Source organism: uncultured Aliiroseovarius sp. (genome assembly GCF_947497285.1).
In the GTDB taxonomy this organism is placed as follows: domain Bacteria; phylum Pseudomonadota; class Alphaproteobacteria; order Rhodobacterales; family Rhodobacteraceae; genus Aliiroseovarius.
Genome location: NZ_CANMFT010000004.1, coordinates 277,270 through 333,788, shown reverse-complemented (window position 1 = coordinate 333,788; position 56,519 = coordinate 277,270). Strand labels below are relative to the sequence as shown.

At 60.1% G+C, this 56,519-nt stretch carries 52 protein-coding genes and 1 other RNA gene (2 of these 53 only partly in view); 22 read left to right on the top strand and 31 right to left on the bottom strand.

Annotated features, from left to right (window positions below):
• Nucleotides 1–919: the 3' portion of a DEAD/DEAH box helicase gene (locus tag Q0864_RS09480; protein WP_298568509.1), read on the top strand. The gene continues 410 nt to the left of window position 1, outside the view; the window shows 919 of its 1,329 coding nt (coding positions 411–1,329); its start codon lies off the left edge, out of view; the stop codon is at nucleotides 917–919.
• Here the strand turns inward: Q0864_RS09480 and Q0864_RS09475 are convergent.
• Both Q0864_RS09475 and hemE read right to left on the bottom strand, forming a co-directional pair.
• On the bottom strand, nucleotides 916–2,103 hold the full coding sequence (locus Q0864_RS09475) for an MFS transporter (protein WP_298568506.1): 1,188 nt from the start codon (nucleotides 2,101–2,103) through the stop codon (nucleotides 916–918). The two genes, Q0864_RS09480 and Q0864_RS09475, sit on opposite strands and share 4 nt — an antisense overlap.
• A gap of 83 nt (nucleotides 2,104–2,186) precedes the next feature.
• Nucleotides 2,187–3,221: a uroporphyrinogen decarboxylase gene (gene hemE, locus Q0864_RS09470; RefSeq protein WP_298568504.1), complete on the bottom strand. Its 1,035-nt coding sequence runs from the start codon at nucleotides 3,219–3,221 to the stop codon at nucleotides 2,187–2,189.
• 117 nt (nucleotides 3,222–3,338) lie between these two features.
• Between hemE and hemC the strand changes: the two genes are divergently transcribed.
• Nucleotides 3,339–4,295 (top strand): hydroxymethylbilane synthase, encoded by a 957-nt coding sequence (gene hemC, locus Q0864_RS09465; protein WP_298568501.1) that lies wholly within the window; start codon nucleotides 3,339–3,341, stop codon nucleotides 4,293–4,295.
• A gap of 43 nt (nucleotides 4,296–4,338) precedes the next feature.
• Here the strand turns inward: hemC and Q0864_RS09460 are convergent, their stop codons facing one another.
• The 3 genes from Q0864_RS09460 to hemF all read right to left on the bottom strand — a co-directional run bounded on the left by Q0864_RS09460 (nucleotide 4,339) and on the right by hemF (nucleotide 7,025).
• Nucleotides 4,339–5,514, bottom strand: coding sequence for an acetyl-CoA C-acyltransferase family protein (locus Q0864_RS09460; protein ID WP_298568497.1), 1,176 nt, complete (start codon nucleotides 5,512–5,514; stop codon nucleotides 4,339–4,341).
• Between the two features lie 92 nt (nucleotides 5,515–5,606).
• Complete coding sequence (locus Q0864_RS09455) at nucleotides 5,607–6,059, bottom strand: MarR family winged helix-turn-helix transcriptional regulator (RefSeq protein ID WP_298568494.1); 453 nt, start codon at nucleotides 6,057–6,059, stop codon at nucleotides 5,607–5,609.
• A 75-nt stretch (nucleotides 6,060–6,134) separates the two neighbouring features.
• Entirely contained in the window at nucleotides 6,135–7,025 is an 891-nt protein-coding gene (gene hemF / locus Q0864_RS09450) for an oxygen-dependent coproporphyrinogen oxidase (protein ID WP_298568492.1), read from the bottom strand.
• A 123-nt stretch (nucleotides 7,026–7,148) separates the two neighbouring features.
• Between hemF and Q0864_RS09445 the strand changes: the two genes are divergently transcribed.
• On the top strand, nucleotides 7,149–7,559 hold the full coding sequence (locus Q0864_RS09445) for a hypothetical protein (protein WP_298568490.1): 411 nt from the start codon (nucleotides 7,149–7,151) through the stop codon (nucleotides 7,557–7,559).
• Nucleotides 7,560–7,568: 9 nt separating this feature from the next.
• Here the strand turns inward: Q0864_RS09445 and Q0864_RS09440 are convergent, their stop codons facing one another.
• From Q0864_RS09440 to clpS, 3 genes are read right to left on the bottom strand one after another with little or no spacing between them, the layout of a single operon-like run.
• The gene (locus Q0864_RS09440) at nucleotides 7,569–8,396 is read right to left on the bottom strand and encodes an SDR family oxidoreductase (protein WP_298568487.1); all 828 of its coding nucleotides are present in this window, start codon (nucleotides 8,394–8,396) and stop codon (nucleotides 7,569–7,571) included.
• A 36-nt stretch (nucleotides 8,397–8,432) separates the two neighbouring features.
• On the bottom strand, nucleotides 8,433–9,422 hold the full coding sequence (locus Q0864_RS09435; RefSeq protein ID WP_298568831.1) for a class I SAM-dependent methyltransferase: 990 nt from the start codon (nucleotides 9,420–9,422) through the stop codon (nucleotides 8,433–8,435).
• A gap of 20 nt (nucleotides 9,423–9,442) precedes the next feature.
• Nucleotides 9,443–9,790, bottom strand: a complete 348-nt coding sequence (gene clpS, locus Q0864_RS09430; protein WP_298568484.1) for an ATP-dependent Clp protease adapter ClpS — start codon at nucleotides 9,788–9,790, stop codon at nucleotides 9,443–9,445.
• A gap of 113 nt (nucleotides 9,791–9,903) precedes the next feature.
• Here clpS and Q0864_RS09425 point away from each other — a divergent pair, with 113 nt between their 5' ends.
• Together Q0864_RS09425 and Q0864_RS09420 are read left to right on the top strand one after the other, a co-directional pair.
• On the top strand, nucleotides 9,904–10,608 hold the full coding sequence (locus tag Q0864_RS09425; RefSeq protein ID WP_298568480.1) for an HAD family hydrolase: 705 nt from the start codon (nucleotides 9,904–9,906) through the stop codon (nucleotides 10,606–10,608).
• 233 nt (nucleotides 10,609–10,841) lie between these two features.
• Nucleotides 10,842–12,317, top strand: coding sequence for a serine hydrolase (locus Q0864_RS09420; RefSeq protein WP_298568478.1), 1,476 nt, complete (start codon nucleotides 10,842–10,844; stop codon nucleotides 12,315–12,317).
• A gap of 16 nt (nucleotides 12,318–12,333) precedes the next feature.
• On the opposite strand, the gene Q0864_RS09415 is transcribed toward Q0864_RS09420, so the two are convergent.
• From Q0864_RS09415 to Q0864_RS09395, 5 genes are all read right to left on the bottom strand, one after another.
• Nucleotides 12,334–13,941, bottom strand: coding sequence for an ABC transporter ATP-binding protein (locus Q0864_RS09415; protein WP_298568476.1), 1,608 nt, complete (start codon nucleotides 13,939–13,941; stop codon nucleotides 12,334–12,336).
• Entirely contained in the window at nucleotides 13,938–15,047 is a 1,110-nt protein-coding gene (locus Q0864_RS09410; RefSeq protein WP_298568473.1) for an ABC transporter permease, read from the bottom strand. Before Q0864_RS09410 ends, Q0864_RS09415 begins: the two co-directional genes overlap by 4 nt.
• 2 nt (nucleotides 15,048–15,049) lie before the next feature.
• Nucleotides 15,050–16,135, bottom strand: a complete 1,086-nt coding sequence (locus tag Q0864_RS09405) for a microcin C ABC transporter permease YejB (RefSeq protein WP_298568471.1) — start codon at nucleotides 16,133–16,135, stop codon at nucleotides 15,050–15,052.
• A gap of 49 nt (nucleotides 16,136–16,184) precedes the next feature.
• The gene (locus Q0864_RS09400) at nucleotides 16,185–18,077 is read right to left on the bottom strand and encodes an extracellular solute-binding protein (RefSeq protein WP_298568468.1); all 1,893 of its coding nucleotides are present in this window, start codon (nucleotides 18,075–18,077) and stop codon (nucleotides 16,185–16,187) included.
• Nucleotides 18,078–18,257: 180 nt separating this feature from the next.
• Nucleotides 18,258–18,788, bottom strand: coding sequence for a cytochrome c family protein (locus Q0864_RS09395; protein WP_298568465.1), 531 nt, complete (start codon nucleotides 18,786–18,788; stop codon nucleotides 18,258–18,260).
• A gap of 119 nt (nucleotides 18,789–18,907) precedes the next feature.
• Between Q0864_RS09395 and Q0864_RS09390 the strand changes: the two genes are divergently transcribed.
• A complete protein-coding gene (locus tag Q0864_RS09390; protein ID WP_298568462.1) occupies nucleotides 18,908–19,741 on the top strand; it encodes a prephenate dehydratase in 834 nt (277 codons plus the stop codon).
• A gap of 19 nt (nucleotides 19,742–19,760) precedes the next feature.
• On the opposite strand, the gene Q0864_RS09385 is transcribed toward Q0864_RS09390, so the two are convergent.
• Together Q0864_RS09385 and nudC are read right to left on the bottom strand one after the other, a co-directional pair.
• Nucleotides 19,761–20,234, bottom strand: coding sequence for an SRPBCC family protein (locus Q0864_RS09385; RefSeq protein WP_298568460.1), 474 nt, complete (start codon nucleotides 20,232–20,234; stop codon nucleotides 19,761–19,763).
• 48 nt (nucleotides 20,235–20,282) lie between these two features.
• Entirely contained in the window at nucleotides 20,283–21,248 is a 966-nt protein-coding gene (gene nudC, locus Q0864_RS09380; RefSeq protein WP_298568457.1) for an NAD(+) diphosphatase, read from the bottom strand.
• A 149-nt stretch (nucleotides 21,249–21,397) separates the two neighbouring features.
• Here nudC and Q0864_RS09375 point away from each other — a divergent pair, with 149 nt between their 5' ends.
• From Q0864_RS09375 to recR, 7 genes are all read left to right on the top strand, one after another.
• Complete coding sequence (locus Q0864_RS09375) at nucleotides 21,398–23,422, top strand: bifunctional 2',3'-cyclic-nucleotide 2'-phosphodiesterase/3'-nucleotidase (RefSeq protein WP_363317615.1); 2,025 nt, start codon at nucleotides 21,398–21,400, stop codon at nucleotides 23,420–23,422.
• Nucleotides 23,423–23,459: 37 nt separating this feature from the next.
• An RNA gene (gene ffs / locus Q0864_RS09370) (signal recognition particle sRNA small type) lies at nucleotides 23,460–23,557 on the top strand.
• A gap of 307 nt (nucleotides 23,558–23,864) precedes the next feature.
• Nucleotides 23,865–24,893 (top strand): ribosome small subunit-dependent GTPase A, encoded by a 1,029-nt coding sequence (gene rsgA / locus Q0864_RS09365; protein WP_248368827.1) that lies wholly within the window; start codon nucleotides 23,865–23,867, stop codon nucleotides 24,891–24,893.
• Nucleotides 24,894–24,967: 74 nt separating this feature from the next.
• Complete coding sequence (locus Q0864_RS09360; RefSeq protein WP_248368829.1) at nucleotides 24,968–25,345, top strand: DUF202 domain-containing protein; 378 nt, start codon at nucleotides 24,968–24,970, stop codon at nucleotides 25,343–25,345.
• An 82-nt stretch (nucleotides 25,346–25,427) separates the two neighbouring features.
• A complete protein-coding gene (locus Q0864_RS09355; RefSeq protein ID WP_298568444.1) occupies nucleotides 25,428–27,236 on the top strand; it encodes a DNA polymerase III subunit gamma/tau in 1,809 nt (602 codons plus the stop codon).
• 80 nt (nucleotides 27,237–27,316) lie between these two features.
• Nucleotides 27,317–27,661 carry a YbaB/EbfC family nucleoid-associated protein gene (locus Q0864_RS09350; RefSeq protein WP_298568441.1) on the top strand — a complete coding sequence of 115 codons (345 nt, stop codon included), beginning with the start codon at nucleotides 27,317–27,319 and terminating at the stop codon, nucleotides 27,659–27,661.
• Nucleotides 27,662–27,674: 13 nt separating this feature from the next.
• On the top strand, nucleotides 27,675–28,271 hold the full coding sequence (gene recR / locus Q0864_RS09345; RefSeq protein WP_298568438.1) for a recombination mediator RecR: 597 nt from the start codon (nucleotides 27,675–27,677) through the stop codon (nucleotides 28,269–28,271).
• A 22-nt stretch (nucleotides 28,272–28,293) separates the two neighbouring features.
• Here recR and Q0864_RS09340 read toward each other — a convergent pair whose 3' ends face one another.
• The 4 genes from Q0864_RS09340 to argH form a co-directional block, all read right to left on the bottom strand.
• The gene (locus Q0864_RS09340) at nucleotides 28,294–30,870 is read right to left on the bottom strand and encodes a TIGR02302 family protein (RefSeq protein WP_298568436.1); all 2,577 of its coding nucleotides are present in this window, start codon (nucleotides 30,868–30,870) and stop codon (nucleotides 28,294–28,296) included.
• 16 nt (nucleotides 30,871–30,886) lie between these two features.
• Nucleotides 30,887–32,152 carry a diaminopimelate decarboxylase gene (lysA, locus tag Q0864_RS09335; RefSeq protein WP_298568433.1) on the bottom strand — a complete coding sequence of 422 codons (1,266 nt, stop codon included), beginning with the start codon at nucleotides 32,150–32,152 and terminating at the stop codon, nucleotides 30,887–30,889.
• Between the two features lie 86 nt (nucleotides 32,153–32,238).
• A complete protein-coding gene (locus Q0864_RS09330) occupies nucleotides 32,239–32,571 on the bottom strand; it encodes a DUF2834 domain-containing protein (RefSeq protein ID WP_298568430.1) in 333 nt (110 codons plus the stop codon).
• 109 nt (nucleotides 32,572–32,680) lie between these two features.
• A complete protein-coding gene (gene argH, locus Q0864_RS09325) occupies nucleotides 32,681–34,078 on the bottom strand; it encodes an argininosuccinate lyase (protein WP_298568428.1) in 1,398 nt (465 codons plus the stop codon).
• Nucleotides 34,079–34,336: 258 nt separating this feature from the next.
• On the opposite strand from argH, the gene Q0864_RS09320 reads away from it, so the two are divergent.
• Entirely contained in the window at nucleotides 34,337–35,518 is a 1,182-nt protein-coding gene (locus Q0864_RS09320) for a lytic murein transglycosylase (RefSeq protein WP_298568425.1), read from the top strand.
• Here Q0864_RS09320 and Q0864_RS09315 read toward each other — a convergent pair.
• Entirely contained in the window at nucleotides 35,475–36,095 is a 621-nt protein-coding gene (locus tag Q0864_RS09315) for a DNA-3-methyladenine glycosylase I (RefSeq protein ID WP_298568422.1), read from the bottom strand. The two genes, Q0864_RS09320 and Q0864_RS09315, sit on opposite strands and share 44 nt — an antisense overlap.
• A 95-nt stretch (nucleotides 36,096–36,190) precedes the next feature.
• On the opposite strand from Q0864_RS09315, the gene Q0864_RS09310 reads away from it, so the two are divergent.
• The 4 genes from Q0864_RS09310 to Q0864_RS09295 all read left to right on the top strand — a co-directional run bounded on the left by Q0864_RS09310 (nucleotide 36,191) and on the right by Q0864_RS09295 (nucleotide 40,310).
• On the top strand, nucleotides 36,191–37,021 hold the full coding sequence (locus Q0864_RS09310; RefSeq protein ID WP_298568419.1) for an EAL domain-containing protein: 831 nt from the start codon (nucleotides 36,191–36,193) through the stop codon (nucleotides 37,019–37,021).
• 171 nt (nucleotides 37,022–37,192) lie between these two features.
• On the top strand, nucleotides 37,193–38,368 hold the full coding sequence (locus Q0864_RS09305) for an acetyl-CoA C-acetyltransferase (protein ID WP_298568416.1): 1,176 nt from the start codon (nucleotides 37,193–37,195) through the stop codon (nucleotides 38,366–38,368).
• 174 nt (nucleotides 38,369–38,542) lie between these two features.
• Nucleotides 38,543–39,265, top strand: a complete 723-nt coding sequence (phbB, locus tag Q0864_RS09300; RefSeq protein ID WP_298568413.1) for an acetoacetyl-CoA reductase — start codon at nucleotides 38,543–38,545, stop codon at nucleotides 39,263–39,265.
• A gap of 169 nt (nucleotides 39,266–39,434) precedes the next feature.
• Nucleotides 39,435–40,310 carry an EamA family transporter gene (locus Q0864_RS09295; RefSeq protein ID WP_298568410.1) on the top strand — a complete coding sequence of 292 codons (876 nt, stop codon included), beginning with the start codon at nucleotides 39,435–39,437 and terminating at the stop codon, nucleotides 40,308–40,310.
• A gap of 16 nt (nucleotides 40,311–40,326) precedes the next feature.
• Here Q0864_RS09295 and Q0864_RS09290 read toward each other — a convergent pair whose 3' ends face one another.
• The 3 genes from Q0864_RS09290 to Q0864_RS09280 all read right to left on the bottom strand — a co-directional run bounded on the left by Q0864_RS09290 (nucleotide 40,327) and on the right by Q0864_RS09280 (nucleotide 41,600).
• The gene (locus tag Q0864_RS09290; protein ID WP_298568407.1) at nucleotides 40,327–40,494 is read right to left on the bottom strand and encodes a DUF465 domain-containing protein; all 168 of its coding nucleotides are present in this window, start codon (nucleotides 40,492–40,494) and stop codon (nucleotides 40,327–40,329) included.
• Nucleotides 40,495–40,621: 127 nt separating this feature from the next.
• Nucleotides 40,622–41,383, bottom strand: a complete 762-nt coding sequence (locus Q0864_RS09285) for a methyltransferase (protein WP_298568404.1) — start codon at nucleotides 41,381–41,383, stop codon at nucleotides 40,622–40,624.
• 1 nt (nucleotide 41,384) lies between these two features.
• Nucleotides 41,385–41,600 carry a DUF2007 domain-containing protein gene (locus Q0864_RS09280; RefSeq protein WP_298568401.1) on the bottom strand — a complete coding sequence of 72 codons (216 nt, stop codon included), beginning with the start codon at nucleotides 41,598–41,600 and terminating at the stop codon, nucleotides 41,385–41,387.
• Nucleotides 41,601–41,668: 68 nt separating this feature from the next.
• Between Q0864_RS09280 and Q0864_RS09275 the strand changes: the two genes are divergently transcribed.
• Nucleotides 41,669–42,667, top strand: coding sequence for a polyprenyl synthetase family protein (locus Q0864_RS09275; protein ID WP_298568398.1), 999 nt, complete (start codon nucleotides 41,669–41,671; stop codon nucleotides 42,665–42,667).
• Here Q0864_RS09275 and Q0864_RS09270 read toward each other — a convergent pair.
• The 3 genes from Q0864_RS09270 to Q0864_RS09260 form a co-directional block, all read right to left on the bottom strand.
• On the bottom strand, nucleotides 42,660–43,490 hold the full coding sequence (locus tag Q0864_RS09270) for a 4-(cytidine 5'-diphospho)-2-C-methyl-D-erythritol kinase (RefSeq protein WP_298568395.1): 831 nt from the start codon (nucleotides 43,488–43,490) through the stop codon (nucleotides 42,660–42,662). The two genes, Q0864_RS09275 and Q0864_RS09270, sit on opposite strands and share 8 nt — an antisense overlap.
• Complete coding sequence (locus Q0864_RS09265) at nucleotides 43,487–45,214, bottom strand: tetratricopeptide repeat protein (RefSeq protein WP_298568392.1); 1,728 nt, start codon at nucleotides 45,212–45,214, stop codon at nucleotides 43,487–43,489. Before Q0864_RS09265 ends, Q0864_RS09270 begins: the two co-directional genes overlap by 4 nt.
• Nucleotides 45,215–45,345: 131 nt before the next feature.
• The gene (locus Q0864_RS09260; RefSeq protein WP_298568389.1) at nucleotides 45,346–46,998 is read right to left on the bottom strand and encodes an electron transfer flavoprotein-ubiquinone oxidoreductase; all 1,653 of its coding nucleotides are present in this window, start codon (nucleotides 46,996–46,998) and stop codon (nucleotides 45,346–45,348) included.
• Between the two features lie 316 nt (nucleotides 46,999–47,314).
• Here Q0864_RS09260 and greA point away from each other — a divergent pair, with 316 nt between their 5' ends.
• Both greA and Q0864_RS09250 read left to right on the top strand, forming a co-directional pair.
• The gene (greA, locus tag Q0864_RS09255; protein WP_298568386.1) at nucleotides 47,315–47,785 is read left to right on the top strand and encodes a transcription elongation factor GreA; all 471 of its coding nucleotides are present in this window, start codon (nucleotides 47,315–47,317) and stop codon (nucleotides 47,783–47,785) included.
• A 27-nt stretch (nucleotides 47,786–47,812) separates the two neighbouring features.
• Nucleotides 47,813–48,880, top strand: coding sequence for a hypothetical protein (locus tag Q0864_RS09250; protein ID WP_298568385.1), 1,068 nt, complete (start codon nucleotides 47,813–47,815; stop codon nucleotides 48,878–48,880).
• A gap of 30 nt (nucleotides 48,881–48,910) precedes the next feature.
• Here Q0864_RS09250 and Q0864_RS09245 read toward each other — a convergent pair whose 3' ends face one another.
• The 5 genes from Q0864_RS09245 to Q0864_RS09225 all read right to left on the bottom strand — a co-directional run bounded on the left by Q0864_RS09245 (nucleotide 48,911) and on the right by Q0864_RS09225 (nucleotide 55,796).
• Nucleotides 48,911–52,237 (bottom strand): efflux RND transporter permease subunit, encoded by a 3,327-nt coding sequence (locus Q0864_RS09245; RefSeq protein WP_298568382.1) that lies wholly within the window; start codon nucleotides 52,235–52,237, stop codon nucleotides 48,911–48,913.
• A 3-nt stretch (nucleotides 52,238–52,240) separates the two neighbouring features.
• Nucleotides 52,241–53,707, bottom strand: a complete 1,467-nt coding sequence (locus tag Q0864_RS09240; protein WP_298568380.1) for an HlyD family efflux transporter periplasmic adaptor subunit — start codon at nucleotides 53,705–53,707, stop codon at nucleotides 52,241–52,243.
• Nucleotides 53,708–53,832: 125 nt separating this feature from the next.
• The gene (moaB, locus tag Q0864_RS09235) at nucleotides 53,833–54,387 is read right to left on the bottom strand and encodes a molybdenum cofactor biosynthesis protein B (RefSeq protein ID WP_298568378.1); all 555 of its coding nucleotides are present in this window, start codon (nucleotides 54,385–54,387) and stop codon (nucleotides 53,833–53,835) included.
• A 9-nt stretch (nucleotides 54,388–54,396) separates the two neighbouring features.
• Nucleotides 54,397–54,999: a metallophosphoesterase gene (locus tag Q0864_RS09230; protein ID WP_298568376.1), complete on the bottom strand. Its 603-nt coding sequence runs from the start codon at nucleotides 54,997–54,999 to the stop codon at nucleotides 54,397–54,399.
• Nucleotides 54,996–55,796, bottom strand: a complete 801-nt coding sequence (locus Q0864_RS09225) for a uracil-DNA glycosylase (RefSeq protein ID WP_298568374.1) — start codon at nucleotides 55,794–55,796, stop codon at nucleotides 54,996–54,998. The genes Q0864_RS09230 and Q0864_RS09225 overlap by 4 nt, the downstream gene beginning before the upstream one ends.
• A 123-nt stretch (nucleotides 55,797–55,919) precedes the next feature.
• Here Q0864_RS09225 and Q0864_RS09220 point away from each other — a divergent pair, with 123 nt between their 5' ends.
• A protein-coding gene (locus Q0864_RS09220) for an aspartate carbamoyltransferase catalytic subunit (RefSeq protein ID WP_298568372.1) crosses the window boundary here: on the top strand, nucleotides 55,920–56,519 show its 5' portion. It continues 363 nt past the right edge of the window; only the first 600 of its 963 coding nucleotides appear in the window; the start codon lies at nucleotides 55,920–55,922; its stop codon lies off the right edge, out of view.

The following is a 56,519-nucleotide window of genomic DNA, read 5'->3' as shown; positions in this document are numbered from 1 at the left end:
TGACCTGATGGACCGCAAAGCGATCCGTATGGACACGGCGAAGTTCCTTGTCCTCGACGAAGCTGATCAGATGCTTGACATGGGGTTCATTCATGCGCTGCGCCGGATTGCGCCCGAATTGGGCACTCCGCGTCAGACGATGCTGTTTTCGGCCACCATGCCCAAGCAGATGGAAGAACTGTCGCGCGCCTATCTGACCAATCCGGCCAAGGTGCAGGTGTCACCTCCGGGCAAAGCCGCCGATAAGGTGACACAGGGCATTTATTACTCGCCCGGTCGCAATGAAAAGATCACGCTGCTGATTGACCTTTTGGGCCATGACGCGGACTCGCTGTCGCTGGTGTTTTCGCGCACCAAGCACGGGGCCGAAAAGCTGATGAAAACGCTCGTTGCGGAAGGCTTCAAAGCCGTTTCGATTCACGGCAACAAAAGCCAGGGGCAACGTGATCGTGCGCTGGCCGCGTTCCGGTCGGGTGAAGCACGTGTTCTGGTTGCCACCGATGTGGCTGCCCGTGGCATCGACATTCCGGGCGTCAGCCACGTTTACAATTTCGACCTGCCCGAGGTTGCCGAAAACTACGTGCACCGCATTGGCCGGACGGCCCGTGCGGGCGCTGGTGGCGATGCGATTTCCTTCGTGTCAGGTGTCGAACTTGGCCTGCTGCGTGACATCGAAAAGGTGATGAAGATCGACATCCCGATCCTTGGCGGAACGCGTCCGGCCGAAGAAAAACGCCCGACCCGCAATCAGGGTGGCGGCGGCGGTCGTCGCGGTGGTGGCGGTGGCGGCGGCGGGCGCAAACCCCGCGCCCATGGCGGAGGTGATACGCGGTCTGGTCAATCGGCTGGCCGAGGCGCCCCCAAACCCGCCAACAGCTCAAAGCGTCGCCGCCCGCGTCGTGGTGCGAAATCGGCTTAGTCTGTGCGATCTTCGCTGAGAAGATAGAGCAGACAGCCGATCAGCCCCGGCACAGCAAAAAACAGGAACACGGCCTGATAGGGGGCCGTGACCGCGACGTCGGGCCCTTGTGACGCACGGAACACACTGGCCGAGCTGTATTGGAATATCCCGACGCCGCCGATCCCGAACATATTCATCAGCGTCACGCCGCGCCCGACAAGATGCGGCGGATAGAAGCTGCGCCCATGCGCCATGATCAAAGGGAAGCTCGCGCCGAACAGCCCGATGGCCGCCATGGTCAGCGACACCTGCCAAACGCCAGCGCCGGGGACGGCCCATAGTAAGAAGACCAATCCGACCGCGATCATGTTGCCGACAAAGATCACCCATTTTCGCGTGCCAAAGATTCGGTCCAACGGGCCATAGGCGAAACTGCCGATGACCATCGCCAAGGCAATCGCCATCGTGGCCCAGCCAATGCCGGTGGTGTCCAACCCGTAAACATCACGCAGATAGGGCCCCGCCCAACTGCCCCTTAACCCGGCGGCGGCGGTATAGTTCACGAACATGATCGGAAAAATCGCCCACAGTGCGGGCATTTTCAGCAAGTCCAGAACCGATCCTTTCGGCGTGCCTTCTTTGGCGACCAGCTTTGGTGGGTTGTCGACCGCCAGCATAATCAATGCGGCCACCACAAGCGTCACCGCCGACAAGGCCCAAAGACAAGCGCGCCAGCCAAATTGCTCGACCGCCAGCGCCATTGGTAATGCACCTGCGATATTGCCCAGTGACCCGATGCCAATCACCATGCCGGCCAAAGTGCTGAAGACCGCAGGGGAATACATGCGCGCAAAGATGAAATAGCTTGCCATCAGAACCGGCGAACAGCCAATTCCGATCAGGACCATCGCATAAAGAATGTGATCGGGCGTGGTGGCCACCGCGAAAAGCGCGGCACCTCCGGCACCGCCGAGCGCCAACAGCGCAGCCGCCACTTTGCGCGGCCCGATATTGTCCAAGCCCCAGCCCACCGGAAGCTGCATCAACGCAAACACCAAAAACCAAGCCCCCGAAGCGCGGGCCAGATCCTCAGGCGAGGCACCCAGATCGGCCTTCAGCGCAGGCGTCATCACCGCCAGAAAGGCGCGATAGAACTGGCTCAGCACATAAGCAATAATCAGGGTGGCGATACCAAGCCGCATCGGCTCCTCCTAAAGACAATGCGGCCACAAGATATGGCCGCGTTTCAAAAAGCAAGCAGAGAGGTCATGCGGCGGAAGGCTGATCAGCCGCCCCGCACCGTGTCGATCATCAACTGCACATTTTCCGGGTCTGCATCGGGTGTGATCCCATGGCCAAGGTTGAAAATATGGGGGCCGTTTTTAAACGCCTCGACGACTTTCCGGGTCTCGTCAACCAGCGCCTGACCACCCGTGACCATGTGGCTTGAGGCAAGGTTGCCCTGCACACAGCCATCGACCTGCACATGCTTGGCGGCCCAGTCCGGGCTGACCGAGTTGTCGATCGCCACACAATCCACACCGGTCGCCTTGGCAAAGCCGATATAGCCGTCGCCCGCTTCGCGCGGGAAGCCGATGACGGGAATGCCGGGGTGACGCTTCTTCAGGGCTTGCGTGATCAGGCGGGCGGGCTCGACCGCGTATTTCTGGAAATCGGCGCTGTTCAGCGATCCAGCCCAGCTGTCAAACAGCTTGACCACCTCGGCACCGGCGTCGATCTGCATCGACAGGTATTCGATGGTCGCCTCGGTCAATCGGTCCATCAGCGCGTCGAACAGTGCAGGATTTTCTGCTTTCAAGGCATGCGCCGGACCCTGGTCCTTGGTGCCTTGGCCTGCGATCATATAGGTCGCGACAGTCCACGGCATCCCGGCAAAACCGATCAGCGTGGTCTCGTCGGGCAACTCGCCGCGCAGAATGCGGACCGTTTCGTAGATCGGGTTTAGCGTCTTGTGGATATCATCCTTGCCCAACAGCTTGTCGAAATCGGCTTGGCTGGTGATCGTGGACAGGCGCGGGCCTTCGCCGGTGACGAACCACAGATCTGCGCCAAGCGCCTGTGGCACCAAAAGGATGTCGGCAAACAGGATCGCGGCATCAAATCCGTAACGGCGAATGGGTTGCAGCGTGACCTCGGCGGCCAGTTCGGGGTTATAGCACAGCTTGAGGAAATCGCCTGCTTGCGCCCGGGTGGCGCGATATTCGGGCAGATACCGCCCCGCCTGACGCATCATCCAGATCGGTGGCGTGGGAAGTGTTTCGCCCGCCAGTGCGCGCAGAATGGTTTTTTGCTGGGACATGATGGCGGGCCTTTCCTGACTGCGTTTGAGCCGTCGTCCCTCACACGCGACAGGATGTCAAGCGTGCGGGGTGCCGCAGGCATGGACAGCCCCGATCTTCCGGCGTAAATGGAGTGCATGACACATGCATATCCGACCCCCGACGCCCCGCTGAAAATCGGCACCCGTGGCAGCCCGCTGGCGCTGGCGCAGGCCTATGAAACCCGCCGCCGCCTGATGGCCGCCTTTGACCTGCCGGAAGCCGCGTTTGAGGTGGTGGTCATCCACACCACCGGCGATGATCGTGCGCTGATCGACGCGGACCGCCCGTTGAAAGAGATTGGCAACAAAGGCCTGTTCACCAAGGAGATTGAAGAGGCGATGCTGGATGGCCGCATCGACATCGCCGTGCACTCGATGAAGGACATGCCGACCGAACAGCCCGAGGGTTTGGTGCTGGACTGCAACCTGCCGCGTGAAGACACGCGCGATGCGTTCGTGTCGATCAATTACCGCTCGATCAGTGATCTTCCCAAGGGTGCCGTTGTCGGCACCTCGTCCTTGCGCCGCAAAGCCCAGCTTCTGAACCGTCGCCCCGATCTTGAGGTTGTCGAGTTTCGCGGCAACGTCCAGACCCGCCTGAAGAAACTGGAAGATGGGGTGGCCGAGGCGACCTTCCTTGCGATGGCTGGCTTGAACCGTTTGGGCATGGATGGCGTGCCGAAAACCGCCATTCCGACTAACGAGATGCTGAATGCAGTCGCCCAAGGCGCCATTGGGATCGAGCGCCGTGCCGACGACATGCGCGCCAAAGAGATGCTGGATGCCATCCACGACGCGGAAACCGGCCAGAGGCTGGCGGCTGAACGCGCGTTTCTGGGCGCATTGGACGGGTCTTGCGAGACCCCGATTGCCGCCCTTGCCACTCTGGATGGCGACACGTTGACCCTGCGCGGGGAAATCCTGCGGACCGATGGGTCAGAGGCCGAGTCTGATCAGATGTCTGGGCCCGTATCAGACGGACCCGCGCTTGGCATCAAGCTCGCCGAAGAGCTTTTGTCGCGGGTTGGCGACGATTTCTTCGACTGGAAGTAACGTCTTTGCCCGGCGCCTACGCCGGGCAAGATTGACCTTCTGATCAGATGCGTTCGATGGCCAGCGCGATGCCCTGACCGCCGCCGATGCACATGGTGATCAGCGCTTTCGACCCACCAATACGCTCCAGCTCATACAGTGCCTTGATCGTGATGATCGCGCCGGTTGCCCCGACGGGGTGTCCCAACGCAATTGCGCCGCCGTTCGGGTTCACCTTGGCCGGGTCCAGCCCCAAACCTTTGTTCACGGCGATGGCCTGCGCGGCGAACGCCTCGTTTGATTCGATCACATCGAAATCCGCGACACTCAGCCCGGTTTTCGCCAGAAGGTTTTCGACCGCAGGCACAGGGCCGATGCCCATGACCTCGGGTCGCACGCCGGCATGGCCATAGCCGATGATGCGCGCCATGGGTTTCAGGCCCGCGCTTTCTGCCGCGTCGGACCGGGCCAGCACCAGCGCTGCCGCCCCGTCATTGATGCCAGATGCGTTGCCCGCCGTGACCGTTCCGTCTTTCTGGAACACTGTGCGAAGACCGGCCAAAGCCTCGGCGGTGGTGGGTTTGGGGTGTTCGTCGCGGGCAAATTCCACCGTTTCGCGGCGCTGCTTGACCTCGATCGGGACGATTTGGCTGTCGAAATGGCCGGCTTCGATGGCGGCGGCGGCGCGCTTCTGGCTTTCCAGTGCAAAGGTGTCCTGATCGGCGCGGCTCACGTCATGCTCGGCCGCGACGTTTTCGGCGGTCACGCCCATATGCCCGGTGCCGAAGGGGCAGTTCAGCGCGCCCAGCATCATATCTTGTGCGCCCGTGTCGCCCATCTTCTGACCCCAACGGGCTTGCGGCAGGATATATGGCGCGCGGCTCATGCTTTCGGCGCCACCTGCGACGCCAAAGTCCGCGTCCCCCAGCATCAGCGATTGTGCGACAGACACCACCGCCTGAAGCCCGGACCCGCACAGGCGGTTCACGTTCATTGCGGGCGTGGAGGCGGGGATGCCAGCCTCGATCATGGCGACGCGCGAAAGATACATATCGCGCGGTTCGGTGTTGATGACGTGGCCAAAGGCTACGTGGCCGATCTGGCCCGGCTCGACGCCCGCGCGGGCCATCGCCTCACGCGTGACAGCGGCACCCAGCGCGCTGGGCGGAGTCGCGGCAAGGCTGCCGCCAAAGGTGCCAATTGCGGTGCGTGCGCCGCCAAGAATTACAATGTCGGACATGGTAAGCTCCTTTAAACCGTTTGAGTTTAGGATGGCATGGGCGTTGCGGGCTGTCGCCCGTGACGCACCGTCAGATCCCAATTGGCGCGCGCTTAGTCGCGATCCAAGTCTGTTTCATCCTCGAGCGCGGCACTAAGCGCTGCCACACGATCGCGGAAAGCTTGGTCGGCTTCGCCAAGGACCGCCGATAACTGGGCCTCGTAGTCGCGTGCGATCGGGGTAAGAGCCGCAATCATGTCGCGCCCTTTGGGGGTCAGGCTGAGTTCAACAAGACGCCTGTCCTGCGGGTTGATTGTCTTGGTGACATACCCCGCAGCTTCTAGCCGTGACGCCGCGCGGCTGACCTTGGGTTTGTCCATATCCACACGGGCGTGGATTTCGCGCACGCTGACGCTGTCCGCTTGGCTGAGATGGGCAACAACGCGCCACTCGGATACCGAGATGCCATAGGCGTTCCGATAATGCTTCGAGAACCCCGCACTGACCCGGCTGGACAGAACAGTCAGTTGATAGGGCAAAAAGTCGTCAAGCTTGAATGCAGACACTGGCGCACCTTTCATTTCACACACAACAAGCTGCCTTGATATGCGTGGCAAGGCAAGCCACGCTTTGCACCTGACCTAGACCCACTTTGCAAGTGGCGGCAGGCTCATCAATACCGCATCGGCATCATGTCCCGTGGTCAGCCCGAACTTGGTGCCCCGGTCATAGACAAGGTTGTATTCGGCATAAAGACCACGATGGATCAGTTGCTTGTCCTTGTCGTCTTCGGTCCACGGCGTGTTGCGGCGCGCTTCGGTCACCGGCAGGAATGCGGGCAAGAAAGCCAAGCCCACGTCCTTGGTGAACGCAAAATCCTTCGCCCAATCGCCGGTGTTGAGGTCATCAAAGAAGATCCCGCCAACGCCGCGCGCGCGCCCGCGGTGTGGCACGAAAAAGTATTCATCCGCCCAGGCTTTGAACTTGTCGTAATAGCTGATGTCATGGGGCTCGCAGGCGCTTTGAAGCTGCGCGTGGAAATGGGCCGTGTCTTTATCGTATTCGATGCAGGGGTTCAGGTCCGCGCCGCCGCCGAACCACCAGGCGTTCGGGGTCCAAAACATGCGTGTGTTCATGTGGACCGCGGGGGCGTGTGGGTTTTGCATATGCGCGACAAGGCTGATGCCCGAGGCCCAGAACCGCGGGTCGCCTTCTATCCCGGCCACACCACGCGCGGCCATGGCTTGCTGCGCCTGTTTGCCCAAGGTTCCATAGACGGTTGAGATGTTGACCCCCACCTTCTCAAAGACCCGCCCGCCGCGCATCACGCTCATCAGCCCGCCGCCGGCGTCGGTCCCGTCATCGGAGGCCCGCTTGGTTTGCTTAACGTCAAAGCGGCCAGCGTCAAGCGCCGCGGTCGGGCCGGTCACTTGCGTGTCTTCAAGCGCTTCGAACGCGGAAACGATCTGGTCACGCAACTCGCGGAACCACTGGCTGGCGAGGGCTTTTTGGTCTTGCATCTGGTCGGTCACGTGCGCGCTCCTTTTGTCGTTGGGCAAGGGCTAGCAGGTTTCGACCGGCTGCGCCAAGGGGTGTTTGCCCGACATCGAGGAACTGGCTAGTATCGGCGTGTTACCCAGCAAAAGGAGTGCCCCATGGGACGCTTGTTAACCAGTGCCCTCGTCGTTGTGTTGCTTGCCGGCTGCGAAACCACAACGACAGGAATGAAAACACCCAATTCGCAATCTGCGCAAAGCCCGACCCAGCAATCGGCAACAACATGTCGGGTGCAATACAGTGCTCAAATCTCGGCGTTGGATGACCAGATTGCGGCGATGGATGCTAAATTGGCACGCGGTTATCGCACCGTTGGGTCGCCTGTGGCGTTTTCGAACCCGCTGAAGGTTTGCAAAGGCATCGGCCCGTTGGCGCGCATTTGCCTTCCGTCGCCCGAAATACAATCAACCTTGCCGACCCACGCCCAATACCGGGCAATGCATGCCGACAAGGTTGCGCTGGAAAAAGACCGCGACGCATTGGTTGCCAAACGTGCGGATTGCAGCTGACATCGGTCTTCAGTGGCAGGGATTGCCCACGACATCCAAAAGGCTGCGTCCACCGTCCACCGTCAGGATATGCCCGGTCATGAAACCGGATCCTTCGGAGGCAAGGAACTGCACTGCCTCGGCCAGTTCGTTGGCTGATGCAATGCGGCCCAGCGGTGTGCCTTCGATGATGTCCGCGCGGGTGTCGCCCGTTTCGCGGATTGCGTCACGCAGGCTTGCGCTCATCACCGATCCGAATGCGACCGCGTTCACCCGGATGCGGTGACTGGCAAGGGCAACCGCGAGGGACCGGGTCATCTGATCCAGTGCCGCTGATGCGATCGAATAGGCCATCAATCCGGGTTGGGTCCGCGTTGCAGCGACAGATGACAAATTGACGATGGCTCCAAGCGGCGAGGTCTGTTCTTCTTCGTCAAGACCCTCGCCCTGCTGAATCATGCGCCGGGCGACCAGCTGGCTCAACCGCAGGCTGGTCATCAGGTTCTGATCCAGAAGCGTCTGAACGGCGCCGTTGTCCACGTCCAGCGGGTCCGCCAACAGCACCTGACGCGAGGCGTTGACCAGAATATCGACACGTTCAAACGAATCGATGGTGGCAGAGAGCAAGTTGGCGATTGTCAGCTTCTGGCGCAGGTCGCCCGCAAAAATGCGGGTGTTTGATGGTTCGTCCACGCCATCATCGGGGTTCGGGCCCCATTCATCGACAAGCCGCTTTTCATCTATGTCTGCACAAATAACATTTGCTCCGCGATCGGCGAAGTGGCGGGCAATCGACAGGCCAATACCATTTGCCGCGCCGGTCACGATGGCGGTTTTACCAGAAATTGAAAAAGACATGTGAGCCTCCTGATTCCCTGACGAGCCTAGCTGATCCTATCGGCCGGCGCGACGGGGCTTTGTGCCGCTGAGGCACTTGAAACCGGGGCTGCCACCGAGGTCTTCGACCTCTCGAAACAGTTCGGCCAACGTGTCTTCATAGGGCAAATGGCGGTTCGCAACCATGATGAGCCAACCCGAGCCTTTCAGCATCCGCGCCGCCGACCGGATAAAGGCCCGACCCAGATCAGGATCGCCCGCGCGTCCGGTGTGAAAGGGCGGATTGGAAATGACGACATCATAGGGCGCATCAGGTGAAAAACGTGTCGCATCCCCCCAAATGAAGTTGGCACGTTGATCGGTTATATTGAGCTTGGCGCAATCGAGCGCGGCAAGATCCGCCTCGATCAGGTCCAGCGTTGTGACGCCCTCTCGCATCAGGATATGTCGTGACAGATAGCCCCAACCAGCGCCAAGATCGGCCACGCGCCCTTTGATCTCGGTGGGGAGCGCCGCGGCCAACACCGCAGAGCCCTTGTCCACCCCATCGGCTGAAAAAACACCCGGACGGGTGATGAACCCCCCCTCAAGCTGCGTGTCCGCCGGGGCCCAGTCGGCCACCTCTGCGTTGGTCAACCAGATCAGCTTGCCATGTGCTTTGGACAAGCTGGCAAGCCCATCAGCGCGGTTTTTCAGGGCCTTAACAAGGCTGTCGATCCCATCAGTTTTTTGACCATCCAGCACGATCAGACCGCCACCCGTCGCGCGCGCCGCGGCGTAAACCCAAGCCTGCGCAAGCTTCTTGGCGCGGGGCACACACACCACAGCGGCCGCAAACCCGCCCTCAGGCAAGGCTGTGACCACATCGAGCCCGCGCGCCACCCAAGCCGCATGGTCAGGAAAGAACCGACTGTAGATCGTCACCCGGTCCTTGGGCAGATCCGACAGGTCGTGGCCTGCTGTTGGGCCTATAACAAGGATACGCCCGGCAGCAGGCAACAATAGCGCGCCGTCGCGCAGGGCTAGGGACAATCTTGTGTGAAACATGGTGGGCACCGCGGCCGCGGTCATTCCTTTTCCATCGTGCATTGAAGCGGGTGCTGATGTTCACGTGCCAAATGCATGACTTGTGTCACCTTGGTCTCAGCAATCTCGTAGGAAAAAACGCCAGCGACGGCCAACCCCTTCTTGTGAACCGTCAGCATCAATTCAAATGCTTGTGCGTGGTTCATGCCGAAGAACCGCTCCAGCACCATCACGACGAATTCCATGGGTGTAAAGTCATCGTTGAGGATCAGCACTTTATACATGGGCGGTCGTTTGGTTTTGGGCTTTGTGGCAACCGCTACGCCCACCTCACCGTCACCGTCGTCGGCGCCGTCGTCTTGTGACAGGATGAAAGGCAGTGTCGTCATGTCGACATCACTCCACAGGTTGCAAAAGAGTCTGCTTGGGTCTCAGAATATATGGTCACTGTCGCCAATGAAAAGAGGGCAGGGCGGGTGTTCTCTTGAAAGGCACATACAAAATGGGCGCAAAAGTAACAACAATTGGTTTCGATGCGGACGATACGCTGTGGCAAAACGAACAGTTCTTTCAACTGACCCAAGCACGTTTCACCGCCCTGCTGGCTGATTTTGCCGACCCCGATCACCTGTCCGAGCGGTTGTTGGCGGCCGAGCGGCGCAACCTGGGCCATTACGGCTTTGGCATCAAAGGCTTCACCCTATCGATGATCGAAACGGCCTTGGATGTGACCGACGGGAAGGTGCCCGGTCACGTTATTCGAGCTTTGGTCGATGCTGGACAAGAGATGCTGTCCCATCCGATCGAACTTCTGCCCCACGCCAAGCGCGTGATCGCGGAACTTGCGCGGTCGCACAACATATTGCTGATCACCAAGGGCGACTTGCTGGATCAGGAGCGGAAGCTTGCACAGTCCGGGCTGGGGGATTTCTTCGATGGGATCGAGATCGTTTCAGACAAGACCCCTGCCGTTTATCTAAGCGCATTTGCGCGCTTTGGCGGGGTTGCGCAGGGGCTGATGGTCGGAAACTCGTTGAGGTCAGATGTGCTCCCGGCACTTGAGGCAGGCGCGTGGGCCATTCACGTGCCGCACACCCTGACGTGGAGCTACGAACACGCGGTGCCACCTGTTGATCACCTGAAATTTCGCACATTGGGTGATTTGTCGCAGCTGCCCAACTGCTTGGCGGATTTGCCCCAGATATAGGTGTTTGCTCCAGTCAGACCACTACATGTTCCGCCCGTTGCCTGACCGCCACGATTTAGGCCTTTGAAAATAAGCTGTTTTCTCAAACGCGATCTTCGTGTTACGCTGAAAAAAACAAATCAGCCGGGCATAAGACCTAGGCGATTGAGGCAGAAAAGGTGGACGACGTGCAGACACGTCCGTGGCAGTGGGTCCGTTTAGGGCTGTTCCTGGCTATTATTGGCTGTTTGGTCATGCTTGCGCCCTCGCGTGCGCAGGCTGCGCCCTATGCGGCGATGGTGATTGATGCGCGCACCGGCGAGGTGCTGCATGCGCGCAACGCCGATACGCGATTGCATCCCGCATCTTTGACCAAAATGATGACACTCTACATCGCGTTCGAGGCCATCAAACGCGGTGAGATTACACCCGACACAGTCGTTACGATCACCCAAAAAGCCGCGTCCGAACCACCGTCCAAATTGGGTCTGCGCGCAGGCCAGAAGATCAAGTTTCGCTATCTGATCCGCGCCGCCGGCGTCAAATCAGCCAATGATGCAGCCACCGCGATCGGCATTGCGATTGCAGGCTCCGAGGCCGCGTTTGCCCGCCGAATGAACCGCACCGCAAAGGCGCTGGGCATGACGCGCACACATTTCAAGAACGCCCACGGGTTGACGGAAAGCGGGCATTTGTCCACCGCGCGCGACATGACGACGCTGGGGCGCCACCTGTTTTTCGACCATCCGGAATATTACAACCTGTTTTCGCGCATAACGACCGATGCAGGTATGCGCCCTGTGTCCAACACGAACCGCCGGTTTCTAAGTGCCTATAAGGGCGCGGATGGCATCAAGACGGGTTACACCCGCGCGGCAGGTTTTAACCTTGTGGCCTCGGCTGAACGTGGATCAGAACGGATTATCACGACCGTTTTCGGCGGTCAGTCCACAGCGTCGCGCAATGCCAAGGTCGCCGAATTGATGGATCTGGGGTTCCGCCGTGCGCCCAGCCATGCCTCGGTGCGCAAACCTGCGCTGCCTGTCTACTCCGCTGAAGTGTTCGAACCCGGTGCAGCCGGTAAGACAATTCGCCTTGTGACGGCTGTGAAGCGTAGCCCGCGCCCAACGCCGCGCCCGATCACGCAAGACCCCGTCGCCCAAGCCCAGCTTGCGGCCTTGACCGAAGGCATCAAGGATGCTGTCGCAACGGCCATCACCCAACCGGCCCCGGTCGAAGTTGCCGCCGTTGTCGAAACGGCGCCCCCGGCCGTGACGCCAGCCCCCCGCGCCGAACTTGTTGCCGCTTTGGTGCCAACTGCCCAAATTACGACAGCTGCCCCGGTGCAAGCGCGACCAGCGACGCCAGAAGCTCCGACGACTGTCGCACCCCCCCGGCCGCGCCCGGAAGCCATCATCCTGACGGCGCTTGAACCCAAGCCCGCCGCTGCACTGGCCGAACCCGAAGTGGTCAGCCGCATGTCAACATCTGGTGGTCGTCACTGGGCAATCAATGTCGGCGTGCTAGGGTCGCGCTATCAAGCAGAACGGACGCTTCTCAAGACGGCGCTGAAAGAAATCGACACGTTGGATGACGCGCTTCGTAAAGTTGTCCGCCGGTCGGATGGATGGCATGCAAACTTTGTCGGTATGACGCAGACCCAAGCCGATCTGGCATGCCGCCGGCTGAGCGCGCGCAACGCGCGTTGCAACGTGCTGGGACCGTCCTGACCCCCCAAAGATGTGGTTAGTCGGAGGCGCCTTTGGCAACTTCCAGATCGAACGCCGCTGCCATCAGGGCGCGGGTGTAATCTGTTTGCGGGGCATCGAAGATCTGGTCCGCTGGCCCACGTTCCACCACATCACCCGCGCGCATGACCAGCACCTGATGGGACAGCGCACGCACCACCCGCAAGTCGTGCGAGATGAACAGATACGCCAGCTTGTGCTTTCTTTGCAGGCTGCGCAGCAAGTCGACGATCTGCACCTGCACCGTCATATCCAGCGCCGAGGTCGGTTCATCCAGCACAACAAGCTTGGGTCTAAGGATCATCGCCCGTGCAATCGCGATACGCTGGCGCTGCCCGCCGGAAAACTCGTGCGGATAGCGGTGCATCGTGGCAGGGTCCAGCCCGACTTCTTCCATGATCTCCCAGACCATCTCACGCCGGTCACGACCGGGGTCCAACCCGTGAACCGACAAGCCCTCGGCAATTATTTCCTCGGCGGTCATGCGGGGTGACAGCGACCCATAGGGGTCTTGAAACACGATTTGCATGTCACGCCTGAGCGGCTGCAATTGGCGCGATTTGCGCCCCTGTATGTCCTCGCCCAGAAAAACCACAGGCCCGTCCGAGCTGATCAACCGCATCACGGCCAGTGCCAGCGTTGTCTTGCCCGACCCGCTTTCACCAACGATCCCGACGGTTTCGCCGGCCCGAACCGAGAAGCTGGCCGCGTTCACCGCCTTCACATGCCCCACCGTTCGGCGCAGCAGGCCGCGTTGGATGGGGAACCAGATGCGCAGGTCTTTCGTTGTCGCAATCTCGGGCGCGTTTTCGGGGACAGGGTCGGGGCGGCCCTGTGCCTCGGCATTGATCAGTGTGCGGGTGTAGTCGTGTTTCGGGTTCGCGAAAAGCGCGGCGGTGGGGCCTTCTTCGACGATCACGCCATCTTTCATCACGCAAACCCGATCCGCGATTTTGCGCACAATGCCAAGGTCATGGGTGATGAACAGAAGGCTCATCCCCTCGCTTTCCTTAAGCTCGGCCAACAGGTCAAGGATTTGCGCCTGAATGGTCACGTCCAGCGCCGTTGTGGGTTCATCTGCGATCAGAAGTTCGGGACCATTGGCCAGCGCCATAGCGATCATCACGCGTTGCCGCTGCCCGCCCGACAATTGGTGCGGATAATGCGCCAGTCGCGTTTCCGCGTCGCGGATGCCGACTTTGTTCAAAAGCTCAAGGATGCGCACGCGCACGGCGTCACCGGTCAGGCCTTGGTGCAGCTCAATCGACTCGGCCAGCTGCTTTTCGATCGTGTGCAGCGGGTTCAGTGATGTCATCGGCTCTTGAAAGATGAAGCTGATATCGTTGCCGCGCACATCGCGCAATTCGGAGGGCGATGCGCCGATCATCTCGCGGCCGCCATAGGTGATTGACCCTTCGACATGGGCGCTGTCGGGCAAAAGCGACACAGTGGACAGCGCAGTGACGGATTTGCCGGACCCGCTTTCCCCCACAATCGCCACGGTTTCGCCCTTGGCAAGCTTGAAGCTGACCCCACGCACCGCCGGGTGTAGCTGTCCATCCTGCCGAAAGCTGACATGCAGGTCTTTCACGTGAAGAACGCTCATTGGAAGGTCTTTCGCGGGTCGAACGCATCGCGCACGCCTTCAAAGATAAAGACGAGCAGTGACAGCAGGATCGAGAAGGTCATGAAGGCGGTGAAGGCCAGCCATGGCGCTTGCAAATTCGCTTTGGCCTGGCGGGTCAGTTCGCCCAGCGAAGGCGATGAGGACGGAAGGCCAAAGCCCAGAAAATCTAGCGTTGCTAGGGTCGAGATTGTCCCGGTGATGATGAAGGGCAGCATTGTCAGGGTCGCGACCATGGCGTTGGGCAACACATGGCGGAACATGATGATCCGGTTCGACACGCCAAGGGCGCGCGCGGCGCGGACATACTCGAAATTGCGGGCGCGCAGGAATTCCGCCCGCACAACGCCGACAAGCGCGGGCCAGCCGAACAGCACCGTCACGAAGACCAGAAGCCAGAAACTTCGACCCAGAATCGCAAACAGGATGATGATCACGTAAAGCGAAGGGGTGGAGCTCCAGATTTCCAGAATGCGTTGGAATACCAGATCCACCCAGCCACCGAAATAGCCTTGGATGGCGCCAGCGGCGACACCGATGACCGACGTCAGAACCGTCACGATGATGGTAAAGAAGACCGAAAGGCGGAACCCGTAGATCACTCGCGCAAGCACATCGCGCGCCGTGTCATCCGTACCCAGCAGGTGTTTTGCATCTGGCGGCGAAGGGGCGGCCCCGTCAATGTCATTGATGGTGTTGAAGCTGTAGGGCACCGGTGGCCACAACAGCCAACCCGTCGTCACGGCCTCGCCGCCGACTGTGCCGGTGGTGGTTGCCTCGGCAATCGCCTCGTTGGGTGTGTCCCAGCAGGCCTCGGCGCCGCCGGTGGTGATCAGGCATTTCACCTCGATGTCGCGATAGACGGCTTCGGTTTTGAAGTCGCCGCCAAAGGTTGTTTCTGGATAGAAGTTGAAAACGGGGGCGTAATAGCTGCCGTCGTATTTCACCAGGATCGGTTTGTCGTTGGCGATGAACTCGGCGATCAGCGACAGCCCGAACAGGACGCAAAACAAGATCAGCGACCAGAAGGCGCGCCCGTTGCGGCGGAAATTTCGCCAGCGGCGTTGGTTCAGGGGGGACAGTGCCATGATCAGACCTCGCGCCCCTCGAAGTCGATGCGGGGATCGACGAACACATACATCAGGTCCGACAGGATCCCGACCAACAGGCCAATCAGGCCAAACACGAACAGCGTGCCGAAGATGACAGGATAGTCGCGGGCCAGTGCCGCTTCGAAGCCGAGCCGTCCCAGACCATCCAGCGAAAACAGCGTTTCGATGATCACCGACCCGCCAAAGAAGACGCCCAGAAAAACCGCAGGGAAGCCCGCGATCACGATCAGCATCGCGTTGCGAAAGACGTGGCCATAAAGCACCCGGTGTTCGGCCAGACCCTTGGCGCGGGCGGTCACAACGTATTGCTTCTTGATCTCGTCCAGAAAGCTGTTCTTGGTCAGCAGGGTCAGCGTGGCGAAACTGGCGATGGTCGAGGCAAGGACCGGCAAGGTGATGTGCCAGAAATAGTCCACGATCTTACCCCAAAGCGACAGCTGGTCCCAATTGTCCGAGGTCAGCCCGCGCAAGGGGAACCATTGCAGATAGGACCCGCCTGCAAAGACGACCAGCAACAAGATTGCGAATAGAAAGCCGGGGATCGCGTAGGCCACAATGATGATGCCCGAGGTCCAGGTGTCGAATTTCGACCCGTCCCGCACAGCCTTGCGCACACCCAACGGGATCGACACCAGATAGGCGATGACCGTCGACCACAGACCCAGCGTGATCGACACGGGCAGCTTTTCGGCCACCAGTTCAAAGACGCCGATGGACCGGAAATAGCTTTCCCCGAAATCAAGGCGCATATAGTTCCAGATCATCGAAAAGAACCGTTCGACCGGAGGTTTGTCGAAGCCAAATTCCTTTTCCAGCTCGGCGATGAACTCCGGCGGCAACCCGCGTGCGCCCAGATATCGTTCATCGCCACCACCGCCGCCGATGCCGGCATCGCCACCCCCACCCGCAATGCTTTCGAAAACGTCGCCTTCGCCCTCCATCTGGGCGATGATCTGCTCAATCGGTCCACCCGGCACGAACTGGGTCAGGGCAAAGTTGATCACCATGATCCCAAATAACGTCGGAATGATCAGAAGTAGCCTGCGCAGAATATAGGCGCCCATATGGGTCTCGCTCTCGTTTTGTTGCCTGTTGCCGGTGGTGCGGCGCGGTTCAGCGCAGCACGCCGTCCGCTTTCAGTTTTGCAGCTTTGTCGGCGTTAAACCACCAGAAGTCCAGATAGCCCAGATCGTAGGGCGGAAGCGGGTCGGGATGTTCGAACTGGTCATAATATGCGACGGTATGTTTGTCTTTATACCATTGCGGAACCATTATCTTCAGTGCCCGCATGACCCGATCCAGTGCTCTGGCGGCGATCACGAGGTCTTCCTTGGATTTGGCATTTCGGATCATGTCGATCAGCTCGTCCACCGCGGGGTCGGCAACACCGGGCGAGTTGAACACGGACACCGCGGCCTCTTTCGATCCAAATGATTGTGCCAGATTGCTGCCCGGTTCATACCCAAACGCCAGTTGGTCCGTGATGATGTCATAGTCAAACGCGTAGCGCCGATCGACAAATTGCGAGGTATCGACCCGGTTCAAAATCGCATCCACGCCTATGTTGCGCAAGTTTTCCACATAGGGATTGATCACCCGGTCAAAGGTTGGTGAAAAGGTCAAGAACTCGACCCTGAGCGTGTCGCCCTTTGCGTTGCGGCGGATACCATCGTCGCCGACGATCCACCCGGCATCGTCCAGAAGCGCCGAGGCCTGACGGGCATTTTTGCGATCAAACTGTCGCGCGCCAGAGGTCGGAGCCATGATCGCTTCGCCCAAGGCACCTTCGGGCAGTTTGTCAGCGAGTGGCTCAAGCAGTGCCAGTTCCTCGGGCGACGGGGTGCCAGTGGCTTCAAGATACGAGTTTTCGGCAAAGCTGTTGACCCGTTCGTAAATGCCATAGAACAGTGCTTCGTTTGACCATGTGAAATTGAACATCAAGCCGATGGCGTCGCGGACGCGGATATCCTGGAACTTGGGGCGGCGCATGTTGAACACGAAGCCTTGCCCCGAGGCCTGAGAGCCATCGTGCAGTTCCGCTTTGATCACTTGACCGCTTCTGACCTCTGGGAAGTCGTAGGACGTGGCCCATTCCTTCGAACTGTTTTCGACCCGAAAGGTGTAGCTGCCCGAAGTAAAGCCCTCGAACGCGGAATTGCTGTCGGCAAAATATTCGATGCGGATGGTGTCGAAATTCCAACGACCCTTGTTGATCGGCAGATCGCGGCCCCAATAGTCCGGGTTGCGCTTATAAACGATGCGCTGATTGATCTTGTAACTGTCAAGCATATAGGGACCGGTGCCCAATGCCTGCTCCAGTCGGCTTTCATCCAGCCGCGCGCCTGTTTTTTCAAACCACGCTTTGGACATAACGGGCGTAGAACCCGCCTGCGAAATGCGATCGCGGACCGACCCATCAGGCTGGAAGGTGAACTTGACCCGTGCCGGGTCCAACGCTTCAACATTGGCAATGATCCGGCTGACGCCTTCGCGGAAACTGATCAGACCTTGCTCCATGAACAGGTTATGCGTGAAAACCACATCTTCGGCGGTGACAGGGCTGCCATCGGCAAACTGTGCTTCGGGGCGCAGGGTGAAGATGACCCAGCTTTGATCTTCCGGGTATTCAAGGCTTTCAGCCAACAGCCCATAGGAGGTGCCGATTTCGTCGGCTGTGCTGGTGAGCAGACGTTCAATGTTGATCGAGGCAAGCGCCCCGGCCACACCCTTGCGCGCATAGGGGTTAAAGCTGTCAAACGTGCCGCTTTCTGACGCGATGACAATCTCGCCGCCTTTCGGCGCGTCTGGGTTCACGTAGTCCAGGTGCGGGAAGTCCGCGCCATATTTTGGCGTGCCGAAATAGGAATAAGCATGCGATATGATCGTTTGCTCTGCCCTTGCCGTCAAAGGGATGAGCAACAACAGCGTGGTCACCACCATCCACCAGAAAACCGAACGGGTCTGGATATCATTGTCGGGCAGGGCGCGCGTCAGGGTTGGCGTCATATGGTGGGCCTCCGATGGAAAAGCAGAAATCGCTCGCCACCAAGCTAAAGGCGGGGCCTGATAACATTCAAGGCGCGAATTGGTGATCACCCCATGAACCCGCCCTGACAGGCGTGATATCGCAAAAGAAAAGGCCGATCCGCTGTGCGAACCGGCCCTGTCTTGGTATTTCAGGTGCGTCTATCCGCCAATGGTTTGCAGATACGCAATCAGGTTGGCGCGGTCTTCTTCTTTTTTCAGACCCGCGTAGGTCATCTTGTTGCCCGGCGCATAGCCTTTCGGATCGGCCAGCCATGCGTTCAGCTCTTCCGGACCCCAGTTTCCGTCAAGCCCTGCCAGAGCGTCCGAATAGTTGAAGCCGTCAACACCGCCGATCGGGCGGTCAACAACACCAAACAAGTGCGGGCCGGTGCCGTTGGCACCGTCTTCCAGCTTGTGGCAAGCGCGGCATTTGCCCCAGACCTTTTCGCCTTTGGCGGGGTCGGCTGCGGCCAGCAGGTCTGCGAAGGGAACAGCTTCTTCTTCCTCCACCTCGGCTTCGCCGTCGTCAGCGGTGGCGATCACGTAACCAGAGGTCGCGTGACCTTCGTCGCCATGGCCCCCGGCTTCTGTCGAATACAGGCTGTCTGCTGCCCAAGAGCCCAGCAAGAAGAACAGGAGGGTGCCAAGAACAGCGGCCCCGGCTTTCGTCATTGTCATTGTGTCGAACATGTCGCGATCCGTCTCATCCAAAGTCAAAAGCCTTCTAGCCGCTTCCATTGCCATGTTTCAAGCGATATGAGGCGCCACAGCTTGAGGTTTACCGCTAAACTGCAGGAAGGACCCGCGAAATGACCAACCGCATCGCCTTTCAGGGGGAACCCGGCGCCTATTCACACGAAGCCTGTCTTGCCGCACGCCCTGACATGGACCCCATGCCTTGCGATTCCTTTGAAGAGGTGATCGAAGCCGTGCGCTCGGGGATTGCGGCGCAAGCCATGTTGCCGATCGAAAACACCACATATGGCCGCGTGGCGGATATCCACCGCCTGTTGCCGGAAAGCGGGCTGCACATTCTGGATGAGGCATTCGTGCGCGTGCGCATTTCCCTGCTCGGCCTGCCCGGGGCCAGGATTGAAGACATCAAAACCGTGCGCGCCCATCTGGTCTTGCTGCCGCAATCGTCGGAATTCCTTAAACTTCATGGTATTCGCGGCGTCTCTGCCGCCGACAGTGCTGGCGCCGCGGCCAATCTGGCGCGCTCGAAAGCCGCGGAAGAAGGTGTGCTGGCCTCTGCGCTGGCTGCCAAGATCTATGGCCTGGACGTGTTGGCCGAAGATGTCGAAGATCACGGCCACAACACCACGCGCTTTGTGATCATGGGGCCTGAGCCAGACCACACCCGCCGTGGGGATCACGGAATGATCACCACGTTTGTCTTCGAAGTGCGCAACATTCCCGCGGCCCTGTTCAAGGCGATGGGGGGCTTTGCGACCAACGGTGTGAACATGACCAAGCTGGAAAGCTACATGGTGGATGGATCGTTCAGCGCCACGCGGTTTTACGCCGATATCGAAGGTCATCCGGACGACCGCAACGTGCAATTGGCGATGGAGGAGTTGGACTATTTCACATCGTCACTGGATATTATCGGTGTGTATCCACGCGATCCCGCGCGCGACTGAGCGCTGAGCACGGCCAGTGCTATCCAGCCTGCCGCGCACGAACGCGCCCTTCGATGGTGCGTGCATAGGTCGCCACACGGTGCTTGAACCGCCGGGCCAGATTTGACCGCGCCAGTCTTGCGGATTGCAGCAACAGGCGCGCTGGTATTGTTTTCGGACGAATGTCGATGCTCATATTCATCCGGGTGCGGTTGCGCGACAATTCGACGAAATCAATTTCGACAAGCGCTTCCATACCAGACACTTTGGACAGCATTGCCAGCGCATTGGGCGCATCGTAGGTCATCATTTCCATATCCGCGATCCGGTCACGGTTGCGATAGGGAAACTTGGCCTGCCAACGCATCCCGGCACCCGGCACGCTAAGCGTATCGGTTCGGCTTACCTCGGCGCCCCGCCGCAGCGCCGCGCGCTCCAGCCCATCGAAGTCCGAAACCGCTTCAAAGGCCTGTTCGATGGTGGCTTCGATGTCTTCGCGTGTCGCAAATTTCATTGTGAAAGGCCCTCTGTCTGCCCAATATTCTGGGGCAGGAATGTGGTCTTAATCCAGCCTGTCCGCAAGCCAGTTTGTCAAAAGAAAATGCGCGATAGAACCTTTTCGCGCTGCGGCAATGTCCGGATGACGGCCGGCAAACACCTCCAGCATGTCTTCGCGCGACACCCAAAGGGCGCCTTCCAGTTCGATGGGGTCAAGAGTGATATCGGTCGTGGTCGCAAGCCCGCGTGTTCCGATCATCAACGACGCTGGATAGGGCCAGGGCTGCGAGGCCAGATAGTCGACCCGATCGACACGCACACCGGTTTCTTCAAACACTTCACGCCGGGTGGCAGCTTCGATCGTTTCGCCGGGCTCCATGAAGCCTGCAAGCAGTGAATACATGCGCGGCGGCCAGTTTTCATTGCGCCCAATCAAAGCCGAATTGCCATGCGTGATCAGCATGATTACCACAGGATCGGTGCGTGGAAAGTGCATTCGACCGCAGCTATTGCAGCGGCGCTGCCATCCGCTCATGATGACATCGCTCATCTCGCCGCAATTGGCGCAGAACCGGTGAATGCGGTGCCACTCCAATATGCCTCGTGCGGTGGCCGCTATTTCGGCTTCAAGCTGAGTGAGTTGCGCCATCACACCGCGCAGCTCGCCAAAGCTGTGATCTTCAGGCGTGCCAGTTAGATGTTGCAAACTGAGGTCAAGAAACTCATCTGCGCCGGGCAATTCGCCCTCTGGTGTCAGGTCCGAGATGTCTACGGCAAAGACGGGGCTGGTTTCAGTGTCGCCAAGATACACGCACCGGTCCAACCGGTCTTGCAGAACGGCATGGTCGGCTGACAGAAACGCAAGGCTTTGTCGGCCATCCAGATCGGGCCTGAGCAGCGGTTTGCCGCGCCAGAGGGGAAGGATTCTACCCTTCTTGATGCGATCTTCGATGGCGCCTTGGTTGCCTCTGATTTCAGCCAAGCGGTTCAGCAGACCCGCCCCGAATGTGACCTCTTCGGCAATTTTCATCAGACCCTCGCGTCGGTTCAAAGCCCGATGCACGCTAGCAGGATCACGGACGAATACCATCCAGTTTTGCGCCTCAAAAAACACGCAAAGATAGAAAACAGTTTGTTTCCCACTCGCCCAGATGGCATTTCCGTTGTCAGAAGCCTAGTGTGAGGTTGCGGCTAACATGTTGGCCCCGAATTTGTTCCAGAAGACAAGGTTTGTCGACGTTGAAATCCATTCGAAATCGTGACGCAAGGCCCGTGCCCCCTCACACAACGTTGCGCGTAATGGCGACGACAGACCTGCACATGCATATTCTCCCCTACGACTACCTGTCTGACAATCGCGTGGACCAGTGGGGATTGGCGAATACCGCGTGTCTGATCCACGCAGCCCGACAGCAAGTGCCCAACTCGATCCTGCTGGATAATGGCGATTTTCTGCATGGGACGGCGATGGGCGATCTTGTGCTGGAGCGGGCCGGGTTGGACGATGCGCCTGCCATCGATGTTGCCACCCATCCAATGATTGCTGCGATGAACCATCTGGACTATGACGCGGCAAATCTGGGCAACCATGATTTCGACCGTGGGGTCGATGTGCTGCTGGGGGCGATCGGACAGGCAAGTTTTCCAGTTCTGTCTGCAAATTCAGTTCTCAGGCGCGCCGCGTGTCCGACCCAAGACACAACACTTATGCCCCCGTTCACGATCCTGCACCGCAAGGTCACAGACACAGGCGGGGCGGTGGGCGATCTTGGGATCGGAGTGCTTGGTCTGCTGCCTCCGGGATCGCTGCGACAAGGCAGTGGGCAAGATAACCTGCCCGAGACACGCGATATCGTCGAAACAGCACGCGCCTATGTTCCGCTGATGCGTCAGAACGGTGCCGACATCGTCATCGTGCTTGCCCATTCAGGGCTGGGCGGCAGCACGCATGTTCCCAACATGGAAAACGCCCTTGTGCCGTTGTCACGACTGGATGGGATTGATGCGATTGTGGGCGGTCACACCCATCAGGTGTTTCCGGCTGGTGATCACGCGGCCCATGGCCCGAATTCGACCGAGGGGCGACTGAACGGCATACCCACGGTGATGCCGGGGTTCTGGGGGTCCCATCTTGGAATCGTTGATCTTGACCTGACCCATCAGGACGGGCGCTGGCAGGTAAGCTCGGCCAAGGTCGATCTGCGTGCCGTGACAGGGGCGGATCGAACGCCGGCGAACAGCGTGGTCAAGACGCCGTCAACGCTGCGAAAACCGCACACACCACCGACACCCGCATCTGCCCCAGACTTGCCGACCCTTCTGGATGGCTTACATGAAAAGACACTCAGCCACATGCGAACGCGGGTGGGTCACAGTCTGGAAGATCTCGATACCTATCTTGCCTTGGTGGGGGCCGACAATGCCACGCGCCTTGTGCAGGTGGCGATGGCGGATTACGCGCATCAGATTCAGCAAGATATGGCGGGTGAGGTGCTGCCCGTTCTTGCCTCAAGCGCGCCGTTCAAGTCGGGCGGGTTGGGGGGGGCGAATTATTACTCCGACGTTCCAGCAGGCGACATCACGCTGCGGTCGGTATCAGATCTGTATATCTTTCCGAACGAGTTGATCCTTGTGCGCGCGACTGGCGCCTATCTGAAAGATTGGCTGGAGCGCTCTGTCAGCATCTACAACCAAGTGCTTCCGGGCGACCGTCGAGTCGCGCTGAAAGAAGATGCGACACCGGGCTATCTGCTCGAGGCGGTGTTCGGGTTGACCTATCAGGTTGATCTGTCACAGCCCGCGCGGTTCACGCCCGCCGGGGCCGCGTCTGGGCTGGCAGCTGGTCGCATCATTGATCTTTGTCATAACGCTCAGGCCGTGCACGATGATGACGAGTTCCTTTTGGCGACCAGTGATTTCAGGGCGCGCGGCGGTGGTGGCTTTCCGGTCGCGCCGGCCGACCGGATCATGCCAACGCCACCGATTGCCATACGCGACGTTCTGAAGGCTTTTGTGGAACGAAACGAGGTGATCGAGGTGTCCCCTGCACCGATCTGGAGATTTGCGAATGTGCCGGGGGCCAGCATCATGTTCAAGTCCTCGCCGCGCGCCGCGACGGCCGTCCAGAAATACCCCTGGCTGTCGATCGATTGCGTGACGGCGCGCGACGCAAAAGGTTTTGCACATTACGAGATGGAACTCTGAGGCTTGCATCGCTTGTGAGTGCCTCATATATGAGAGGCGAGAGGTTGGCGCGGGCAGGCACCTCGCCAATCTGGTCAGGTCCGGAAGGAAGCAGCCACAACGAGCCCCGCTTGGGTCGTGTTCAGCCTCTCACCCAGTTTCAAATTCGCAGAATTTGAAACCCCGACAGGCAAAACGGAGTTTTGTCGAGAGGGACAGAACAGTTTCAAATTCGCAGAATTTGAAACCCCGACAGGCGAAACGGAGTTTTGCCGAGAGGGACAGCCGCCCAAAAGCCCGAAACCACCACGGGCCGCCAACAAACGGAGGGACTTCATGACTGTTCTCATCACCCTTCGGGCAGGAAATTGCTAAACGGGTTTGACCCATTTCTGCCTGAGCACGCACACCCCAAGCCGCGTTTGCGCGCGGGGTGCAATGCCATGCTGAAACAGGCAGACCAATGACACACACACTTACGGACCTTGGTTGGTCCCCTTTCTTCGAAGCGCAGCGCGACGACGCTGCCGACTTGACCCCTTACCGGATCACCGACATTCACCGCAGCCGCATGAATGCGCTGGGCGAGGCGGGCGAGGTCACCCTGACCTCTCCCAAGATCGTGGCCGGCGAATTGGCGGTTGGCGATTGGGTTTTGGCCGACCCAGAGCTTCGCATACAACGATGTTTGGAGCGAAAATCACTGCTTCAACGACGTGCCGCCGGGACCGATGCACATACGCAGCTGATCGCGGCGAATGTCGATACGCTGTTTATCGTGACCTCGTGCAATGATGATTTCAACATTGCCCGGATCGAACGGTTTTTGGCACTGGCACATGAGGCTGGATGTTATCCTGTTCTGGTCCTGACAAAAGCGGACCTGTGCGATGATCCCCTTCGATACGAGGCCGAGGCACAGACCCTTGACCCGATGCTGACGATCCTGACCGTCAACGCCCGCGACCCATCCGGTGCGGCAGCGGTGGCGGCGTGGTGCAAAGCCCCGCAAACGGCGGCCTTTATCGGGTCGTCCGGCGTGGGCAAAACAACCCTAACCAATGGCTTGACTGGGGGCGACGCCGACACCGGCGGCGTCCGCGAAGACGACGCGAAGGGCCGCCATATCACAACCTCGCGCAGTATGCGTCCCATGCTGCAGGGCGGTTGGATCATTGATATGCCCGGCATGCGTGCGTTACGTCTTTTGGACACCCGCGAGGGGATCGACAGCGTTTTTGACGATCTGGCCGAGCTGGAAACCCAATGTCGGTTTTCCGACTGTGCGCATGAAACCGAGCCAGGGTGTGCCGTACGCGCGGCCATCGACGCGGGAGAGCTTGATCTGGACCGTTTGGCACGCTGGCGCAAATTGCGCGCCGGTGATGCAAAGAACACCGAGACGGTGGCCGAAAGCCGCGCGCGACAGCGAAAGTTCTCGAAAATGGTGAAGAGCGTTACCAAGGGCGCAGGAAAGCGCAAAGGACGTTAGTCCAAGGGGATATCATTTGGCGCGCGTCCGCAAATCAGGTCGCACTGAGGTAACTGACAGGATAGGGTCGGAACATGGCCAGTCACGATGCAAAAGATGATGAGGAAAAAGCTGAAATCCGAACGCGGTGGGCCGAGGATCGAACGATCATGGCCAACGAGCGCACGTTTTCAGCGTGGATGGGAACCGGCCTTGGCGCGGTGGGTGTTGCGATCGGGTTAAAGGCCGTGTTTGGGGCGTTTGATCCAACCTGGGCGGCCAAGCTGGTCGCGACTTTGTTCTTGCTGGCAGCGATCGTGATCTATTGGGCGGCACGGCGGCAGGCTTGCAAAACTCTGTCGCGGCTATCTGAAAACGATGCAGAAGCGTTACCGACACAGTCTTTCACCCGTCTTGCCGCTTTGATGACTGTGGCAACGGTTGGGGTCGGGGGGATCTTGTGGGCGTTGTGACCAGCGACCGCATCTTTGGTGGACCCCTGCCTCGCCCCGCTTTAGTCTTCTGTGACTGGACGAATCTCGACAAAGGTTGACGATGAGCGACACCACTCCCGACACGGCGCAAGCAGCCCGGCCATATCAGGTTCTGGCGCGCAAATACCGCCCAGAAACGTTCGCCGATCTGATCGGGCAAGAGGCGATGGTGCGCACGCTCAAGAACGCGTTCGAAGCCGATCGGATCGCGCAGGCCTTTGTAATGACGGGCATTCGCGGCGTGGGCAAAACCACGACGGCGCGGATCATCGCCAAGGGTATGAACTGCATCGGACCGGACGGCACGGGCGGACCAACCGTCGAGCCCTGCGGCACTTGCGAACACTGCGTGGCAATTGCCGAAGGTCGCCACGTGGATGTGATGGAGATGGACGCGGCCTCGCGCACCGGTGTCGATGATATCCGCGAGATCATTGACAGCGTGCACTATCGGGCGGCCTCGGCGCGTTACAAGATCTATATCATCGACGAGGTTCACATGCTGTCCAAGAACGCGTTCAACGCGCTTCTGAAGACGCTGGAAGAACCTCCCGAGCATGTGAAGTTCATTTTTGCGACCACCGAGATTCGCAAGGTGCCTGTCACGGTTCTGAGCCGCTGCCAGCGGTTTGACCTGCGCCGGATCGAACCTGAGGACATGCTGGCCATGCTGCGCCGGATTGCCGATGCGGAAGGGGCTGCAATCGCCGATGATGCGCTGGCGCTGATCACGCGCGCCGCCGAAGGCTCGGCCCGTGATGCGCAATCGCTGCTGGATCAGGCGATCAGCCATGGCGCGGGCGAAACGACTGCCATTCAGGTGCGCGCCATGTTGGGGCTTGCCGACCGGGGGCGGGTGCTCGACCTGATCGACTTGATAGCCAAAGGCGAAGCCGCTGGCGCGCTAAGTGAGTTGGGCGCGCAATATGCCGATGGGGCCGACCCCATGGCGGTCTTGCGTGATCTAGCCGAGGTGACCCACTGGATCAGCGTGATCAGGATCACCCCCGAGGCCGCCGAAGATCCGACCGTTTCCCCTGACGAACGCACACGCGGACAAGCGATGGCCGAGGCCTTGCCGATGCGGGTTTTGTCGCGGATGTGGCAAATGCTTTTGAAATCCATAGAAGAAGTCGCCAATGCACCCAATGCCATGATGGCGGCTGAAATGGCGATCATTCGCCTGACCCATGTGGCTGACCTGCCGTCGCCGGAAGACCTTGTGCGCACCTTGCAGAATGCACCGGCCCCGCCGCCGTCCTCATCTCCACCCCCGTCTTCACCGTCCGCGCCGTCTGGCGGGTCGTTGGGCGGTGCGGCGCCCCAAGCGGGTGGGTCGATAGGTCAGCAGTCGGGCGTTTCGTCATCGGGTGGCACATCCGGAGGCGGTGGCGCGACAGCCAGGGCCGTGGCGCTCGCCCCCGAGATGTCTTTGGCGCGTTTTGCGCGCTTTGAAGACGTGATCGAACTGATCCGTGTAAACCGCGATGTGAAGCTGCTGGTCGAGGTCGAAAGCGGCGTGCGTTTGGCAGCCTATGCGCCGGGTCGGATCGAATTCACACCCACCGACAAAGCACCATCAGACCTTGCGACGCGGCTTGCACAGCGGCTGCAAGGCTGGACCGGCGTGCGCTGGGGCGTCACGTTGGTGAACGACTGCGCCGTGGCGACGATCGCTGAGACGCGGGATGGCGAAAAGCTCGCGTTGGAGCAGAAAGCCGTGGAACACCCGCTGGTGCAGGCCGTCATCGCGACCTTCCCGACCGCGCGCATCACCGAAATTCGCACTGAGGCAGATCTTGCCCAAGAGGCCGCGACCGAGGCGTTGCCCGAGGTCGAAGACGAATGGGATCCTTTTGAGGAAGGTTGATGCAATCACACGGGTGCGCCTTGTAAGCCGATAGCCCCGACCGTATCTAGAACTGAACACACAAGATCGAGGAGCGTGACATGCTTAAAGGACTGGGTGGTCTTGGCGATATGGCCAAGATGATGAAAGCCGCACAAGAGATGCAGACCAAAATGTCGGATATGCAGGAAAGCCTGTCCACGATAACCGTGGTCGGTGAAAGCGGCGCAGGTCTGGTGCGGGCCACCGCCACCGCCAAGGGCGTGTTGACGGGGCTGGATATTGACCCCTCGATCTTTAATCCCGATGAAAAAGAAGTGGTCGAGGACCTGATACTGGCCGCGATCAAGGATGCGCAGGCCAAGGCGCAGGAGCGTAGCGAAAGCGAGATGTCGCGCCTGACCGAAGAGCTTGGCCTGCCCAAGGACATGAACCTGCCGTTCTAAGGCAGATCACCGCATGTCAGAAGCCCCTCGCGATATCGAGAACCTGATCGAGCTGATGGCCAAGCTGCCGGGGCTTGGACCACGATCGGCCCGGCGGGCGGTGCTGTATCTGATCCGAAAGCGCGCGCTCGTGCTGACGCCATTGGCGGACGCGATGGCCGCCGTGGCCGAAACGGCGCGCGAATGTGTGGTCTGCGGCAACGTATCGACCGCCGATCGTTGCGATATCTGCCTGTCGGAAAAGCGCGCTGTGGGCGAGATTTGCGTGGTCGAAGATGTGGCCGACCTGTGGGCGATGGAACGGGCCGCCCTGTTCAGAGGGCGCTATCACGTGCTGGGCGGCACCTTGTCGGCGCTGGATGCGATCGGTCCCGAAGATCTTGGCATCCCGCGTCTGATCCAGCGGGTCATCGATGAAGGCGTAACCGAGGTTATTTTGGCGCTGAACGCCACCGTCGATGGTCAGACCACCGCGCATTACATCGCCGAAGAGCTTGAAGGGCGGTGCACCGTTTCGTCTTTGGCGCAGGGTGTCCCGATTGGGGGCGAGCTGGATTATCTGGACGAAGGCACCATTTCGGCCGCTTTGGCAGCGCGCAAACGATATTGAACGTGTTGCCAGCTGTGGCCCATCAGAACTGATCCAGAAGACGCCTTAGGTAGTCGCGCTCAAGGTCAGGACGGTCGCCATCACCGGACCGACGGCGCAATTCTTCCATCAATTCTTGCGCGCGTCGATAGACGTCCTCCCCATCCTCCAGCGGCCCGTCTGACGCAACCGCGCCTGATTGGCCGTCCGGGTTTCGTCCCAAGGGATCACGTTGGCTGGACTGGCGGCCTTCGCCGGGGCTATTGCCCTGCTCACCCTGTCGCTGCGCCTGTTGGTTTTGCATTGCTTCATCAAACTGGCGCATACCCTCGCGCAGCGCCTCCATCGCATCTGCCTGACGGTCCAATGCCTCGGGCAGATCACCTTGTTCAAGAGCGTCGGCGGCGTCGCCCATGGCGCGACCGGCGTCGTCCAGTGCATCACGTGCGGCCTGACCGGCCTCGTCGCCCGCGCCGGGCAGGTTGCGGCGCTGCTCTTGCAACTGCCGCTGCAATTCACGTTGCTGTTGTGTCAGATCACCGCCTTGCCCGGCGCTGTCGCCTTGTTCGGGACCGTTTCCTTGTCCGTCCTGGCCGTCTTCGCCGCCGGATCCATCATGGCTCTGGCCGCGTCCCTGGCCACCGTCGCGGCCTTCGTTGCCTTCAGCTTCACCCGCTTGCGCTGGCCCGCCTTGTTCTTGCAGGTCGCGGAACGCCTGATCTGACAGACCTTGTTGTTCGCGCAATGTCTCCTGCAGTCCCTCGCGGGCGCTGTCGCCGGGTTCGCCCGATTGACCGTTCTGCGCCATTTGCATGTTTTCCATCATCTGGCGCATTTGGTCGAGCAACTGCATCGCTTCGTCTTCGCGCCCCTCGCGCATCAGTTCTTCGATCCGGTCCATCATCGCTTCCAGATCGGCTTGGCTCATCTCGATCCCGTTTTCAGGTGGCGGTTGGTCGGATTGCGGGCCGTTTTCCTGGTTCTGAGCAAGCTGGTCCATATAGTCGCGCATCGCGTCACGCACCTCGTCCATCAGCTCGGCCAGTTCCTCTTGGCTGGCGCCGTCGCGTATGGCTTGTTCCAGCCGGTCCTGTGCCTGCTTCATCCGGGCCAATGCATCGGCAAGGCGACCATTTTCCAGCTCGACGGCGACATCCCAAAGCAGTTGGGCAACCTCGTTGCGCAGTTCTTCGGGCAGGCCCGATGGCAGGTCGGAAAATGCGATGCCAGCTTCGAGCCGCCGAATTGCACCGCGCAGGCGCAGATAGGCGCCCTCTGCTAGGTCAAGCTCATCAGGTCGGTTCAGCACCGTGCGCAATATCTGCGCCACGCGGGGCGCGTTGTCGCGCGACCACAGCAGGTCGCGGCGTTGTTCCACCAGAGCTTTGGCGACCGGATGCAGAAAACGACGCGCAGGCAGGATCATCGAAAGCGGCGCGGAGGTGCCCGTCTGTTCAGCGCCATCTTGCGCAACCAGCAGCAGATCGACCGGCAGCCCAGCCCATGGGTGTTCAATCTGCACCTCTTCGATCGTGCCTTCAATCAGCGTGCGCGCGCCCCGATAGGGCAGTGGCAGGTCAACAACCAGCGGGTCGCGCGGTTCGGGTTCGATGGACAGTCCGTGCCGACGATCAATGCGACCAAGGCCCAGAGTTGCCTCGGCGCGGCCAGATGTGACGGCATAATCGTCGCTGGCAACGAAGGGCAGCGCGAAATCCCCGGCAAGGCGGCGCGTCAACTCTCCGTCAATGCGGACCGTCGGCGGGGTGTCGCCGATGGCGGTGATCTTCCAGGCGGATGCCTGAGGTCCGTCGATTGTCAGCGTGCCATTTTGTGCGATGTCAAAAGTATAGCTTTGCTGCGTGTCCGCGGCGATCGGTGCCTGCGTGATGTCTGTCGCGACAGACAATTCACCCAAATCGCCATAAAGCCGCAGCGTCAATCGGCTTCCCTGTGGAACTGCCAGCGGCCCCGGCGGTTGATCGGCAAGATAAAGGCTGGGCCGTCCGGTATAGGCGGGCGGTTCGATCCACCCTTCCCAACTGGCACTGGCCACGTCCAAAGGTCCTGTTGTGTCAGAAGGTCCGCGTGTCGCGTCCAAGCCGTCTGCCCAAGGGGTGAACAGCAGCGCCAACGCCGCCGCGGTTGCAGCGATCAGGCGCAGCGAAAACGGGTCGTTTTTGGCAACCCGCATATCCGGTGAAACGGGCTTTACACCCTTCAGGCGCAAGGCCATGCGCGCCAAATGCGCCTGCCACAGCGCGCGTGACGCCATGTCGTCGCGGCCTGTGGCCTGTTCGTCCATCAGGGCAGAAATCGGGTGGCCGGACAGGCTGTTGTCCAATTTGGAAATTCTGGCGGCGTGGTCCGGCCATGAAAACCTGCGCGCGCCCCAAACCAGCGCGGCGAGGGCTGCAACCCCGCCCCCCCACATGACCGCTTTCATGGCGGGTGACGGTCCGAAGCTCCAAAAGCTCCAGATAGCAAAGGCAGCAAGCAGGATGGTTGCGAGCGGCCAGAAGGCTTGCCAGAAGCGTTCCAAAACCATCCCCGCCCCTGTCGCGCGCAAGGGCCATCTGAGATGCGACTGCACCTCGTCAGGAAGGGTGGGGCGGGTCATCGGACCCGCACGTGGTTCACAGCCATGCAGGGATGGTATCGCGTCCCAGCATCTGTTCATAGGTGGGACGGGCACGGATGACTTCAAATTGATCACCCATCACCAAAACCTCGGGGATCAGGGGGCGGGAATTGTATTCCGAGGCCATAACGGCCCCATAGGCGCCCGCCGACCGGAAGGCGATCAGGTCATCGGGTTGAAGACTGTCCAGATCGCGGCCCTTGGCAAAAGTGTCGCCGGTTTCGCAGATTGGACCGACGATATCATAGCGGGCTTTTTCGTCACCGGGTGTCGCCTCGATCACCGGGATAATATCATGGTGGGCCTCATACATGGACGGGCGCACAAGGTCGTTCATGGCGGCGTCAACGATCAGAAAATCCTGCCCTTCGCCTTCCTTGACATAGATGACCGAGGTCACCATCAGGCCCGCATTCCCCGAGATCAGTCGCCCCGGTTCGATCTCGATCTCGCAGTTCAGATGCCCTACGGTTTCGCGCACCACCTGTCCGTATTCGATGGGCAGCGGCGGCGCGGTGTTGGACCGTTCATAGGGAATGCCAAGCCCGCCGCCCAGATCAAGTCGGGTGATGTCGTGGCCGTCTGAGCGCAGGGCTTCAGTCAGTTGCGCAACCTTCTGGTAAGCTTGGCGGAACGGCTCCAGCTCGGTCAGCTGGCTTCCGATATGCACGTCGATGCCGACCGCTTTCAGGCCGGGCAGGGTGGCGATCTCGGCATAGACCTCGCGGGCGCGGGCGATCGGGATGCCGAACTTGTTTTCCGACTTCCCGGTCGAGATTTTGGCATGGGTTTTTGCGTCCACGTCCGGGTTAATCCGCACGGTCACGGGGGCAACAACACCCATCTCTGACGCGACTTCGGACAGAACCCGCATTTCGGGTTCGCTTTCCAAGTTGAACTGCCGGATGCCGTGGGTCAGTGCCAGCCGCATTTCGTCACGGGTTTTGCCAACACCGGAAAAGACAATCCGGTCGCCCGGCACACCTGCGGCCAATGCGCGGCGGTATTCCCCGCCGGAAACCACATCCATGCCAGCCCCCATGTCACCCAACAGCTTCAGAACAGCGAGGTTCGAGTTCGATTTGACGGCAAAGCAGACCAGATGATCGGCCCAGTCGAGCGCCTCGGTGAACAGTCCGATATGACGCTTCAGGGTGGCGGTCGAATAGACATAGAAGGGCGTGCCGACCTTGGCGGCAATATCCTGGATCGAAACGTCTTCGGCGTGCAAGACGCCGTCACGGTAAAGGAAATGGTCCACGGGGCGTGCCCTTTCTGTCTGCGCTTGGGCATTGCCCTAAAGGATGCGCCGCGATCTGGCAATTGCGAAGCGATTGCTTCGGCCTGTCAGATGGGGCGCGTGCGCAGAAACAGATAGAGCGGTAGGCCGCAACTGACCCCCACGAGGAAGGTGGCCGGGATCGCCCAAAGGGCCGACCAGTTTCGGCGCACCGAGGTTTCAGCGATGATCCAGACGGTCAGGGTGACGCCTGCCAGCAAGAGGTCCAACGTGGCGCCCCGCGTTGCAAGGTTCGCGCGCCAAGCCTGAAACAGGTCGCCAAGCGATAGCCCGTTTTGCGCAAACCAAGCGGCGAAATAGGCACCCGGCACGACCGCTCCGATCACCGCCAGCGCAAGATAGGTTTTGCGCAGGCGCGACAGAGGCTGGCGGGTTGTCATTGCGCAGCGCCTTGGTTGGCGGTGTCTTCAGCGCTGCCGGGGCGCACGGGCTCTCCGTCTGCACCGCACGCGGCCAGACCAAAAAGGGCGAGGAACAGGGCTGCGCGGATCATGCCAGCACCTCTTTCCAGCGCGCGATCTGCGCGCGCACCTCGGATGGGGCCGTGCCGCCATAGGATGTGCGGCTGGCGACCGAATTATGCACACCAAGAACGCCGAAAACCTCGTCGGTGATGGCCGCGTGAACCGATTGCATATCGGCCAGCGACAGATCGGGTAGGTCGCAACCGCGATCCTCGGCCATCGCGACCAGTGATCCGGTCACGTGGTGGGCATCGCGGAACGGCATGTTCAGCGCGCGCACCAACCAGTCGGCAAGGTCGGTGGCGGTCGAGAAGCCGGAAGAAGCCGCAGCCTCAAGCGCGTCCGTATTGGCCGCCATGTCCGACACCATGCCGGTCATTGCAGCCAGCGCCAGCATCAGGTTGTCTGCGGCATCAAAGACCTGTTCCTTGTCTTCCTGCATGTCCTTGGAATAGGCGAGCGGCAGACCCTTCATCACGGTCATCAGGCCCACGGTGGCCCCCATGATCCGCCCGATTTTGGCGCGGATCAGTTCAGCCGCGTCCGGGTTGCGTTTCTGCGGCATGATGGACGACCCGGTCGACCATTTGTCCGACATACGCACAAACCGGAACTGGGCCGAGGACCAGATCACCAGCTCTTCGGCAAAGCGGCTGAGGTGCATGGCGCAGATGGACGCCGAGGTCAGGAACTCCAACGCGAAATCACGATCGGCCACGGCGTCCAGTGAATTGGCGGTGGGGCGATCAAAGCCTAAAGCCTTGGCCGTCATGTGCCGGTCGATGGGGAAAGACGTGCCGGCGAGGGCGGCCGACCCAAGCGGGCATTCGTTCATCCGGGCACGCGCGTCGCGAAAGCGCGACATGTCGCGGGCGAACATCTCGACATAGGCCATCATGTGGTGGCCCCACGTCACAGGCTGCGCGGTTTGTAGATGGGTGAAGCCGGGCATGACCCAATCGGCCCCCGCCTCGGCCTGACTTAATAGCGCGCGGATCAGTGCCTCCAGCCCGTCAATCGCCGCGTCCATCTGGTCGCGGACCCATAGGCGGAAATCAGTGGCGACCTGATCGTTGCGCGACCGGGCGGTGTGCAAACGTCCTGCGGGTTCGCCGACGATTTCTTTAAGGCGGGATTCGACATTCATGTGGATGTCTTCCAGCGCGGCAGAGAAGGCGAAAGTGCCGCCTTCAATCTCACTCAGGACTTGCGTCAGACCTTCGTGGATCGCTTCAGCGTCCTGCTCTGTGATGACGCCGGTCGCGGCCAGCATTGAGGCGTGCGCGCGCGATCCGTCGATATCTTGGCGCGCCATGCGCTGGTCATAGCTGATCGAGGCGTTGATCGCCTCCATGATTGCATCGGGGCCAGCGGAAAAGCGGCCCCCCCACATGGCGTTGGCGGTTTTGCTGTCGTCACTCATGGTCATCCTTTCGGAAGGTCGGATCTGCGTTGCCTTGCTATACGCGCCGCGGGCCACGGGTGCAATTGGGCAACCGTCTCAAGGTGTCTGGGGCGTCGTGTCTGCACGTGTCGCCGTGCGCTTGAGGCAGCGGAAACGGCGCTGGATTGCCGATGCCCGGTTTCGGGCTTTGTGGCCGCTCGTCCCGGGTATATTGTGTGACCTTGCTGCTTGGGTGGACAAACTGCGGAGGAAAGAATGGCCGGCAGGTCTTGGGAGATGTCGCGAAGAACGGCCGCAGGGGTGATTTTGGCCGCAGGAATGATGCCGCGCACCGCGCTGGCCAATGCGAGGTTTGACGCTTGGCGATCGCAGTTCAAGGCCCGCGCCCGCGCCGAAGGCATTCCGACGGCGGTGACACGTGCGCTGGATGGTGCGCGGTTTTTACCCGACGTGGTGCGGTCCGACCGCAAGCCTGCCGAAACCGCGCGATCCCTTGGAGACTATATTGCGTCGGCCGCATCGCCGCAGCGGATAAAGGCCGGTCAGGTGGCGATGTCCCGCTATCCCACGCTGCTTGGCCGGATCGAACAGCGCTATGACGTTCCGCGCGAAGTTATCGTGGCAATCTGGGGGATGGAAAGCAGCTATGGGGCCGTGCGCGGTTCTGCCTCGGTGCTGTCGACCCTTGCCTCGCTCGCCTTTGAAGGCCGCCGCCGCGAACTGTTTGAAAACGAGCTTCTGGCCGCACTGCAGATCCTTGCCTCCGGGGATGTGACGCAAACGCGAATGCGCGGGTCCTATGCGGGGGCGATGGGGCACACGCAGTTCATGCCCAGCTCGTTTCTGGAACATGCAGTGGACTTCAACCGCGATGGCCTGCGCGATATCTGGGCGGATGATCCGACAGATGCGCTGGCCTCGACCGCCGCGTATCTGCGCGCGAAAGGGTGGCGCAAAAGCCAGCCCTGGGGCTATGAAACACGCTTGCCAAATGGCTTTGACCTTTCGCAAACCGGCCGGGTGTTCCCGCGACGCTTGCGCGATTGGTCCGCCCTGGGCGTAACCCGGGCTGACGGAGGAAAGCTGAGCGGTTCATCCCGCGGCGCACTGATCCTGCCTGCGGGTCCGACGGGTCCGGTTTTCATGATCTTCGACAATTTCCATGTCCTCAAGACCTACAACTACGCCGACAGCTATGTCATCGGGGTGGGGCACCTATCCGACCGGTTGGCAGGTCGGGGCACCATTGTCGCAGATTTTCCCACCAACCCATGGGGGATGTCGAATGCTGAACGCCAAGAGCTCCAGAAACGACTGAATGCGCTGGGGTTTCAAGCAGGTCGCCCGGACGGGGTAATCGGCGAAAAAGGGCGTGCTGCGATCAGATCTTATGAAACCGCGCGCGGGCTGCCGGTCACGGGCGTTCCCAGCCCGGACTTGCTGGCGGTACTTCAGTAGCGACCTGACCAAACCGGTGGCAAGTGACAAGGTGATTGTTGAACACGCCGCAGGCTTCTAACCAAGCATAGACGATCGTTGGCCCACAGAATTTAAACCCAACCCCCTTCAGGTCTTTCGAGATCGTCTGGCTAAGCGCGCTTGAGGTTGGCACTTCGGCCTGCGTCGCATAACCGCCGACCAGCGGCTCACCATCGACATAGCTCCAGATCATATCCGAGAACGCCTGAGACCCGCCGAGGTCAAGAAAAGCCTGTGCGTTTCCGATTGTGGCCTCGATCTTGCCGCGGTGGCGGATGATGCCCGCGTTTCCCAAAAGCTGGTCAACCTCCGGGGCGCCCCAGCGCGCGATGGTCGCGGGGTCGAACCCGCCAAACGCCGCCCGGAAGTTGTCTCGTTTCTTAAGGATCGTGATCCAGCTTAGGCCAGCCTGAAACCCATCCAGGATCAGCTTTTCCCACAGGGCCCGCCCGTCATATTCAGGCACGCCCCATTCCGTGTCGTGATAGGCTCGATAAAGCGGATCATCACCACACCACGTGCATCTTTGCGGATTGGGTTGGGTGGACTGGCACATCGAAGAAAGAACCTTGAATTTAGTGAAAATTAAAAGTTTTACAGGTTGTTAGCATATTTGCGCAACGTTGCTTCTAGTTGGGACGGAGAATGGCGATGAACCACGGCCAGGGCAACTCGGATATGCAGAATACTGATTTCGGACCACAAGGCAGCCCCTTGTCGGTGGCAATTGCACAGCGCGACAGGGATGCTTTGAACCTTGTGCGCGAGGCGTTGCAGAAAAAGCGCGTGCGGTTGGCTTTTCAGCCTATCGTGCAGGCCAACTGTCCAGACCGGATGGCGTTCTACGAAGGCCTGTTGCGGGTGATGGACCCAACCGGGCGCGTGATTCCCGCCAAGGATTTCATCGACTCGGTTGAAGATACGGAAATGGGGCGCATGCTGGATGCGCTGGCCCTTGAAAAAGGGTTGGAGGCCTTGTCCTGTGAGCCCTCATTGCGCTTGTCGATCAATATGTCAGCTCGTTCGATCGGTTATCCAGGTTGGAAAAAGGTATTGGACAGGGGATTGCAAGACGACCCAACCGTTGCTGAACGACTGATTTTGGAAATCACCGAACGCACCGCGATCTCCTTGCCAGATCTTGTGCAGGTTTTCATGGCGGATATGCAGCGCAAGGGTATCAGCTTTGCACTGGACGATTTTGGCGCAGGTTACACGTCTTTCAAGTATCTCAAGGACTTCTACTTCGATATCCTGAAGATCGATGGTGATTTCATTCGCGGTATCCACGACAACGCCGACAACCAGATCCTTGCCGAGGCGATGATCTCGGTTGCCCGCCATTTTGACATGTTTACGGTCGCCGAAAGTGTCGAATCCTACGAAGACGCAGCATACCTGACTTCAATTGGGGTCGATTGCATGCAGGGCTACTATTTCGGCGCACCGACGCTCAGCCCATATTGGCAGAAGGTCGCCTGAAATATGTGCGCCAATTGACGCTACGTGACCGTCTGACTTGATTTCCTCTGCAATGCAGCACAGGATGCGCTCACCAAGGGATTGATGCAGCGCGCCCGCGCCCGCAGCTTGTGATTTACGGTCGCCGCCGCGCCATCGCATATCCCTATGACTGGAGGAAAAGGAACCAATATGACCAACGTCGTTATCGTATCCGCAGCGCGGACTGCCGTGGGCAGCTTCTCGGGCGCTTTTGCCAACACACCTGCCCATGATCTTGGCGCTGCGGTGCTTGAAGCTGTTGTGGAACGCGCCGGAGTCGACAAGAGCGACGTCAGCGAAACTATCCTGGGCCAGGTGCTTCAGGCTGGGCAAGGCCAGAACCCTGCGCGTCAGGCACATATCAATGCAGGCCTTCCCAAGGAAGCATCGGCTTGGGGCATCAACCAAGTGTGCGGATCTGGTCTGCGCACCGTCGCGCTTGGCGCTCAGCACGTGATGCTGGGTGATGCGGCGATTGTCGCCGCTGGCGGTCAGGAGAACATGTCGCTCAGCACCCATGTCGCGCACCTGCGCGCGGGTCACAAAATGGGCGATATGAAGTTCATCGACTCGATGATCAAAGATGGTCTGTGGGACGCCTTCAATGGCTATCACATGGGGCAGACTGCAGAAAACGTGGCCGAGCAATGGCAGATCACGCGCGAAATGCAGGATGAATTCGCCGTGGCTTCGCAAAACAAGGCCGAGGCGGCGCAAAAGGCTGGCAGGTTCGCAGACGAGATCGTTCCTTTTGTCGTGAAAACGCGCAAAGGTGACATCGTCGTCGATCAGGATGAATACATCCGCCACGGCGCGACGATGGAAGCCATGCAAAAGCTGCGCCCTGCCTTTACCAAGGATGGGTCGGTCACGGCGGCAAACGCTTCTGGGATCAACGATGGGGCGGCTGCCGTCCTATTGATGAGCGCGGAAGAGGCTGAAAGACGCGGCCTTGAGCCCCTTGCCCGGATCGCCTCATACGCGACCGCTGGCCTTGACCCCTCGATCATGGGTGTCGGCCCGATCCACGCCTCGACCAAGGCCTTGGCCAAGGCGGGGTGGAAGGCGCAGGATCTTGACCTTGTTGAAGCCAACGAAGCGTTTGCAGCGCAGGCCTGCGCGGTGAACAAAGAAATGGATTGGAACACCGACATCGTGAACGTGAACGGTGGGGCGATCGCCATCGGGCACCCGATCGGCGCATCGGGTTGCCGTATTCTGAACACGTTGCTGTTTGAAATGAAACGCCGTGATTCCAAGAAGGGCCTCGCGACGCTTTGCATCGGCGGTGGCATGGGTGTCGCGATGTGTCTTGAACGCCCCTAAGACCCGGCGCGGCTGACAAATGAAAAGGCGCCTTCGGGCGCCTTTTTTGGCGCGGGTCTTCTGCGGGTGCGAAATAAACCCAGTGCCGAACGGTGTATATTGCGCAATATTATTGCGCATGATGCCTGAAAAAGATAACAGAGTTTCTAGACCCAGAATCGAACGGAGGAAAATATGGCTCGAGTTGCATTGGTTACCGGTGGTTCGCGCGGCATTGGCGCGGCAATTTCAAAAGCTCTGCAGGCGGACGGTTATACTGTCGCGGCCACCTATGCAGGCAATGACGAAAAAGCAGCAGCTTTCACGAAAGAAACCGGCATCAAAACCTACAAGTGGAATGTCGCCAACTACGAGGACTCCAAAGCGGGTTTGGCTCAGGTCGAAGCCGATCTTGGACCAATCGAAGTGGTCGTGGCGAACGCCGGCATCACCCGTGATGCGCCGTTCCACAAAATGACGCCCGAACAGTGGCAGGAAGTGATTGATACGAACCTGACAGGCGTGTTCAACACGGTCCACCCGCTGTGGCCCGGTATGCGCGAACGCAAGTTTGGCCGTATTATTGTGATCAGCTCGATCAACGGTCAGAAGGGTCAGTTTGCACAGGTCAACTATGCCGCGACCAAGGCCGGAGATCTTGGGATCGTGAAGTCACTGGCACAGGAAGGCGCGCGCGCTGGGATCACTGCAAACGCGATCTGTCCGGGCTATATCGCAACTGAAATGGTCATGGCGGTGCCGGAAAAGGTCCGTGATTCGATCATTGCCGGCATTCCCGCCGGCCGCCTTGGTGAACCTGAGGAGATTGCGCGCTGCGTGACCTTCTTGGCCTCCGATGATGCCCAATTCATCAATGGCTCGACCATTTCCGCAAACGGTGCGCAGTTCTTCGTCTGACCCTGCGTGCGACATCAATCGGGGACCGGCCCGCGGGGTCGGTCCCTTTTTCGTGTCGGGGTTGCTGGCTGAACTGCACTTTCGGCTTTTTGTTTCGGCGAACTGCAAATAGTTTCGCGCAAGGGCGTTGCGGGCACCACTGGCACCGCGCAAATGTCGGGGGCAGGGTATGAACCGCAAACAGGCCACGCTTACGGGTTTTCTGGCCGTCCTGCTGTGGGCGCTTTTGGCATTGTTCACGGTAGGGTCAGCGCCCGTTCCCCCGTTCCAATTGTCGGCACTGACTTTTCTGATCGGCGGGAGCATCGGGCTGATCTGGATCACCAAAACGGGCGAGATTCGCCGCCTGGCCAGCATCGGCTGGCGGGTCTACGTGTTCGGCACCTTGGGCCTTTTCGGCTATCACGCCCTCTATTTCTCAGCGCTGCGCATGGCGCCCGCTGCTGAAGCGGGATTGATCGCTTATCTGTGGCCATTGATGATCGTTCTGTTTTCGGGCCTGTTGCCGGGCGAGCGGTTAAGACCCCTTCATGTGGCAGGCGCAATCGTGTCGTTCATTGGCGCGGCAATCCTTGTTCTGGGTGGCGCGGCTGGCTTCGACATGCAGGCGTTGCCTGGGTATGGGCTGGCATTTTTGTGCGCCCTGACCTGGTCAGGCTATTCGGTGCTGTCGCGGCGTTTGGGCGATACACCTACCGCATCGGTAGTTGTGTTTTGCTTTGCAACCGCCACGCTGGCTGCGGCTGCCCATATTCTTTGGGAAGACACCTCTTGGCCGCAGGGTGCGCTGGGCTGGGCATCGGTGCTTGGACTGGGCCTTGGTCCCGTGGGGCTGGCTTTCTATGTCTGGGACATCGGCGTGAAGCGTGGCGACATTCAACTTTTGGGTGTCGCAAGCTATAGCGCGCCCCTATTGTCCACGCTCGTGCTGATACTTGCTGGCGTAGCAGACCCACACCCCTCTCTGCTCTTGGCCGGAGGGTTGATCACGTTCGGCGCTCTGATGGCGGCGCGGGCCAGCTCGGTTCGTGATGAACAGACCTGACCCGGTAGGTTCACTTTCAGGCGGTTGCGAGCCGCTCAATTTCTTCCTTGAGCTTGAGTTTCTGCTTCTTCAGCTCTGAAATTTCAAGATCGCTGCTGCCCGGCGCGCGCTGCGCTGCCTCGACTTTTTCAGAGAGAACCTCGTGTTTCCTCCGCAGCTCTTCAAGATGCGAACTCATGCTCATGGGCGTTCCTCCTATAGTGTGATTAGACATCTTCAGTGCACCACAAAAATGGATGCTTGTCACGGGGTGGATGCTGCTGAATGGCGAAAAGTCGCAACAATCCAGGCGACCATACGCCAGCGAATGTTTACCACAAGGGCAACGCCATTCCGTCGCGCAATATAGCGGACACCTCGGGCGTGTAGTGGTCCCGGTCCGCTTCGTGGGTGGCACCTTCATGCAAGATCAGCGGGGCTGCCAAACGGAACGCCCCGCGCCCCCCCTTGCGGGCCTGCACCAGAACAAGCGTGGCCGCCCGACCATTGCGCGGGCACAGCGGTTTGACCAAAACGGACCCAAGCCGGTCATCCATGGCGCGCATCACTTCTGGCAATCGCTCGGCGTTCTGGACCAGCGTGACATAGCCGCGCGGCTTCAACCGGCGCGTCGCCTGATCCAGCCATTGCACCAGTGGCGTATCCTCGCCCATCGCGCCTTCGCGATGCGTGTCAGGCGATGCTGTTCCACGCGCGCGCAGAAAATAGGGTGGGTTCATAATGACATGATCGAAACTGTCTTCGCGCAGCGCATGCGGCATATCCGCCAGATCGCCGTGATGTATTGCCATGTCGATGCCGTTGTCTTTTCCGTTCAGCCGGGCAAGGTCGGCATACAGCGACTGACGCTCCAGACCGACAAGCCGCAGCCCGTCGACCCGTTTGCCCAGACACAGCGACGCAGCGCCGGCACCGCAGCCAAGTTCAAGCACTGACTGACCGGGTTCGGCGGGAACTGCGGCTGCCAAAAACACCGGGTCCACACCGGCGCGGTAACCCGTTACGGGTTGTGACACGGTCAACTGCCCGCCCAAGAAAGCGTCACGGGTCAGATTGGATGTGGCGTGTGTCATGCTATCCCTCGAACTCAATCCCCAGATCGCGCAGAACGGCGCGGGCCCTGTGCAGGTCTTGTTGGCGAACCATAAGGCGTCGAGGTAAAATTCCTATTGATCCTTCCAGCGCGCTCATATGGACGTCCATCGCAAAGCAGTCTATATCCTCGCCCTCAAGAAGGGTTGTGACAAAGGGGATCAAAGTTGGGTCTGTTGTCCGAAGAAGCTCTTTCATGTTTCTGGACTTAAAGGCAGACCCGTGCCTTTGTCGAGCCGGATGACGGGACTGTTGACGGGAAGGTGATGATGCTGATCGAAGCTGCACATAAACCGCACGAACGCTTGGGTGCGCATCTTGAAACAGAGATGGCTGCGGTGAACGCGTTGATTCGCGATCGGATGGCGTCAAAGCACGCTCCTCGCATCCCGGAAGTCACCGCGCATCTGGTCGATGCAGGCGGCAAGCGTCTGCGCCCGATGCTGACGTTGGCGGCGGCAAAGATGTGCGGCTATCAAGGCCCCTACCACATTCATTTGGCGGCGACGGTTGAATTCATCCACACGGCGACGCTGCTGCATGATGACGTGGTGGACGAAAGCGGCCAGCGCCGTGGGCGGCCAACGGCGAACTTGCTGTGGGACAACAAGTCAAGCGTGCTGGTCGGCGACTACCTTTTCTCGCGCAGTTTTCAGTTGATGGTGGAAACCGGCAACCTTCGGGTGCTCGACATCCTGGCCAATGCCTCGGCCACGATCGCCGAGGGTGAAGTGCTACAATTGACCGCCGCGCAGGACTTGGCGACGGATGAGGCAATTTATCTTCAGGTGGTGCGAGGCAAGACGGCCGCGCTGTTTTCAGCCGCGACCGAGGTGGGGGGCGTTATCGCAGGGGCCAGTGAGGCCCAGGTTCAGGCGCTGTATGCCTATGGCGACGCGCTGGGCGTGTCGTTCCAGATTGTCGATGATTTGCTGGATTATTCTGGTGGCGATGCAATCGGCAAGAACCTTGGCGATGATTTCCGCGAACGGAAGCTGACCTTGCCGCTGATCAAGGCGGTTGCCAAAGCCAATACCGAAGAGCGTGCTTTCTGGTCGCGCACGATCGAGAAGGGGCGCCAGCAAGATGGTGATCTTGACCATGCCCTGACCCTTCTGAAAAAGCACGGCGCGCTTGACGCAACACGGGCTGATGCGCTGGCTTGGGCGGCCAAGGCAAAGGCGGCCCTGACAGAGCTTCCCGACGATCCAATCCGTGACATGCTGCATGATATCGCAGATTACGTGGTGGCGCGGATCAACTAAGCCGGGTCGCTTCAATCCACCAATCAGGGTGCGATTTCGCCAGAAGAAGGGCTGCGTCTTGCGCGGCCTTTTCTGTTTCAAAAAGGCCAAAACAGGTTGCGCCGGACCCGGACATGCGGGCAAGGCGCGCCTTGGGCAATGCCGCCAGGGCGCCCAATACGTTCGCGATGACAGGGGCTAGCGAGATCGCCGGGGCTTCAAGATCGTTGCGTTGTGTCGCCAGCCAATCAATGAAAGCGCGCGTTTTCATGCCTTGCGGCAGGCGCTTTGGCATGGGTGGCTTGGACGGGTCGCCCAGGGCTCCGAAAACTGCAGGGGTCGGCACCTCGATACCGGGGTTGGCAAGAACCGCGAACAGCGGCGGAAGACCCGGGCAGGGCGTGACATCATCGCCAATGCCGCGCATCCGTGCTGCTTGGCGCATCAGGCACACACGCAGGTCGGCGCCCAGATCCGTGACGCCAACAGGAAGGCGGGCATCACCAATGATGTCGGACAAAGCCAGGATAGTTGCAGCCGCGTCCGAGCTGCCACCCCCGATCCCCGCGGCCGAAGGCAGGTGTTTGGACAGGATGATATGAACCGGAATGCCAAACAGATCCGCCGCCCGTGCAACAAGGTTTGACCTATCCGTGGGCACGCCTGCGGCCCGTGGCCCGGTCACCTCTAACAGGTTTTGTTTTGCGGGCATAACCGTCACCCGGTCACCTACATCGGCAAACAATACAAGGCTGTCCAGCAGATGATAGCCATCTTTGCGTCGCCCCGTGACATGCAGCGTCAGGTTCACCTTTGCCGGGGCAAAAACCTTGGCAATTGTCATTCGGGTTGGTGCAGGGGCGCGGCCCCTTCGTCTGCCAGAACCGCATCAAGCCCGACAGCCAGTTTGCGGCGCACGCGGTCTGGGTTCATCTCGGTCAGGTCGGTGTCGTCGGTGACGAAGCTCAGCGCGCGGCTCCATTGAAACCGGGCTTCGCGTTTGCGGCCGACGGCCCAATAGGTGTCGCCCAGATGGTCGTTCAGGATCGGATCGACGGGCATGAGTTCGACGGCACGTTCCATGTGCTGCACCGCTTCGTCATAGCGCCCCAGCCGGAACAGCACCCAGCCAAGGCTGTCCACGATGAACCCGCTATCGGGGCGGGCTTCGACCGCGCGTTCGATCATTGACAAAGCTTCGTCCAGATTGATGCGTTTTTCGACATAGGTATAGCCAAGGTAATTCAGCACCGCCGGTTGTTCCGGACTCAATTCCAGGGCCTTGCGAAAATCAGCCTCGGCCGCGGGCCATTCGCCGATCTTTGTCAGTGCGATGGCGCGCTGGAAATAGGTGGCCCATTGCCCCGGCAGTTCCTGCGTAAACGCACCGATTGCGTTGTCATAGGCCGCCCGCGCTTCGTCGAAGCGATCTTGTTGCATCAAGGTATCACCCAAGGCGACGCGAAACCGGGGCGTTTCGGGGTAGTCATCAGCCAAGGCGCGAAGCTCCTCCGTCGCCTCCTCCAGTTTTTCCCAGCGGCGCAGCACATCGGTGCGTCCCAAAGCGGCCTGCGGGTAGGCCACGCTGTCTTTCGGGATGCGCGCATATGCCTCTAACGCGAGGTCATAGTGTTCCATACTTTCAAGAAGTTGTGCCGAAAGAAGCAGCGCGCCTTCCTGATCCGGGTTCAGGTGTTCGGACACGCGGTTATAGAGCAAAACGACGGTGGGATCGGCCCCAGAGGCAAGGCTTTCTGCAAGGGCAAACATAAGCTCGGCAATGCCGTCTTTTGGCGTTTGAATGCCAGAAAAGGCGATCACTTCGCGCGCTTCCAACCGGGCTAAAAGATCTTCGACCTCAGCGTCCCGCGTTTCTCCGGAATTGGCCTTAAGCAACTCGACCGCGTCATCGTGGCGATCCAACTGGCTCAGGATCTGTGCATAGGAAATGATCCCGCGCCGGTTCAGTTGAAGCGGCCCGTCTTCGCCGCCGAAGATTTTCGCGGCACCTTCGAAATCGCCAACATGGGCCAGCGCCAGCGCCTTTTGAAACAGCGCGAAGGACCGGCTGCCTTCGTCCGAGGCCAGTTCATCGAAGATCGTCAGCGCCTGCGACATACGCCCCTCGCCAAGGCTGGCCCAAGCAGAAATCATCGCGTCGATCATTGGCGCGATCGACGCCTTGCCATTCAAAAGTTCAGTCGCCTCGTTCCAGTTCTCAGCCTGGATCGCATCGGCCAGAAGGACCAGACCGGCCAACTGGTTGTCAGGGCTCAGACCCGCCAATCGCCGCGCGAAGGGGATGGCCTTGTCGATCTCGCCCAATGCCGTGTGCGCAACAACAAGCCCCTCTATGATATCAAGACGCTCTGCATCTTCTGCCAAGGCGCGCGTGCCGTATTCCACAACGCGCGGATAGTCGCCCGCCAGATCTGCGTGACGCGCCGCCAGATAAGACCCGGCAGTGTTATCTGCTTGCGACGCCGTGGCGGTCAGCGCGAAGACGCTGGCGGTCGCAACAAGGGTGGCGCCAATCTGACGGGCAAAGAACAATCTTAGGGGCGTCACGGGCAACTCTCTTCTTCAATTGTCCCCGCAAGTGTCGGGGGTTGGTCGGAACCTAATCGGCGCGGACCCTGAAAACAATGAGGGGCAGCGCTTCGCCACCCCTCACAATCGCGTTTTTCGCCGATTTAGCCTTACATATTCGGGTAATTCGGCCCGTCGCCCCCCTGTGGGACAGTCCAAGTGATGTTCTGGCTGGGATCTTTGATGTCACATGTTTTGCAGTGAACGCAGTTTTGGAAGTTGATGACAAAGCGCGGATCTTTGCCGGCTTCCTCGACCACTTCATAGACACCAGCCGGGCAATACCGCTGCGCGGGTTCGTCGAACTCCGGCAAGTTGACGGAGATCGGCAGATCAGGGTCAGCAAGCTTCAGGTGGCAGGGCTGGCTTTCTTCGTGGTTGGTGGCCGCAAAGCTGACATTGGTCAAACGGTCAAAGCTAAGCGTGCCATCGGGCTTGGGGTAGTCGATGACAGGGAAGTCAGCGGCTTTGCCCGTAGCCTGCGCATCGTTCTTGCCGTGCTTTACTGTCCCGAACGGTGAGAAGCCGAAAAGGGATTGCACCCACATGTCAAAGCCGCCCAGCGTCAAAGAGGCCGCCAGACCGAGTTTCGACCACAAGGGCTTTACGTTACGGACCTTTTTCAGGTCTTTGGCAATATCGCCGGTGCGCAGTTCTGCTTCATATTCGATAAGATCGTCGCCCGCGCGACCTGCCTTGATGGCTTTCACGGCAGCCTCGGCGGCGGCCATGCCAGACAGCATCGCGTTATGGTTTCCCTTGATGCGCGGCACGTTGACCAGCCCGACCGAACACCCCAGCAGCGCGCCGCCGGGGAACGAGGCCTTCGGCATCGATTGATACCCACCTTCGGAAATGGCACGCGCGCCGTAGGCCACGCGCTTGCCGCCTTCAAGTAGCTTGGCGATTTCCGGGTGGTGCTTGAACCGTTGGAATTCCATGTAGGGATAGACATGCGGGTTGCGGTAATTCAGGTGCACCACAAAGCCGACATAGACCTGGTTGTTTTCAAGGTGATAGATAAACGACCCGCCGCCCGCGTTTTTGCCAAGCGGCCAGCCCATCGTGTGGGTGACGGTGCCTTCGCGGTGCTTTGCGGGGTCGATTTCCCAGATTTCCTTCATGCCAAGGCCGAATTTCGGCGCGTCTCGACCCGCTTGCAGGTCATATTTGGCGATGATTTCCTTGGCCAGCGATCCGCGCACACCTTCCGAGATAAAGACGTATTTGCCGTGCAGCTCCATCCCCGGTTCCGTGTTAGGGCCGTAAGATCCATCTGGCTCCAGCCCGAAGACGCCAGCGACGACGCCCTTCACTTCACCATTGTCGCCGAAAACCAGATCGGAACACGCCATGCCGGGGAAGATTTCGACCCCCATCTCTTCGGCCTGTTCCGCCATCCAGCGGCACACATTTGCCATCGAAACGATGTAGTTGCCGTGGTTGCTCATCAAAGGCGGCATGGGCCAGTTGGGCACACGCAAATGACCGGCGGGGCCAAGCACAAGGAAGTTGTCTTTCTTGACGGGCACGTTCAACGGCGCGCCCCTTTCTTTCCAGTCCGGCAGCAGCTTGTTTAGCCCGCAAGGGTCCAGCACCGCGCCCGACAAGATATGCGCGCCCACTTCCGAGCCTTTTTCCAACACGACCACATTCAGGTCTGCATCCAGCTGCTTCAGGCGGATCGCTGCCGACAGGCCAGCGGGCCCCGCGCCCACGATGACCACATCGTATTCCATGCTTTCGCGTTCAATGGTGCTCATTTTCTTTTCCCCGGATGGTCCGTTTCGCAAGATCGTTAGCTTGGCACATCGTGCGGGTCAATTGCGACACGGCGTTACAATAAGACGTTACAGGCGATTTTGGGCGATTCCGCTTGTGTTTGCGCTGACATTTGGTCAAGCGGTTCGGATGACGCCTACCCAAGGTCGCCTCAAACAAGATCGTTGCAAATTCCGCGCGTTTGCTAGATTTTCGGCTCAGCCGGGTGCATTGCGCGCGAGTGGCGACCAGATAAGACGATAGCAACCCTGCCAATGCCTGCCGTGCAATGGCCACTTGAACGACGAAAAAGATTTCATGGACAAGATACCGCTGACCCGCGCGGGCCACACCGCGCTGAATGACGAATTGAAATTCCTCAAATCCGAGGAACGCCCAGCCATCATCAAGGCAATTGCCGAAGCGCGCGAGCACGGCGATCTGTCCGAGAATGCTGAATACCACTCTGCCCGCGAAAAGCAGAGCTTCATCGAAGGCCGGATCAAAGAGCTTGAAGGCACTTTGTCACTGGCCGAAGTCATCGACCCCACGACCCTGTCTGGCACCGTGAAGTTTTCGGCGACCGTCTCCATCGTTGATGAAGACACGGACGAAGAAAAGACCTATCAGATCGTCGGGGAACCCGAAGCGGATATCGAAAGCGGCAAGCTTAATATCAAGTCGCCTTTGGCGCGCGCCCTGATCGGCAAGGAAGAAGGCGACAGTGTTGAAGTGCGCACCCCAGGTGGCGAGAAGGCTTATGAGATCCTGAAGATCGAATGGATTTGATCGAATGGCTCAGATGAGACAGGCAAGATGAGCGCAAACCCGAAAAATGATGCCTCCAGCTTGGGGACGGGCCGTGTCGGCACACAGAACACGCAGGTCCCATCGCTGAGCGCGGGCGAGGTGATCGGCCTTGTGCTGTCTGCGTTGTGGCTGGTCGGTTGTGTGCTGTTTTTTCTTGTGATGGGGGTCGGCGAAGGTAGCCCCGGTGGTCTTTCAGACCCGTTGCGATTTGTCATGACAGTGGTGGCGATCGTGATGCCGGTCGCGGTGATCTGGGTTGCTGTCGCGGCAATGCGGTCGGCCCGGATCATGCGCGAAGAAAGTGCGCGGCTGAAATCTGCGATTGATGCGATGCGGTCGGCCTATATCCAGCAACAGCAGGGTTTCGGCGGCACGCCGGCGCAGGCCTCGAAGGTGGAACAAAAGCTGGAAGAGATCGCGCAGGTCAGCCGCAAGACGGAAACCGCGCTGACGACCTTCACGTCGATCCGGCCCGGCATGCCGACTTTGGCCAACCCGACGCCCTTGCAAGGCAACCCCGCCATTTTGCCCGTGAAACAAGCCGAAGCAGGTGCGGACCAGACCAGCCTTGCCCTTGGCACCCCGCTAGAGGACATAGCCCCCCCACTGTCGATCGAAGACTTCATCCGCGCGCTCCATTTTCCCGAGAACGCCGAGGATGCAGATGGGTTTCGCGCCCTGCGCCGTGCGCTTCAGGACCGTCAGGTGGCAGGCTTGGTGCAGGCCTCGCAAGATGTGCTAACGCTGTTGTCGCAGGATGGCATCTATATGGATGACCTGCGCCCCGACCGTGCCCGTCCGGAGATCTGGCGGAAATTCGCAACCGGCGAACGGGGTCGCAGCGTTGCCGCTTTGGGCGGCGTGCGCGACAGGTCCTCGCTGGCGCTCAGTGCGGGTCGGATGAAGAAAGACCCGATTTTCCGGGACGCAACGCATCACTTTCTGCGCCGTTTTGACCAAACCTTTGCGGAGTTTGAAAAGAACGCCTCGGACGCGGATATCGCAGCGCTGGCCGACACGCGCACCGCGCGGGCCTTCATGTTGCTGGGGCGCGTGGCAGGCACCTTCGACTGAACCACGCCCGACCGTCCGCAGGCCACAAGGTCAAGCGCGCTTGCGCCTCAGGCCCAGAAACCCAACACCATAGCCAAGCAGTGCCAGTGCGGCGCTTAGGCCGACGAAGCCTGCAATGGTCGGGACAGACAGGCCCCAGATCAGAACCGAACCCACAAACGTTGCCACCATCGCCAGCGCCACCGCGCCGACCAGCCAAACGGCAGCTCCAAGGTCGCCACGGTGGCGCCCGCGCATCATGCGACGCAAGGCGTGGACCATGCGGCCCACATCAGCCTGCATGGCAACCAGCGCAGGCACGACCACCAGAACCAGCACCATACCAAACCCCAACCCATAGGTCAGTGTGATCACGGTAGGTTTCAGAAACTGCGCCTGTCGCGATTGCTCGTAAAGCAGGGGGCCTAGTCCCAGAACGGTTGTCATCGTGGTCAGCATCACGGCCCGCAAACGGTCCGCTGCCCCGTCGATGATCGCGGGCACGAGCCCTCGATCGCGGGCATACTCGTCGATCGTGGTCACAAGAACGATGGAATCGTTGATGATGATCCCCGTCATGCCGATCAATCCCACGACCGAGAACATGGACAAGGGCACCCCCCAATGAACGTGGCCGACAATGGCCCCGACCAGACCAAATGGAATGATCGCCATCACCACCAGCGGTCGCGTCCAGCTTGAGAAGATCCAGGCGAGCGTCAGAAAGATGCCCAGAAGCACAAGGATCAGGCCGGTGCGCGCATCGGTCATGAACTCTTTTTGTTGCTCTGCCAACCCGCCCAGTCGGAATGAAATGCTATGGTCCTGCGCAAGCGCGGGCAGGATCTCGGTTTCGATGGTGCGTTGGATTTCTTCGGCGCGGGCCGGATCACCTTCGTCAATGTCGCCGGTGACGCTGACCAGACGAATGCCGTTTTCGCGCTGCACGCTGGCAAATCCGGTGCGCGAGCGGACCGATACAAGGTCCGACAGGTTCACATAGGCGCCCGCGTCGGTGCGCAGTTGCGTGCGCTCAAGGAAATCAGAGGTCAGTTCGTTATCGGGCAGTTGGACGCGGATCTCGGCAGAGCGGGTGCCATCGGGATAAGAGGCGGCCTCGACCCCGTTCAGGCGGTTGCGCAGCACGCGGCCCAACCCGTCGATGGTGAACCCAAGCGCCTGACCTTGCGCGGTCAGATCCAGGATCAGCTCTTCCTTGTCATAGGCCAGGCTATCCTCAAGCGCCGAGATTTCGGGGAAAGCCACCAGTTGCGTCTTTAACGCTTCGGCAGCCGCTTTCAGTTGGTCCGAGCTGGCGCCGTAAAGATCGACATCCAGACTGTCACCCCCCGGCCCATAGCGCGACCCTCGGAACGACAGCACCTCTAGCAACGGATGATGGGCGACAGCCTCTTGCAGCGCGCCGACAAAGGCGAACGAGCTATAGGGGCGCAGGTCCGCGTCGATCAGCTCGACCGAGATCGAACCAAGAAGATCGGTGTCTTTCGCGTCCACGCCCGACAAGCCGCGCCCGGCATTGCCCCCGATCTGGGCCAGAGCGTGGGCAACAGGGCTGCGGCCATATTCTGCCTCATAAGTCGCGGCGGTGTCTTCCACGGCATCTTGCAAAATGGCCATCATCTCGCGGGTGTCTTGCTTGGTCGCGCCGGACACCATGGCGAAATTGCCGGTTACAGAGGACTGTTCAGGAGCGTTGAAAAAGCGGAAGGTCAGGTCGCCACGAATGAAGATCGAGGCTTGGCTTGCCAAGATCAGGATGGTGGCGGCCATCACAGGATAGCGCGCCTTGATGACAAACCCGATCAGCGGTCGGAATGCATGGTCGCGCACCCAGCGAAAGCCCTTGTTGACCTGACGTGATGGCCAATCATACCAGTGCTCTTTGGCGGTGTGGGTCAGCGCGTGCGCCATGTGGTGCGGCAAGATCAGGAAGCATTCCACCAGCGACGCGGCCAACACCACGATCACCGTAAAGGGAATGTCGGCGATCATGTCGCCAAACCGGCCGCCGATTGCCGTCAGCCCGAAAAAGGCGATGACGGTGGTCAACGTTGCAGAGAATACCGGCGGAAACATACGCTGAGCGGCGTTTTCGGCGGCGTTGAAGGGGGATTCGCCCAGCCGCCGCGCCCGGAAATCGGCATGTTCGCCCACAACAATGGCGTCATCCACAACGATGCCCAGTGTGATGATCAGCGCGAACAGCGAAATCATGTTCAGCGTCAGCCCCGACATATACATCAAGAAAATCGCGGTGGTCATCGCCACCGGAATACCAGCGGCAACCCACAGAGCGGTGCGCGCGTTCAGAAACAAAAACAGCAGCAAAAGCACCAGCGTCAGACCCTGAAGGCCGTTTTCAAGCAACATCTCAAGCCGGGCGGTGATCAGGTCCGAGCGCGTGCGCACGAGCGAGATTTTCACCCCCTCGGGCAGGCTGGCCAGCATTTCGGTGCGGATCTCTTCGACAATTTCCTGCATGCGGATCGCGTCGCCCTGTGCCGAGCGTGACACATTCAACGCAACCGCCGGATCGTCGCCGACGAAATAGGACCGGTCGCGGTCAACACCTTCCACCAGCACTTGCGCGACATCGCCAATGGTCAGGTTCGACCCGTCCGGGTTCGGGCGCAGCACGATCGCCTCGATCTGATCCACGTTGCGTTTGGCGATCCCGGTGCGCACGCGTGCCGCCCCCGATGCAACATCGCCTGCCGGATCAGCCGAGACCTCGCCTGCGATGGCTGCGCCGATCTGGGCCATCGTCACGTCATGTTTGATCAGCGAGGTTGAGGTCACCTCGATCACCGTTCGTGGTGCTGCAACCCCACGGATCCCCGTGCGTGTCACACCGCGTTCAAACAGGCGAATGACCATTTCATCCGCGAAACGGCCCAACTGTTCAATACCGACCGGACCCGAGATGACCACATCCGTCACACTGTCGCGCCATGCGCCGCGTCGCACTTGGGGGATGTCGGCGTCTTCGGGCAAGTCCGTCAGTTCATCCACCGCCGCCTGCGCATCATCAGCGGCCCGGCTGACATCCCAGCCGGGTTCGAATTCCATCGTGATGCTGGCACGCCCTTCAAAAGCGCGCGAGTTGACGCTTTCGACGCCTTCAACGGCCAGCAAGGCGGGTTCCATGATCTGGACAATCGCTTCGTCCACATCCTCGGCCCCGGCGCCTTGCCAGTTGGTGGTGATCGATACGCTTTCGATCACCACGTCGGGAAAGAACTGCGCACGCATTTTGGGATAGGAAAGAAGCCCCAGCGCCAAGAGCACCACCAAAAGCAAGTTCGCCAAGGTGGCGTGACGGGTGAAATAGGAAAGAAGGCCCAGACCGCGTCCCATTGCTTATTGCCCCATCCGGCTTTCAAGCCGTTCCAGCGTTTCTGCGGGCAATATGCCCTTTTCCAACTGTTCAAGAATGCGGTCACGCGCCGCTTCGGGCATCCGCGAGCTGCCTTGGACGAAACTGCGCAACAACGCCACACGGTCAGGATCAAGCGAGACCATCTCGGCTTCGGCTTCGGCTTCGGGGGCGATTCCGACCCCCTGACGCACGGGGCGGATGCGGATACCTGCCCCAAGGGCCGGATTGCGTTCCGTGACAACTTCGCGCCCTGCAAGACCGGGTGCGCGAATGATCACATCATTGCCTTGGCGTCGCAAAAGCTCGACTTTTGCCTGCTCCAACCGATCCTCCTCGCCCAGCACAAGCACCTCGTTCTGCGCATTCAGGGCTGACGCGGGCAGGCGGATACTGTTTGGCAAGGCGGGCTCGGTGGCTTCGACGGTCACAAAATCGCCGGGCCGCAGACCGGGGGCCGGGGCCAGTGTGGCAAAGATCAGCCGCCCGGTTTGCCCGTCCCCGACATCGGCGCTCTCACGCGCGATCTGTCCCTTTGTGGTCAGGTTCACCCCGGTGGCATCCAGCCGCACAGTGACCGAGGTTGTGGCCAGCGCGCCGTCATCCCCAAGCAGGCGCGCATATTGCGCCGCCGACACGCGAAAGCTGACCTCTAGGTTGGTTGGATCGATCAGTCGTGCCAGTTTTTCATTCGCGGTCACAACGCCGCCACGCAGAACGCTGACATCAGCCAGCGTCCCGGCAAACTCTGCGCGAATCTCGGTTTCGGCCAACCGACGTTCGGCTTCGTTCAATGCGATCTCGCGGCGCGAAAGCGTGGCCTCGGCGGTTGATACGCGCGCTTCGGCTGTGATCACGGCTTGTCGCTTGGACAGCACCACCTGCTGCGCTGCCGATGCAGCAAGGGCGGCTGTTTCCACGGCTGCCTCTGTGCCGACGCGACGCTGGACCAGATCTTTCTGACGGGTCAGCGCGGCTTCGCGCAGGTCGGCCTGCCGCCGCGCGTTGGCCAGATCGTCGCGCGCCAGTTCAAGCGCCGCGGTGGCGTCGCGCAGCTCGGCTTCGGCCTGCGTCAGGTCGGTTTTGGCCAGATCAAGGGCGGCCTGAAAATCTGTCGGATCAATGCGCAACAACAGCTGTCCGGCCTGCACCCGTCCGCCATTTTCAAACCCCTCGGACAAATCGACCACAGTGCCGCCTGCACGCGCGCGCAGATCGAGCGCCCTTCGCGATGCAAGCTCGCCATGGGCTGACATGATCGGGGTAAGTGTTTCGGGTGTGATCGTGACCAGGTTGGCGGAAAACACGCGCTCGCGGGCCGAAGGTTCGGCGCTGTCACGTTCGGCACGGGCTTTAAAGGCCGAGTTGACCATGCTGACGGCGATGGCCAGAAGGCCGATGGTGGCGGCCAAAAGGAAAAGCCCTGTTAGGCTTCGGCCCAGAAATCGCATGCTGTCACTCCGTCTTGCACTTCGCGCATCCTGACCGCCCCGTGAAACCGGGGCAAGAGGCGCATGGTCACAGGTTTGGCATGTCCCGACCTGCAAGTTTGTTACGCTTCATACGCGTTGGTGGATCATTTCCGTCGTTTGTGTTCGTCCAAACGGGGAAAAATTTCGACGAAGTTGCACGGCATGTGGCGGTAGTCCAACTGGTGAACCAAAATGTCGTCCCATGCGTCCTTGCACGCACCGGGGCTGCCGGGCAGGGCAAACAGATAGGTGCCATTGGCCACGCCGCCAGTGGCGCGGCTTTGCACCGCAGAGGTTCCGATCTTGTTCATCGAAATGATGGTGAACACCGTCGAAAATGCCTCGATCTCCTTTTCATAGACATCGCGATGCGCTTCGACCGAGACATCGCGCCCCGTTAGCCCGGTGCCGCCGGTGGAGATGACCACGTCAATGTCGGGGTCCAGCGACCAGGCGCGCAGTTGATCCGCGATGTCGCCGCGTTCATCGCGGACAATCATTCGGTCGGCAAGAATGTGGCCCGCGTCCTCCAGCCGGGCGACCAAAGTGTCGCCGGATCGGTCCTCGTCCAACTTGCGCGAGTCAGAGACCGTCAGCACGGCGATACGCACCGGAATGAAGTCACGGGTGGCGGCGGCGTCGGGCGTGATGTGGGACATGTGTTGATCCTAACTAAGTGAAATCCAGTTGGGCGTGGGGCCGAGGTTCCAAACCTGCGTCGTGCCGATGTGGCCGCGTGCACCCCAAGCGTCGTGGATATGACCGCACAGAAGCCACTTCGGTGACAAACGCTTCGCCGCATCCAGCACCGCATATGATCCCAAAGCCCCAAATTCAGAGTGCTGATCAGCCACGCCGTTTGGTGGCGAGTGAGAGATCAGGATATCGGCGTGCTCAATCGGGGATAGCATCGCATGCGCCTCGTTTTCGGTCAGGTCAAATGACTTCCACGGAATCGAAGGGGGTGGCGGAATGGCGCCGCCGATGCCTGCGATGGTCACGTCGTCAATCGTGATCGTTTCACCGTGCAAGATGGTCACGTCGCTGCCCGCAAAGGCGGCGCGCAGTTCGGTATCGGTTTCGTTGTTGCCGGGCACAAATACGGCCCGCGCGCCCCAATTGGCGAATGGGGCGACAAATTCAGCCAGCCCTTTGCGCTGATGGGCGTAATCACCCAAGCCAAGGATCAAGTCCGCGTCTTCAGCCGCCTTGAGCAAGTTTTTGGCCGCCAGCGTGCTAAGATGTAGGTCAGAAAAGGCGAGGATCTTCATTCCAAGTCTCGCAGCTTGGCCCGAATGGACAGAAGATCCGCCCAAGCCTCGCGTTTGGCGACAGGGTTGCGCAGAAGATAGGCCGGGTGCGTCATCGGCATGACGGGCTTGCCCCAACCCTGATCCCAGTTGCCACGCATCCGCAGGATGCCCTTGCGCCCCAACACCGTCTGACACGGCGTGTTGCCCATCAGGACCAGCAGGTCCGGCGCAACCAGTTGCACGTGGCGTTCCAGAAAGGGTGTCATCATCGCGATTTCGTCTGCGCTGGGGTCGCGGTTGTTGGGTGGGCGCCACGGCATGACGTTGGTGATATAGATCGCATCTTTCGACAGGGGGGCGTCGCGCCCCATGCCGATCGCGGCAAACATCTTGTCCAGAAGCTGCCCGGCGCGCCCGACGAAAGGCTTGCCCGCGATATCTTCGTCCCGGCCGGGTGCCTCGCCGATGATCATCACGCGGGCGGCGGGGTTGCCATCAGCGATCACCGTATTGCGCGCCCCGCGCTTCAACTCGCAGCCTTCGAAGGCCTCGATAGCGCTGCGCAATGCCTCCAGATCACCGGCCGCCGCCGCCGCCTGTTTTGCCAATGCGACATGGTCCGCTTGGGGTGCAGCGGTTTGTTTCGTCGGGGTCGCAGAAGCGGGGCTATCTGGCGACACTTTCACGGGTTTCGGCGGGGTTGGTTCCAGCGCATAGCGGTCAACTGGCTCATCCCCGATCGCGTCTACCGCGCCCAGTTCGATATACCACTCCAGAAGCGCCTTCGCGCTATGCCAGTCTTGTGCCGATTCCATGCCGCACAGCCTAAGTGCGCGCGCGAGGAAGGTAAACGATCTGTTGTGCCAATCAGACGCAGAAGGGATGGACGCGCCCGCCCCCCGATCCTATAAGCACCTAACCACAGGACGGAGGCCCAAATGACATTCCGCCAACGCCATCTTTTGGGGATCGAACAGCTTCACCCCGAAGAGATTAAAACCGTTCTTGATCTGGCCGACAGCTATGTGGATCTGAACCGCTCTGCGCAGAAACGATCTGACGCTCTGGCCGGGCTGACGCAGATCAACATGTTCTTCGAAAACTCCACCCGCACGCAGGCCTCGTTCGAGATTGCGGGCAAGCGTCTGGGTGCGGACGTGATGAACATGGCAATGCAGGCGTCGTCGATCAAAAAAGGCGAGACGCTGATTGATACGGCGCTGACACTGAACGCGATGCACCCGGATTTGCTGGTGGTGCGTCACCCCCATTCGGGCGCGGTAAACCTGTTGGCCGAAAAGGTGAACTGCGCGGTTCTGAACGCAGGTGACGGCAAGCACGAACATCCCACGCAGGCGCTGTTGGATGCATTGACAATCCGGCGCGAGAAGGGGCGGCTGCATCGCCTGACCGTGGCCATATGCGGCGACATCGCCCACAGCCGAGTGGCGCGCTCCAACCTGATCCTGCTGGGCAAGATGGAAAACCGCGTGCGCCTTATCGGCCCACCAACGCTGATGCCGTCCCAAATCGACCAG

Coding starts and splice junctions, on each gene's coding strand:
- Q0864_RS09475 (WP_298568506.1), bottom strand. CDS start 2,103: ATGCGGCTTGGTATCGCCACCCTGATTATTGCTTATGTGCTGAGCCAG.
- hemE (WP_298568504.1), bottom strand. CDS start 3,221: ATGTCCCAGCAAAAAACCATTCTGCGCGCACTGGCGGGCGAAACACTT.
- hemC (WP_298568501.1), top strand. CDS start 3,339: ATGACACATGCATATCCGACCCCCGACGCCCCGCTGAAAATCGGCACC.
- Q0864_RS09460 (WP_298568497.1), bottom strand. CDS start 5,514: ATGTCCGACATTGTAATTCTTGGCGGCGCACGCACCGCAATTGGCACC.
- Q0864_RS09445 (WP_298568490.1), top strand. CDS start 7,149: ATGGGACGCTTGTTAACCAGTGCCCTCGTCGTTGTGTTGCTTGCCGGC.
- Q0864_RS09440 (WP_298568487.1), bottom strand. CDS start 8,396: ATGTCTTTTTCAATTTCTGGTAAAACCGCCATCGTGACCGGCGCGGCA.
- Q0864_RS09435 (WP_298568831.1), bottom strand. CDS start 9,422: ATGTTTCACACAAGATTGTCCCTAGCCCTGCGCGACGGCGCGCTATTG.
- clpS (WP_298568484.1), bottom strand. CDS start 9,790: ATGACGACACTGCCTTTCATCCTGTCACAAGACGACGGCGCCGACGAC.
- Q0864_RS09425 (WP_298568480.1), top strand. CDS start 9,904: ATGGGCGCAAAAGTAACAACAATTGGTTTCGATGCGGACGATACGCTG.
- Q0864_RS09420 (WP_298568478.1), top strand. CDS start 10,842: ATGCTTGCGCCCTCGCGTGCGCAGGCTGCGCCCTATGCGGCGATGGTG.
- Q0864_RS09415 (WP_298568476.1), bottom strand. CDS start 13,941: ATGAGCGTTCTTCACGTGAAAGACCTGCATGTCAGCTTTCGGCAGGAT.
- Q0864_RS09410 (WP_298568473.1), bottom strand. CDS start 15,047: ATGGCACTGTCCCCCCTGAACCAACGCCGCTGGCGAAATTTCCGCCGC.
- Q0864_RS09405 (WP_298568471.1), bottom strand. CDS start 16,135: ATGGGCGCCTATATTCTGCGCAGGCTACTTCTGATCATTCCGACGTTA.
- Q0864_RS09400 (WP_298568468.1), bottom strand. CDS start 18,077: ATGACGCCAACCCTGACGCGCGCCCTGCCCGACAATGATATCCAGACC.
- Q0864_RS09395 (WP_298568465.1), bottom strand. CDS start 18,788: ATGTTCGACACAATGACAATGACGAAAGCCGGGGCCGCTGTTCTTGGC.
- Q0864_RS09390 (WP_298568462.1), top strand. CDS start 18,908: ATGACCAACCGCATCGCCTTTCAGGGGGAACCCGGCGCCTATTCACAC.
- Q0864_RS09385 (WP_298568460.1), bottom strand. CDS start 20,234: ATGAAATTTGCGACACGCGAAGACATCGAAGCCACCATCGAACAGGCC.
- nudC (WP_298568457.1), bottom strand. CDS start 21,248: ATGAAAATTGCCGAAGAGGTCACATTCGGGGCGGGTCTGCTGAACCGC.
- rsgA (WP_248368827.1), top strand. CDS start 23,865: ATGACACACACACTTACGGACCTTGGTTGGTCCCCTTTCTTCGAAGCG.
- Q0864_RS09360 (WP_248368829.1), top strand. CDS start 24,968: ATGGCCAGTCACGATGCAAAAGATGATGAGGAAAAAGCTGAAATCCGA.
- Q0864_RS09355 (WP_298568444.1), top strand. CDS start 25,428: ATGAGCGACACCACTCCCGACACGGCGCAAGCAGCCCGGCCATATCAG.
- Q0864_RS09350 (WP_298568441.1), top strand. CDS start 27,317: ATGCTTAAAGGACTGGGTGGTCTTGGCGATATGGCCAAGATGATGAAA.
- recR (WP_298568438.1), top strand. CDS start 27,675: ATGTCAGAAGCCCCTCGCGATATCGAGAACCTGATCGAGCTGATGGCC.
- Q0864_RS09340 (WP_298568436.1), bottom strand. CDS start 30,870: ATGACCCGCCCCACCCTTCCTGACGAGGTGCAGTCGCATCTCAGATGG.
- Q0864_RS09330 (WP_298568430.1), bottom strand. CDS start 32,571: ATGACAACCCGCCAGCCTCTGTCGCGCCTGCGCAAAACCTATCTTGCG.
- argH (WP_298568428.1), bottom strand. CDS start 34,078: ATGAGTGACGACAGCAAAACCGCCAACGCCATGTGGGGGGGCCGCTTT.
- Q0864_RS09320 (WP_298568425.1), top strand. CDS start 34,337: ATGTCGCGAAGAACGGCCGCAGGGGTGATTTTGGCCGCAGGAATGATG.
- Q0864_RS09315 (WP_298568422.1), bottom strand. CDS start 36,095: ATGTGCCAGTCCACCCAACCCAATCCGCAAAGATGCACGTGGTGTGGT.
- Q0864_RS09310 (WP_298568419.1), top strand. CDS start 36,191: ATGAACCACGGCCAGGGCAACTCGGATATGCAGAATACTGATTTCGGA.
- Q0864_RS09305 (WP_298568416.1), top strand. CDS start 37,193: ATGACCAACGTCGTTATCGTATCCGCAGCGCGGACTGCCGTGGGCAGC.
- phbB (WP_298568413.1), top strand. CDS start 38,543: ATGGCTCGAGTTGCATTGGTTACCGGTGGTTCGCGCGGCATTGGCGCG.
- Q0864_RS09295 (WP_298568410.1), top strand. CDS start 39,435: ATGAACCGCAAACAGGCCACGCTTACGGGTTTTCTGGCCGTCCTGCTG.
- Q0864_RS09290 (WP_298568407.1), bottom strand. CDS start 40,494: ATGAGCATGAGTTCGCATCTTGAAGAGCTGCGGAGGAAACACGAGGTT.
- Q0864_RS09285 (WP_298568404.1), bottom strand. CDS start 41,383: ATGACACACGCCACATCCAATCTGACCCGTGACGCTTTCTTGGGCGGG.
- Q0864_RS09280 (WP_298568401.1), bottom strand. CDS start 41,600: ATGAAAGAGCTTCTTCGGACAACAGACCCAACTTTGATCCCCTTTGTC.
- Q0864_RS09275 (WP_298568398.1), top strand. CDS start 41,669: ATGATGCTGATCGAAGCTGCACATAAACCGCACGAACGCTTGGGTGCG.
- Q0864_RS09270 (WP_298568395.1), bottom strand. CDS start 43,490: ATGACAATTGCCAAGGTTTTTGCCCCGGCAAAGGTGAACCTGACGCTG.
- Q0864_RS09260 (WP_298568389.1), bottom strand. CDS start 46,998: ATGAGCACCATTGAACGCGAAAGCATGGAATACGATGTGGTCATCGTG.
- greA (WP_298568386.1), top strand. CDS start 47,315: ATGGACAAGATACCGCTGACCCGCGCGGGCCACACCGCGCTGAATGAC.
- Q0864_RS09250 (WP_298568385.1), top strand. CDS start 47,813: ATGAGCGCAAACCCGAAAAATGATGCCTCCAGCTTGGGGACGGGCCGT.
- Q0864_RS09245 (WP_298568382.1), bottom strand. CDS start 52,237: ATGGGACGCGGTCTGGGCCTTCTTTCCTATTTCACCCGTCACGCCACC.
- Q0864_RS09240 (WP_298568380.1), bottom strand. CDS start 53,707: ATGCGATTTCTGGGCCGAAGCCTAACAGGGCTTTTCCTTTTGGCCGCC.
- moaB (WP_298568378.1), bottom strand. CDS start 54,387: ATGTCCCACATCACGCCCGACGCCGCCGCCACCCGTGACTTCATTCCG.
- Q0864_RS09230 (WP_298568376.1), bottom strand. CDS start 54,999: ATGAAGATCCTCGCCTTTTCTGACCTACATCTTAGCACGCTGGCGGCC.
- Q0864_RS09225 (WP_298568374.1), bottom strand. CDS start 55,796: ATGGAATCGGCACAAGACTGGCATAGCGCGAAGGCGCTTCTGGAGTGG.